A 57,095-nucleotide genomic window follows, 5' to 3' on the forward strand; every position below is an offset into this window, starting at 1 on the left:
CGACGTGTGGCTTGTGAGTTTTATGGAATACGATATGGGATACTTTGATTTGGAGTCTCACAGGGTACAAGCCTTGGAGAACCCATTCGGCCCCAAAGTGTTAACTATGTGACCGGTACAAACTGTAAACCATGTGTCCAGAACGGACCTAGTGTTTCTTGGTGGCCCGGGGCGGAATCGAACCACCGACACAAGGATTTTCAATCCTTGTGCCGAATTAATCGATAGATAGCAGAGCTTTGATATTTTCACGTACTCGCTTGAGTTGAGCGGCAGTGATTTTGGATTTGAATTTGGCTTTGCGTTCTCGCCAGTCTAATGACTTAACCTGATCAGATAAAACGACGCTAGTTGTCTTGCCGATTTCCACTTCAACTTCGAAAGGGTAACCTTTTGTTTTAGTTGAAAGCGGGCAACAAACAGCCAGGCTAACCTTTTCATTGTAAACAGCTGGGCTTAGTACCAAGGCTGGTCGATGCCCTGCTTGTTCTCGACCGGCTTGAGGATCAAATTCAAGCCAAATAATATCTCCCGCCTCGGGAACATAAGATTTAGGCACTAAAGGATCTCCTTGCCGGCTGGGCGACCGAAGCTTTCTTCAGCATGGATATTGTCAGGAGTAATACCTGCTAATAAATCCTCAAGGCGAGTTCGTTTAGGTGCAATAGGCTCGATAATGATTTTCCCCTTAAGCACATTTATATTGACTGCCTGATCCACAGTTAGTTGAGCTAATTCCATGATCGAACTAGATATTCGCAATGCAGGGCTATTGCCCCATTTTTTGATGGTTGCTTGCATAGCATGCTCCTAATGTTTCTACATTGTAGATACATGTGGAAAATGAGTCAATGCTAGAAACATCCAGTTACAGACCCACAAAAGCAAAAACCCCAGCGCATCAACGCAGGGGTTTTCAAATCAGATGGTGGCCCGGGGCGGAATCGAACCACCGACACAAGGATTTTCAATCCTCTGCTCTACCGACTGAGCTACCAGGCCACATGAAGGGCGTAAGTGTACATGAAATCTGAGGCAGTTGCATCGAGCTCGCATCCATCGGGTAATGCGACCTATAATAGCGCTCCAACTTGTTCAACTGGCTTGGTATGACGGTCGATGTTCTTGCGCTAGGGTTAAACCATGTCTCTGCACCGGTCTCGGTTCGCGAGCGTGTGTCTATGCCCGAAGACTTAGTGAGACCGGCCTTGAATGCTTTGAGAGAGGCCTTCGGTGGCGCTGTGAAAGAAGCAGCCATCCTCTCGACCTGTAATCGCACAGAGCTTTACTGTGCGGCAGAGCCTCAGGTCGCAGACCAGCTACCCGCGTGGATGGCGAGTTTTAATCAAATCGAGGCAGGCGATTTAAAACCTCATATTTATTTGCTCAACAAAGATCGTGCCGTGCGCCACGCCTTTCGAGTTGCCAGTGGGTTGGATTCGATGGTGCTGGGCGAACCTCAAATTCTGGGGCAAATGAAAGACGCAGTTCGCGCCGCCGAAGAAGCGGGTGCGCTGGGCACCCTGCTGCATCAGATGTTTCAACGCACCTTCTCTGTGGCGAAAGAAGTTCGATCGACGACTGCGATTGGTGCTCAGTCGGTGTCGATGGCCGCGGCAGCTGTAAAACTCGCCGAGCGCGTGTTCGGTGATCTCAAGCGATCGCGTGTCCTGTTTATCGGTGCGGGTGAAATGATTGAGCTGTGTGCCACCCATTTTGCCGCTCGCGAACCGCTTCATCTTGTCGTGGCCAATCGCACCGCAGAGCGTGCCGAAGTATTGGCTGAGCGCTTCGCTGCCACCACGATGAAGCTCGCCGATGTCCCTGATTGTTTGGCAGAATTCGACGTTGTGGTTTCCTGTACGGCCAGCACCTTGCCAATCCTGGGCCTTGGGATGGTAGAGCGTGCCACCAAGTTGCGGCGGCGCAAGCCCATTGTCATGGTTGATTTGGCGGTGCCCCGTGATATTGAGCCTGAAGTCGCCCGCTTGGATGATGTCTACCTTTATTCGGTGGACGACTTGGGTGCCGTTGTTCAGTCGGGCAACGAAGCTCGTCAGGCTGCCGTGTTTCAAGCTGAAGCGATCATTGACAGCCGTGTATCGAACTTCATGCACTGGATGCAACAACGCGCAAACGTCCCAATCATTCGAGATCTGCAAGCCTTTGCACAATTGGTTCAAATCGCTGAGCTTGAGCGTGCAAAGCGACTGCTGGCTAAAGGTGATTCGCCCGAGGCAGTGTTAGAGCAACTTGCTCACGGTCTGACACAAAAATATTTGCACGGCACATTGGCTGCGCTGCACCACAGCGAAGATGCCGAGCGCCAGCAATTGCTGTCGTGGTTGCCTCGTTTATTCCCTCTCGGTAAAGGCCGCCGTTAGCGGCGCTACTCCCCCATGAAAGCATCTATGCGTGCTCGTCTCGAGCACATTTCTCGTCGTTTGATCGATATTGACGCGATGTTATCCGAGCCAGATTCGGCAGGTGACATGGGTCAATTTCGTAAATTGTCACGTGAGCGATCTGAGATTGAGCCTGTTGTCAGAGCGTTCGAGCTGTTCGAGACTGCCGAAGCTGACCTGCAAGGCGCCAAAGAAATGCTGGATGATCCCGACATGAAAGCCATGGCGTTGGATGAAATCGAAGATTGCAAACAGAGAATCGAAAATCTCGAAGCCGAACTGCAATTACAGCTGCTCCCCAAAGACCCCGACGACGGTCGAAGCGTGTTCTTGGAGATTCGAGCTGGCACGGGTGGTGATGAGAGCGCGTTGTTTTCAGGTGACTTGCTACGGATGTACAGCCGCTATGCTGAACAACGCGGTTGGAAAGTCGAACTCATGTCAGAAAGCCCTTCAGAACTCGGTGGCTATAAAGAAGTGATCGTCCGTCTGGACGGCGAGGGGGCGTACGGCAGGCTCAAGTTTGAATCGGGTGCCCACCGCGTACAGCGCGTGCCGGCAACCGAAGCGCAAGGCCGAATCCACACGTCTGCCTGCACGGTAGCTGTCATGCCTGAAGCTGACGAGGCAACAGATATCGTGATTAACCCCAGCGAGCTTCGCATTGATACCTTTCGCGCCAGTGGGGCAGGGGGTCAACACATTAACAAAACTGATTCTGCCGTGCGAATCACCCACTTGCCCACTGGTTTGGTCGTTGAGTGCCAGGACGACAGGTCGCAGCACCGCAACAAAGACAAAGCGATGCAAGTGTTGGCCGCACGGCTCAAAGATAAAGTCACCCGTGAGAGACAGGATAAGGAAGCCGCGCAACGTAAAAGCCTGGTTGGCTCAGGCGATCGTTCTGAGCGGATCCGTACCTATAACTTTCCACAAGGACGGATGACCGATCATCGGATCAATCTGACGCTCTACAAGTTAGGTGCCATCATGGAAGGGGATCTTGACGAGCTCACCAATGCGTTGATTGCAGAACATCAAGCTGAATTGTTGGCAGCGTTGGGTGATGACATCTGATGCAAACGGTTCAGACATTGTTGCTGATGTCTGGTTTGCCCAGACTAGAAGGCCGCATGTTGCTCGAATTTGTTCTCGAAAAGCCTCGTTCTTGGCTGCTGGCGCACGACGCCGACCCTTTGCCGGCAGAGATAGCTTCTGCCTTTTTGTCGCTTGCGGCTAAAAGGCGCCAAGGTGAGCCGATGGCTTATTTGATTGGTCAGCGAGAATTCAGAGGGCATATGCTACAAGTGTCGCCGGATGTGCTGATCCCGCGTCCCGACACCGAGTTGCTGGTAGAGGTTGGGCTAACCGCCGTTGATACCTGCCAGGCTATCTCCCTACTAGACTTGGGTACAGGTAGTGGTGCTGTCGCGATTTCAATCGCGCTCGCTCGCCCAGATCTCAGGGTCACAGCGACGGACCTCAGCAGCAAAGCCCTCATCATGGCGCAAACGAACGCGCAATCGCTTGGCGCAAAGATTCAGTGGTGGCAGGGCGATTGGTATGAAGCCCTACCGTCAGAAGGGCGATTTGATGTGATTGTGTCCAACCCGCCGTATATTGCTGCTAATGATGACCATTTGTCGCAAGGGGACTTGAGATTTGAGCCGCCTCAAGCGCTGACCGATGGGGCGGATGGCTTGACCGCTATTGCCGTCATTATTGCTGGTGCACCTCAACGGCTCGCTGCCGGTGGCTACCTCTGGTTAGAGCATGGCTACAACCAGCATAGCGCAGTGCAGGATTTGTTGCGCAGCGCCGGTTTTCAGGGGATTGAAACCCATCGTGACTTGGCCGGTCAACCGCGTGTTACGGGGGGCACTTTGTAATAATATGTATCAAAATCTCTGGTTCTTCATAGCAACATATTGAATTCAGATCATTTAAACGCAATCACTTTTATTTGTAGGTAGATCATGAGCGACGTCCAAACTTTTATTCGCGAAACAGTTGAAGGGCACCCCGTTGTGCTGTTCATGAAAGGCACAGCACAAGCGCCCCAATGCGGTTTTTCTGCCAAGGCCATTCAGATGTTGAAAGAAAGTGGCGTCACCAAACTGGTGACAGTCAATGTCCTCGAAGACGAAGAAGTTCGCCAAGGGATTAAGACCTATTCACAATGGCCGACTATCCCACAACTCTATATCAAAGGCGAATTCATCGGCGGGTCTGACATCATGACAGAGATGGATCAGGCAGGTGAACTCAAACAAGCGCTCGAGCAAGCTGGCGCTACCGTTTAAACAACGCCGCTATCGAGATCGTTTTTTCACCCGAGTCAACTGACGTCAGCTCGGGTGGATCAAATGCGGTATCCCCCTCTGGATTAGTGTTGCCGTCTGGCTTTAATCCTTCAAAATTGAACAAGTTCCTATCCATTAAATGTGATGGAGCAATGTTCGACAGTGATTTAAAAACATTCCAGGCCCTGCCTGGATATTTTTTGTCCCAGTCCGCCAACATTCGCGAGACCTCTTGACGCTTGAGATTCTCTTGTGATCCGCACAAATCACAGGGGATGATAGGGAAGTTTTTTAGGGTTGCGTAAGCGATCAGGTCTGCCTCGGGCACATAGGCCAACGGTCGAATGACGGTGTTGACCCCATCGTCTGAGATCAGCTTTGGTGGCATCGCTTTGAGCTTGGCACCGTAAAACATATTCAAAAAAAACGTTGCCAGGATGTCATCGCGGTGATGTCCCAGCGCAATCTTCGTTGCCCCCAGCTCTTTGGCCACTCGGTAGAGAATGCCGCGGCGTAAGCGTGAACATAATGAACAGGTCGTTTTGCCTTCGGGAATCAGGCGCTTAACGATCGAATACGTATCACGCGTCTCAATATGAAACGGAATGTCGCGCGCCCTTAAGTAATTCGGTAGCACCTCGGCGGGAAATCCTGGTTGCTTCTGATCTAGATTGACTGCGACGATGTCGAAATCAATCGGTGCGCGTTCGCGTAATGCCAACAGGATGTCCAGCATCCCATACGAGTCTTTGCCGCCAGAGACGCAAACCATGACTCGGTCGCCAGCTTCAATCATGTTGTAGTCGACAATCGCCCGACCAACCTCTCGCGTGAGTCGTTTGAATAGTTTGTTTTGATCGATCCGCTGTTTCTCGGTGATGACCGTCATCTTCAATAGCTCATGCGCTTAAAGTAATGAATAACTTCGTTGAGATCGCCTTCGAAAATAATCCTCGAGGCTTTGCTCTCTCGCTGGTGGGTGTACATGGGATCGTAGTATTCGGTTAACAGCGGTTTGATCCAGAGCCGATGCGCAGCAATCTCACCGGTGTCGTGCTGGATGCGCAATGCGTCTTTCATGGCTGATTCTAGCCTCGAGTGGCGCTCTCCGCCTAAGCGTTTGTATAAGTTACTTAAGCTCTCAATGAGTCTAGAAGAGAACGCCTCGAAACCTAACTCGGGGCCAAGTAAATACGTGAACTGAGACCCGAGATCTTCGACGTAATCGCTCAAGATGCGCTCAGTGCGTGCTTCTGTTGACTCAACGACCCAAACAAGCGGACTGACGTTCATGGCGTCACGCATGGGGATAGGCAAAGCACACTTACCAATCAACCGAGATTCATCCTCAACGGCTATCCTTGTTATCCCTCGGGCATGCAACTTGAGCAGGTCGATCGCCAGCTGATTATCAAAGTTGATTTGGGCTGGCTGTTCAGTCGCATGTTTGCCAAAACTTGAACCTCGGTGATGTGCCAGCTTTTCAAGATCAACTGCTGCATCTAGTGCATGAATGATTTTTGTTTTGCCGCTGCCGGTGAGGCCTGCGACTAAGGTGAATTGCGATTGTTCGATGGTTTGTTGCAATGACTCGATGAGAAATCCCCGCATCGCTTTATAGCCACCAATAATCCGTGGATATTCGATGCCAGCTTCTTTGATCCACTGCTGCGAAATTCGCGATCGTAGACCTCCTCGAAAACAATACAAGTACCCATGCGGGTTTTTTCGCACGAACGCCAGCCATAGCGCGACCCGGTGGTCTTTTGTTGCACCAGAGACCAGCTGATGACCCAATTTAATGGCGTGATCCTGGCCGGCTTGTTTGTATCTGAGACCGACTTGATGGCGTTCTTCATCATTCATCAAAGGCAGGTTGACCGATTCGGGAAAGGCGCCTTGCGCAAATTCCACTGGTGCGCGAACATCCAATAGCGGTACCCCGCTCAGCAGGATGTTTTTGAAATCCCCGCTATCTTCACGCATGCGACGTTGCCTCTTTCACCACCTTCAACACACAATCGACGTTTAACGGCGCAGCAAGTTCGACAGTAAATTCGCGAAGCTCGTCACGCCGAAATACATGAACGCGCACTTGCTCACCGGGTTGATAGGCCGACAGTAACGTATCAAGCGCTGCTGGGTTGGCGTCTACCTTCAGTCCATCAACAGCAATGAGTGCATCCTGCGCAGATAGACCGGCCCGGTGCGCTGCGCCGTGTTCGAAAACGGTGGCGATAATGAGTTGCTCGCCTTGTTTGCGAACGCGTATGTTGAAGGTGGGGATGTCATTTGGCTTTTGCCATGTTAAAGCAATGCCTTGCGAGGCAAACAAGGGTTTTAGCTCGACGTCGTCGGTGCTATACGCCCAACGGTTGATTTCATCTGAGACGTCGACGCCGGTTGCTTCACGCACGAGTCGGGCAAACGCCTTTTCGTCAATTCCACGACCTGTATTGGTATAGAAATCTCTGCCAAATTGCCGCCACAGAGCACGCATGACATCATCGAGGCTACGAAGATTTGCGCTTTCGTGACGGATTTTTAGATCCAGACCCAGCGCAATCAGTGCACCCTTCGAGTAGTAACTAATGAGCGCGTTGGGCGAGTTTTCGTCTTGTTTGTAATAACGTGTCCAGGCATCGAAAGAGCTCTCTGCCACAGATTGCTTGTGGCGACCAGGCGTTGCCAACACTGAGCTGATTTGTTTGCCCAGCGCAGTCAAATAATCTGCTAACGAGACAATGCCACTTCTCAATAAAAATAATTCGTCGTAGTAAGACGTAAAACCTTCAAAGATCCAAAGCAGTTGAGTATGGTTTTCACGGTTGAGTTTGTAGGGGACGAAAACAGCCGGCTTAATCCGCTTGACATGCCATGTGTGAAAGTATTCATGACTCACGAGTCCTAGAAACGTTGTATAGCCAGCAGGTGCCTTCGCCTGGCCTATCACTGGGAGATCTTTGCGGGAGGCGATCAGCGCCGTTGACGCACGGTGTTCAAGGCCGCCGTAGCCATCGCCAACGACTGTCGTTAGAAAGACATATTTTGATGCACTGTCTAAAAATGGTGCCAGTGCGGTCTCTGGTTCAAAAAAACGGATCTGCGCCTCACAGATCTTTTTGACATCTGCGCTAATCCGCTTGAGGTCGAGGTTAGGGCTGACCCCAGTAAAAACCATTTCATGCTCGGACCCACAGGCTTTGAAGCGGCTTACCTGGGGCAGCCCCATCTCAATCGGGTGGTCAATGAGGGCATCGTAGTTAGCGGCTCGGTAACGCGGCGTCAATGACCGAGCGCTTGTGGGGTCGACTGGCAAGATCTGCGGCAGACTTGTATAGACCTTCCAGTTTCCTCCCGGATGCTGCAATCCCCCGATGGTGAGCTGACAAGGCGCCGATTCTTTGCCCTTCGCCAACAGAAAGACGCTTGTGCCATTAACAAAACCGTGCGTCTCGTCCAGATGTGCACCACGAACGGATAAATCCCACGCGTAAACAACGATGTTGATCAGAAGCGATCCCTGACACGGGGCTGCCTGCCACGTATGATTATCAAGCTTAGTCATTGCAAGTTGCCGTCGACCGCTTTGTGCTGAGATGGTCTCGATTTGCCGAGCAAAGTCACGGATAAGATAGCTGCCGGGAATCCAGGCGGGCAAGGACACAATTTGGCCTTTAGGGTCCGGATCCGGGATGGTCATTGTGACGTTGAAGCGATGACCGGCTCGGTCGAAAGGAACTAAGTTGTAAAGTATGGGCTTGAGTTTCATATCGCTATGTTATTTCACATTTTTCTAATCACAACTGGAGCAGACAATGAGTGAAGCATTAATTCTGACTGAAACCCGTGGTCGCGTAGGATTGATCACCCTGAACCGACCCAAGGCACTGAATGCCTTGAACAATCAGTTAATGGACGAGCTCGGCCTTGCCTTGCTGGCATTTGACGCGACGGATGATATTGGTGCAATCGTGATAACGGGCAGCGAAAAGGCGTTTGCCGCAGGCGCTGACATTGGCGCCATGAAAGATTGGACATTCATGGATGTCTATAAAGACGATTACATTTCACGTAATTGGGAAACCATCAAACGTGTCCGCAAACCCGTTATCGCCGCGGTCGCGGGCTATGCCTTGGGTGGTGGCTGTGAACTCGCCATGATGTGTGACTTCATTATTGCTGCCGATACTGCCAAGTTTGGGCAGCCAGAGATCAAGTTAGGCGTCATTCCTGGTGCAGGTGGTACTCAGCGGTTACCGCGCGCGGTGGGTAAAGCCAAAGCAATGGACATGTGTTTGACCGGCAGGATGATGGATGCCACTGAAGCAGAGCGGTCAGGGCTCGTGTCCAGAGTCGTGGCTGCCGACAAGATGCTTGAAGAGGCCATTGAAGCAGCCACAATCATTGCCGGCATGTCGCTGCCCTCAGCCATCATGGCGAAAGAAAGTGTCAATCGCGCCTATGAATCGGGCCTAGCCGAGGGGGTTCTATTTGAACGACGCAACTTTCACGCTTTATTCGGCTCAGCCGATCAGCAAGAGGGGATGGCGGCTTTTGTCGAGAAGCGTAAGCCTGTTTTCACACACCGATAGCGTTCAGACGCTGTGGCGTAGGGGTAATCTCGTCGGCCTGTTTGCGGTGTGGTGAAAAAATCCGCTATACTCCCGTGGCTTTCCGCTAGTCGACTGGATATCAACATGATGGCGCTGCCTAATGTTACGAACGAGCAGCTTACTCCCGTCATCAAAAGTCAAGTTGATCAGCGGGCGAGGCGAGATCTGCTAAAGGTCGTATCGGGGCAGGCCGTTGTTGGTCTGCTTTTGGTTGTCTTAGTCGCTAGTTTTGCTGGCTACAATGCAGGGCTTTCCGCTTTGGCAGGGTTTGGTGCCTATTTCGTTCCCAATACCTTGTTCGCATTGCGCTTGTTGCTTGGCACCTACACTGCCAAGGGTTCTGACCCTTTGGTGTTTTTTGTGGGTGAGTTTGCCAAAGTGTTGAGCGCCTTGGTGTTGTTGTTTTTAGTAGGGCGGTTCGGTGGTGATCGCGTACAGTGGTTATATGTAGTGATTGCATTGATCGCAACACTAAAGTCTTATGTTGTGGTGATGTGCGTTGAGGGTATCAAGCGGTAAAGGGGTAGGTGGGTTAAGTGGCTGCCCACGATTAGTTCCTAGCGCCTGATGATTCGGGTTTTGTCCTTGGCCAGTTTTCTTTGAGTTCATTATGTCTGCTTCCGGTGAAGTGTCTCCCCAAGCTGAGTACATCCAGCATCATTTAGTCCATTTCAATAATATCGGCGAAAAGCAAAAAATCATCGCCGATTTTTCAGTCGTCAATTACGACTCGATTTTCTGGTCGAGTGCGATGGGTCTCTTGTTTCTGTTGGCGATGTGGCTCGTGGTGCGCGCCGTTACTGCCGGCGTGCCAGGTCGCTTCCAAAGTGCCGTCGAAATGCTGGTCGAGATGGTCGACACGCAAGCAAGAAGCATTGTTCCCAGCGAAGAGACTCGCAAATTCGTGGCCCCGCTGGCGCTGACTGTCTTTGTATGGATCGCTTTGTTGAATACGTTGGATTTGGTTCCCGTTGATTTGCCAGGTACCGTGATACACATGTTGGGCCTTGGCCATCATCATGGTGATCCCCTGTATTTTCATCGTATTTTGCCTACCGCTGACCTTAATATCACGTTGGGTATGTCGCTTGGCGTGCTTCTGTTGATGCTCTTTTACGGGATGAAAATCAAGCATCCTCTTGGTTTTGTCAAAGAGTTGTTTACTGCCCCATTTCACGGTCATGGCATCGCTGCTGTTATTCTGGCGCCAGTCAATTTTTTGCTCAACCTGATCGAATACGCTGCAAAATCAGTCTCCCTCGGGATGCGACTGTTCGGTAACATGTTCGCCGGTGAACTTGTATTCATGCTGATTGCGTTGCTCGGTGGTGCCTGGACAGGTTTCAATGCGATGAGCATTGGTCTGGGTATCGGGCAGATTGTTGCCGGCTCTGTGTGGGCCCTATTCCATATCATGATCATTTTGTTACAAGCTTTTATTTTTATGATGCTGACGCTGGTTTATGTAGGTCAGGCTCACGAAGGTCACTAATTCAGATGGTGGGATGAAATACCCTCATTCGCTGAATATAGGTGTTGTAGTTTTTATTTTTAATTTTCTGTTTTTATAGATACTAAACAAGGAGTTGTCATGTCCAACGTCGCATTAGTTGCTCTTGCTTGCGGTTTGATCATCGGTCTGGGTTCACTTGGTGCGTGTATCGGTATCGCCATGATGGGTGGTAAATATCTTGAAGCATCTGCTCGCCAACCAGAATTGATGAATGCCCTGCAAACCAAGATGTTCTTGCTGGCTGGTCTGATTGACGCTGCATTCTTGATCGGTGTGGGTATCGCCATGTTGTTCGCTTTTGCGAACCCATTCGGCGCCTAAGTTCGAGAAGTGTGTGTCGGCCTCAAGGGGTCGACAATCGTGCCTCAGATTTATGAGATAAGTCTGATGGTTTTTGGGTAGGCGTTTTGTCCGTTTTCAAAATAGACAAAACCCATGTTGTGAAAGGGAAGCGACCGTGAATCTGAACGCGACGATCTTTTTCCAGATGATCGTGTTCTTTATTTTGGGCTGGGTCACGATGAAATTCATCTGGCCACCCCTGATAAAGGCAATCGACGAACGACGCCATAAAATTGCTGATGGTCTGGCAGCTGCCGAAAAAGGCAAGGCTGATTTGGCTCAGGCACAGGCTCGTATTGGTCTGATGGAGGCATCTGCCAAATCTGAGTTACATACTCGGATAACTGATGCTGAGAAGCACGGGGCTCAAATTGTCGAGCAAGCACGTGCTGAAGCTGAAGCTGAGAGGGCAAGAATTGTTGCTCAAGCTAAACAGGATGCTGCCCAAGAAGTGCAGCGTGCCCGTGATGCTTTACGCAATGATGTCGCCAATCTGGCGGTCAAAGGGGCCGAACAGATTTTGAAGCGTGAAGTAAACGCAAGTGCACATGCTGAGTTGCTCGCGCAACTGAAAGCAGAGCTTTAATATTCGGGATCAAAATGGCAGAACTCTCCACCGTTGCCCGCCCCTATGCTGAAGCGCTGTTTGCGGCGGCGAATCACGACAAGGCGAAGCTCGAAGCCTGGGCTCAACAAATCAAGGTTTTGGCAGATATTGCCGAAATGCCTGATGTGAAGGACACGATAGGGGATCCTCGTATCGAGGACGCCCAGCGCGGTAGCATTCTACTCGGTGTCAGTGCTGGTTTGACCAAAGCAAAAGTGGATCAAGCGGTTCATAACTTTATTGATCTGCTGGTCGCAAATGACCGGTTGTTGTTATTGCCTCAAATTTCTGTGCAATTTCGTGCGCTGAAAGATAAGGCTGAGGGCATTGCAGAGGCGATCATTTCGAGTGCCTTCCCAATGTCTGATGAGCAAGTGGCCGATTTGATCAAACTACTAGAACCAAAGTTTGGCTTGAAGCTCAAGCCCCACGTCATCATTGACGCCTCCCTGATCGGTGGTGTCCGTGTGGTGGTGGGTGATCAAGTACTCGATACATCCGTGCAAGCCCAGCTTCAGCGCATGCGCGACAAGCTGGCGGCATAACGCCGGTCTAAAGATTTCAGGAGTCTGAACATGCAACTTAATCCATCAGAGATCAGCGAACTACTAAAGAACCAGATCGAAGGTCTGGGTACTTCGTCTGATATTCGTACTCAAGGTACTGTCGTGTCGGTGACCGATGGTATTACCCGTATTCATGGTCTGTCTGACGTGATGCAAGGCGAGATGCTTGAGTTTCCTAACAACGTTTTCGGCTTGGCGCTGAATCTTGAGCGTGACTCTGTCGGCGCCGTGATTTTAGGTGACTACACGAGCATTTCAGAAGGCGATCCAGTCAAAGCCACTGGTCGTATTCTGGAAGTGCCTGTGGGCCCAGAGCTGCTTGGTCGGGTTGTCAATGCGCTTGGCGTGCCGATTGATGGCAAAGGTCCAGTTAACGCAAAAGAAACTGACATCATCGAAAAAGTTGCGCCAGGGGTGATTGCTCGTCAATCAGTGTCGCAACCTTTGCAAACGGGTCTTAAGTCCATCGATTCGATGGTGCCAATTGGCCGCGGTCAGCGTGAATTGATTATTGGTGACCGTCAGACGGGTAAGACAGCCGTTGCAGTTGATGCCATCATCAACCAAAAAGGCAAAGGCGTGAAATGCGTCTACGTCGCTATTGGTCAGAAAGCGTCAACCATCAATAACGTTTTACGCAAACTCGAAGAGTTTGGCGCGATGGAGTACACCGTTATCGTCGCGGCGACAGCCTCTGACTCAGCTGCGATGCAGTACTTGTCGGCGTACGCTGGTTGCACGATGGGTGAATACTTCCGTGATCGTGGCGAAGATGCTCTGATTGTTTATGATGATTTGACTAAGCAGGCAATCGCTTATCGCCAGGTATCACTGTTATTGCGCCGACCCCCAGGTCGCGAAGCCTACCCTGGCGATGTGTTCTATCTGCACTCACGCTTGCTTGAGCGTGCCGCACGTGTCAATGAAGCGTATGTCGAGAAATTTACCAATGGTGCCGTTAAAGGCAAAACTGGTTCATTGACGGCGTTACCTATCATCGAAACCCAAGCTGGCGACGTTTCCGCCTTCGTGCCGACTAACGTGATTTCAATCACTGACGGTCAGATCTTCCTTGAGACAGACTTGTTTAACGCTGGTGTTCGTCCAGCCATTAATGCAGGTATCTCGGTCTCACGCGTGGGCGGTGCCGCTCAAACCAAGATTGTTAAAAAGCTGTCTGGTGGTATTCGTACTGACTTGGCCCAGTATCGCGAGTTGGCTGCGTTTGCGCAATTTGCTTCTGATCTCGATGACGCAACGCGTCGTCAGTTAGAGCGCGGTAAACGTGTGGTTGAGCTGTTAAAGCAACCGCAGTATCAGCCACTGCAAGTCTGGGAGCTCGGCGTTATTTTGTTCGCCGTCAATAACGGCTACTTGGATGATGTTGAAGTGTCGCAAGTGTTGGCGTTTGAGAAGGGGATTAAAGACCACCTCAAAGCCAAACACGCTGATTTCATTCAACGTGTCGAGAGCTCAAAAGAGTTGTCGAAAGACGACGAAGCTGAATTGGTTGCTGCCTTGCAAGAGTTTAAAAAGCACGGTAGCTATTAAGGAACCCGCTATGGCGATCGCCTCGGCTCTGGTAAAGCAGGTCGAGGCCTAGCAAGGCAGATGGTCTGATACCTGCTTGGCAGGGCTGACACAGGAAGCGAAATGGCAGGAATCAAGGAAATCCGTACCAAGATCAAGAGCGTACAAAATACGCGCAAGATCACCAAGGCCATGGAGATGGTGGCTGCATCGAAAATGCGTAAAGCGCAGGATCGGATGCGAGCTGGTCGTCCCTATGCCGAAAAAGTTCATGCAATGGCTGGCCGACTGATGGACGCCACGCCTGATTATCATCACCCTTTCTTGACTGAGCGCGAGCTTAAAAATGCAGGGGTAGTGGTTGTCACCTCAGATAAAGGTCTTTGCGGTGGTTTGAATACGAACATCATGAGACTGGTGTTGTTACGCTTGCGTGAGTTCACCGAGAAAGGCATTGGTTGCCAGTTCACGGCTTTTGGTAACAAAGGCTTGGGGACTTTAACCCGTATCGATGCGAAGGTTGTGTCTCAAGAAACTCAATTGGGGGATGTTGCCTCACTGGACCGTTTGATTGGTGGGCTTAAAGTACAGCTAGATGCCTATCTCGACGGAAAAATCGACGCCCTTTATTTAGCGACGAACCGCTTCGTTAATACGATGAAGCAAGAGCCTGTTTTTATTCGGTTATTGCCGTTACCTGGGAAGTTGGCTGATCCGTATTCGGTTTTTACCGGAACAGCAGCGAATACAGAAAAATTGCAGCCGAATCACGGCTGGGATTATTTGTACGAACCTGACTCAAAGGCAGTTATCGATGAGTTACTGCAACGGTATGTCGAGGGTTTGGTGTACCAGAGTGTCGCAGAAAGCATGGCTTCAGAGCAGTCTGCGCGGATGGTGGCCATGAAAGCCGCCTCTGACAATGCTAAGAAAGTGATTGGCGATCTTCAACTTGTCTATAACAAGACACGTCAGGCCGCTATCACCAAGGAAATTTCAGAAATCGTGGGGGGGGCCGCAGCTGTCTAGTTATTTAGACATCTGTCAGGTATCCCATCAGTTAGTTATATTTAAGGAACAGACATGAGCAACGGAAGCATCGTTCAGTGCATCGGCGCCGTGGTGGATATTCAGTTTCCCCGCGATCAAATGCCTAATATTTATGAAGCCCTCAAACTGACGGACGAAACATCTCCGTTTGCAGAAAAAGGTTTGACGTTTGAAGTGCAGCAACAGTTGGGCGACGGTGTCGTTCGTACGATTGCTCTCGGTTCAAGCGATGGTTTACGCCGCGGAATGAGTGTCGCAAAGACCGGCGCACCGATTTCTGTACCCGTTGGGATCGGCACGCTGGGCCGAATCATGGACGTGCTAGGTCGCCCAATCGATGAAGCTGGTCCGATCGCAGGTGATGAATTGCGCGCCATTCACCAACCAGCGCCGAAATTTGACGAACTGTCTCCTTCCGTTGAGTTGCTAGAAACCGGCATTAAGGTGATTGATTTGGTTTGCCCCTTTGCAAAAGGCGGTAAGGTCGGTCTGTTTGGTGGCGCAGGCGTTGGCAAGACCGTCAACATGATGGAACTCATCAACAACATTGCTAAGCAGCATAGCGGTTTATCAGTGTTTGCTGGTGTCGGTGAGCGTACACGTGAAGGCAACGACTTCTATCACGAGATGGAAGAGTCGAACGTTCTTGACAAAGTGGCCATGGTGTTTGGTCAGATGAACGAGCCACCAGGCAACCGTCTTCGTGTTGCATTGACTGGCTTGACGATGGCAGAGAAGTTCCGCGATGAAGGTCGCGATATCCTGTTCTTCGTCGACAATATTTACCGCTATACCTTGGCAGGTACTGAAGTATCAGCGCTGCTCGGGCGTATGCCTTCCGCGGTGGGTTATCAGCCAACCTTGGCCGAAGAAATGGGTGTGCTTCAAGAGCGTATTACGTCTACCAAGACCGGTTCGATTACCTCGATTCAAGCCGTCTACGTGCCAGCCGATGACTTGACCGATCCATCACCAGCAACAACCTTCCAGCATTTGGATTCGACGGTTGTGTTGTCGCGTGACATCGCTGCGTTAGGTATTTATCCAGCCGTTGATCCGCTCGATTCAACCAGCCGTCAATTGGATCCGCACGTGGTGGGCGAAGAGCATTACAACGTCGCCCGCGGCGTACAGCAAACGCTTCAACGTTACAAAGAGCTGCGAGACATTATTGCCATTCTCGGCATGGATGAATTGTCTCCTGAAGACAAGCTGTCTGTGTCACGTGCACGTAAGATTCAACGCTTCTTGTCACAGCCGTTCCATGTCGCTGAAGTCTTCACGGGTTCACCTGGCAAATATGTTCCTTTGTCAGAAACGCTGCGTGGCTTCAAGATGATTGTTTCAGGTGAATGTGATGCGTTGCCTGAGCAGGCCTTCTACATGGTCGGTTCGATCGACGAAGCCTTCGAAAAAGCCAAGAAAATCCAATAAGGAATCCCTATGGCCAGCTTGAAAGTGGATGTCGTCAGTGCTGAGAAGTCTTTGTTCTCTGGCGAGGCCAAGTTTGTTGCGTTGCCGGGTGAGTCGGGTGAGTTGGGTATTTTGCCTGGCCACACCCCTCTCATTTCCCGGATTCGTCCTGGCACAGTGCGGATTGTGCTTGCCGACGACACTGAGGAAGCGATTTTTGTCGCAGGTGGTTTGCTTGAAGTGCAGCCTGGCCATGTGATGGTTCTGTCCGACACGGCAATTCGTGCCGGGGATCTTGATGAAGCAAAAGCATTAGCTGCCCGTCAAAAGGCCGAAGAATCGCTGCGCACCGCAACAGACAAAGCCACCATTGCTGTGGTGGAGGCTGAATTGGCAATGCTTGCCGCTCAAGCTCACGCAGCAAGGCGTTACGCAGAGCACAAGTCTTCGCACTAAGACAGATAATGAAACAAACCGATCTTCTCTGGATTGGTTGATAAAAGAACACGCCAAGGCGTGTTTTTTTATGCGCTGAGTGATCCAAACCGCTCGACCCAAACTGCTATCGTGGTTCTCCGGGCTCGTTGATTCCGAATACATCATTTATCGCGCAGGCCCTAGTCTTGAGTTTTTTCAAGATTAAGGATTTAACATGCGTCAACTCATCGATTGTGCTGTTCTCAAGTTGTCCGCTCACGAAGACTGGCTGCCAGGGGTTTTGCAGGATGCCACTGCGGCGATGGCGCGTATCAATTTACACGAACTTACCTGGGAGCAGCAGGCAATTCACACCACGTCAATGACCAGCTTGTTGCCCGAGAGTCAGGTGTTGTTACCGACGACTTATCTGGCCCAGCAGGCCGTCAGTTTGCGAAGGTATGACGTATGTCTATTGCCCGTCTCGCATGCAACACTTGCCTGGTCTAGGTTGACCCTCGCGAGTATCCCGCGGGGCCCGTTCACCCCATTGATGGGTATCTTCAATCAGCTTAAGTCCGCCGCGATGCAAGATCTTATGGATTTTGGGTTGGCAGACTTCATCAGAACACCGATTTGCCCAGACGAGTTCAGAGCAAGGATGCTGACACTTGCCGCCAGAATGCCAAAGCCAGTGACTCTGAGAGAGCAAGCGCCTGATGCAATGACGCCGAGCCTGTCGTATCGGCTTCAAATGACGAGCGCAAGGCCTCTAGCGAACTATACAGGGGTGGCGAGAATCATCAAGCATCAACAAACTAGACACGAATCGTTTCGAACAGCCAAATCTTTGATCGTGGATGAGTTCGAGCGAACTTATATCACCCGTGCGCTCAACAAACACCGTGGCAACATCGCCATGGCGGCACGTTTCTCAAGCAAGCACCGACGTGCCTTCTGGGCGCTGATGCGCAAGCATAAAATCGATGCGAATGACTTCCGACCAGATGCCTCGGCAGAGTAAACTACGGCGGCTCACCCTTGCTCACCTAAAAGGATATTTGTGCCTCACGTTGCGCTAAAAAACGATGTATTTTTGCGAGCATTAAATCGCAAATCTGTCCCCTACACCCCTGTGTGGTTGATGAGACAAGCGGGAAGGTACTTGCCCGAGTACAACGCAACGCGTTCGCGCGCGGGTAGTTTTATGGGGCTCGCAACCAACCCCGATTATGCTGCTGAAGTGACTTTACAGCCCTTAGATCGCTACGATCTGGATGCCGCCATCCTATTTTCAGACATACTGACAGTGCCAGACGCGATGGGGTTGGGGCTTTCGTTTGCCCAAGGCGAAGGCCCCAGGTTCGCGCATCCAGTTCGAGATGAAAGCGATGTGGCAAAGTTGGCTGTTCCCGATCTTGAAAAACTACGCTATGTCTTCGATGCAGTCAGCACCATTCGTCGAGCGCTGAACGGTCGAGTCCCGTTGATTGGTTTTGCGGGTAGCCCGTTCACCATTGCCTGCTACATGGTCGAGGGTAAAGGTAGTGACGATTATCGGTTGATCAAAACCATGTTGTACGCTCGGCCCGATCTACTCCATCGTATTCTAAGTATTAACGCTGAGACGACGGCGCGTTATCTGAATGCGCAGATAGAGGCCGGGGCTCAAGCTGTGATGATCTTTGATAGTTGGGGGGGGGTATTAGCAGATGATTTATTTCAAGAATTTTCTCTAGCATACACACAACAGGTGGTTGCGCAGTTAACCCGTGAGGTGGATGGGCAGAAAGTACCCGTGATCGTCTTCACAAAGGGTGGAGGGCAATGGTTGAGCCAAATCGCTAACATCGGATGCGACGCAGTTGGGCTTGACTGGACGGTAAATCTGTCGATGGCCAGAAAACTGGTGGGCGAGAAGGTTAGCTTGCAGGGCAATCTTGACCCGATGACCTTGTTTGGGGGTGAGATGGCCATCAGAAAAGAGGTCCGTCGCGTGCTCCAGTCATTTGGGCACACCAACAACGGTGGGCATATCTTTAATCTGGGGCATGGCATCTCTCAGTACACACCCCCAGAAGCCGTCGCATGGCTGGTTGATGAAGTGCATTCATTTAGTGCGGATTTTCACCTATCTATGTAAAAAATGGTAGAAACAGAGCATCGCTTGGTCAACGCTTTCTAATTTTGGTGCAAATACGGTTCAAGTTGTACACAACTAATTGGTATATAGGGAAATCCCTGTATTCAGTGAGTCAACATTTAACAAGTATTAGTAACTTATTGAATTTAATAAATAGTTTTGTTTTTATAACCGCAACTGCCATTTGCCAAACCTCTTGACAAGCCTGTCAGCCTATTAGAATTTACAATTGTCCCCAAAGTTATCCACAGCCGCCACTTGATCCTTCTGATTTCAAAGCACCGGTTGTAGTTAGGACAAACTCCGAGAAACTACTTTAACTTTATGGTCAATATTGCGTCTGAGACTGATTCAACGGTTATCGAGTTGACACACTGGATCCGTGTCGTTTTGGACATCCCCCTGCCTGGACCGTTCGACTATAAATGGTTCAAACCAATCGATATCGGCACCAGAGTGATCGTCAATTTTGGTCGACGAAAATTGATTGGCGTAGTCGTTGATAACCCAAGCGAACCCGATTACGACCCGAAACTGATTAAATCCATAGAGCAGGTGCTCGACGATACTGTACCGATCAGCCAAGATTGGTTGAAATTTGCAGCGTTTGCCGCTGATTATTATCAAAGACCGCTCGGTGAAGTCGTGCTTCCGGCACTGCCTGCCCCGCTAAGGCGGGTTGCGTCCTATCAAGGCAAGCGCTCAAACGGTGGCCCGGTGGCGCGCTTAGACGCACGAAAAAAAACCCAACCGCAACAGCAAGCGTCAACCTCTGCGCCCGAACTCAACCACGAACAGAAGCAAGCCGTTGAGGCAATCGCGGCTACCACGGGTTTCAAGGCCTTTCTGCTTTATGGCATCACGGGCAGTGGCAAAACAGAGGTATATCTTCACGCGGCGGCCAAAGTATTGGATATGGGGTCACGAGTGCTTTTACTCGTTCCAGAGATCAATTTGACACCCCAGTTTGAGCAATCGTTGAGACAGCGACTTGAGCCGGTTGCAGGGCCAGATGGCGTCGTCGTGCTACACAGCGCATTGTCGGATGGTGAGCGGATGCAGGCATGGCTGCGTGTTGAGCGTGGCCAAGCGAAGATTGTTCTGGGGACGCGGCTATCGATTTTTGCACCGATTGCAAACTTAGGGCTGATCGTCGTTGACGAAGAACATGACGCTTCCTATAAGCAACAGGATGGGCTGCGATATTCCGCCAGAGACCTCGCCGTATGGCGCGCAAACGATCTGAATATCCCTGTGGTGTTGGGCTCTGCGACCCCATCGCTTGAATCGTGGGTTCACGCCGAAAAGGGTCACTACCGTCGCCTTGACCTCACACAAAGGGCAAGGGAAGTGACCTTGCCAACGGTGCGTTTGGTAGACACGCGTCGATTAAAAATGGATCATGGCTTATCGCCTCATCTGATTGAGGCGATGAAAGTTCGCTTGGCAAACAATGAGCAGGTGCTAATTTTTCTCAACCGTCGCGGGTATTCTCCCGCGTTGCATTGCAACTCCTGCGGATGGGTGAGCCAATGCACTCGGTGCACGACGTTTACGGTGTTACACAGAGTCACTTCAGGTAAGCATCAGTTGCACTGCCATCACTGTGGGCTTCAACAACGCGTGCCCAGTGCATGCCCTGATTGCGGCGATCAAGATCTACAACCGATGGGTCGAGGAACTCAGCGAATTGAAGAACATTTGTCTGAGCTGTTCGCCCCGGCGCGAGTTCTGCGAATTGATGCAGATAGCACCCGCAAAAAAGGCAGTGCAAAGGCCCTGTTTGAAAGTGTTCATGCCGGAGAGGTAGATATTTTGGTGGGAACACAGATGGTCGCCAAGGGGCATGACTTTGCGAATTTGGGTTTGGTGGGGGTTTTAAATGCAGATGCGATGTTGTTTTCGCAAGACTTCAGAGCACCTGAACGGCTATTCGCACAATTGATGCAAGTATCTGGTCGCGCTGGCCGACACACCGGCCACGGCGAGGTCATTGTGCAGACAGGGTATCCCGAGCAAGCTGTTTATCAGGCGCTCGTTAGACATGACTATGCGGGTTTCGCCCGATTCACGATGCGTGAGCGAGAGGCTGCGATGCTTCCTCCCTTTTCCTATCAGGCGCTATTGAGTGCAGAGGCAAACGACTTAAATGTGGCGCTTTCTTTTCTTGGCGTTGCGCGTGATGCTGCCAGTCAATGGTCAGATGACCACTTGGGCGAAGGCAAAATCACGTTATACGATCCTGTCCCTTTGAGGATCGTTCGAGTCGATAACGTCTGCCGCGCTCAGTTATTGATTGAGAGTACACATCGTCCGTCATTGCAGGCCTTACTGAAGAATTTCATGCCCTTGGTGGCTGCCTTGCCAGAAGCACGCAAGGTTCACTGGCAACTTGAAGTTGATCCCCTTGAAATCTGATCTATCCCACTTAAATCCGGCACAGAGGCAAGCCGTGCTCTATCTCGACGGGCCGGCCTTGGTGTTGGCTGGTGCCGGCTCTGGAAAGACCCGTGTCATTACCCAAAAGATAGGCTATTTGATTCGCGACTGTGGCTATCAAGCGAGAGGCATTGTTGCGCTCACATTCACTAACAAAGCTGCCCGAGAAATGGAGGAGCGGGTCAAGTTAATGATGGATCCCGCCTTAACGAAAGGGGTGACGATTAGCACCTTTCATTCGTTGGGCGTGCGCATCCTGCGTGAAGAAGCGATTCACGCAGGGCTCAAGCAACAGTTCTCGATATTAGACTCAGACGATGCTTTCGCCATCGTTCAGGATTTGCTGGCGACGACCGACAAAGGGCGCATCCGAGCCGTACAACAAACCATCTCGCTCTGGAAAAACGCATTGGTGGATCCCGACGAAGCGGCTAAGCTTGCAACGACACCCAATGAAATAGAGGCAACTCGTGTTTACCGAAGTTACAACGCGACCTTAGCTGCCTATCAGGCGGTTGACTTTGACGATCTCATTGCAGTGCCTGCCAAAATATTTGAACAGCACGAATCAGTCCGAGACAAATGGCAAACGCGAGTCAAGTACTTGCTGGTCGATGAGTATCAAGATACAAACCTTTGCCAATATCGGCTCGTGCAACTGCTCACAGGCCCCCGTGCCATGTTCACGGCAGTTGGCGATGACGATCAGGCAATTTACGCTTGGCGTGGGGCAACCATTGAAAATCTGGCCAACCTAACAAAAGATTATCCGACCATTCAAGTCATCAAGCTTGAACAAAATTACCGATCTAGTCAACGAATTCTGGCCGCTGCCAATCAGGTCATCGCCAATAACCCGAAGCTCTTTGAAAAAAAATTGTGGTCAGAGCACGGGACAGGCGAGGCCATCAGTGTTGTCGTCATGGACGACGAGCAGACTGAGGCTGAAAGTGTTGCGATGAAAATATCCGCCTCGCGATTTGAGAAACAAGCGCAATGGCGCGATTTTGCCGTGCTCTATCGAGGCAATCATCAAGCGCGTATTGTCGAGCAAGCCATGAGAAACCTTCGCATCCCCTACACAATTTCAGGTGGACAGAGTTTCTTCGACAAAGCTGAAGTCAGGGATATCTTGGCGTATTTGCGTCTGATCGCAAATGATGCCGATGACCCAGCTTTTATTCGGGCGGCCACCACACCAAAAAGAGGGATTGGTCAGGCGACCTTGCAGACCCTCGGGCAATACGCTGGCATGCGGGGTATTTCATTATTTGAGGCTTCCTTTGAAATCGGTATTGAATCGAAACTTCTCGCCAGACAACTCGAACCGCTGCGAACGTTTGGTGAGTTCATCAACCGGATACAGTATCGTGCCGGTAAAGTAGCAGCGGGTGAAGCGGTCAGACCTGCTGAGGCGGCTGACATCATTTTGGATGATCTACTTGCAGCAATCGATTACGAGCGCTATCTATACGACACCTTCGATGAGAAGCCGGCTCAATCTCGCTGGCAAAATGTGCTTGAGTTGATCAACTGGCTCAAGCGTAAGGCGCAAGAAGACCACATGGGTCTGTTTGATTTAGTGCAACATGTTGCCTTAATCACGATGTTAGAGCGCAGCGATGACAAAGACCCAGACGCGGTTAAGTTATCAACGCTTCACGCTTCCAAAGGCCTAGAGTATCCCCACGTTTATCTGCTGGGCGTAGAAGAGGGGCTGTTGCCACACATGGGTCGAGATGATGAGGAAATCGATCCAGCCAAAGCGGCGGATATTCTCGTTGAACGTGTTCAAGAAGAACGGCGGTTGATGTATGTCGGTATCACCAGAGCACAGCGAAGCTTACATTTGAGTTGGTGCAAGAAACGCCGGCGCGCACGTGAAGACGTGAGCCGTGATCCCTCACGCTTTATCGCCGAAATGGGCCTCAGTGAACTTGTTGCCAATCAAGCACCGGCCGAAACGATGAACCCACGGGCGCGGTTGGACATGCTGAAATCTTTACTTAAGAAAACCTAGTCAACTTTTGTCAGCGTCGCAGGTAAATGGAAACCAACGGCAGTGTTAGCCTCGGTATACTCAGCGTCGAAGTGAAAAACTATTCAAAACAAAGGCAGGAGATCTCTTACATGAAAAAAATTCAAACCATCGGTGTTGCTGGCGCCGGTGCAATGGGTCGAGGTATTGCACAAATTGCAGCACAGGCTGGATTCAAGGTGCGGCTGTTTGACACGCAAGCTGCCGTGGTGGCCTCAGCGGCTGAGGCGTTAGCAAAGACGTGGAACACGCTGGCGACCAAAGGCAAGATCACACCAGAGCAATCCCAGGCCGCCCAAGATAATCTAATGGCAGCAGCTGCGTTGACTGACCTTTCAGATTGCGACTTGATCATAGAAGCCATTATTGAACGGCTCGATATCAAGCAGGCGTTTTTCCGTGAACTTGAGTCCGTCGTAAGGCCAGATTGCATATTGGCATCCAACACGTCTTCCCTTTCCGTGACCGCGATCGCCTCGGTGTGCAAACATCCGGCCCGCGTGGTTGGTTATCACTTTTTCAATCCTGTCCCTCTCATGAAGGTGGTGGAAGTGATTGACGGATTGCGCAGCGATCCGGCGGCCGGTGATACCCTGATGGATCTGGCCCACGCCATGGGACATACGCCTGTGCGTTGTAAGGACATGCCCGGTTTCATTGTGAATCACGCCGGCCGCGGTCTTGGTCCTGAAGGCTTGAAAGTGATTCAAGAGTCGGTCACCAACTTCGAAACCGTAGACGCCATCATGCGAGATCAGGTCGGCCTAAAAATGGGGCCTTTTGAACTCATGGATTTGACAGGCCTTGATGTCTCACACCCCGTGATGGAGTCAATTTACCGGCAGTTTTTCGATGAACCTCGGTTCAAACCATCGCCTATCACGACAGTACGAGTGGCAGGTGGTTTGCTGGGACGCAAAACTCAGCGTGGCTATTACGAGTACGTTGATGGTTTCAAACAGACCGAACCAGAGGCCGCACCGCCTGTGCTTGATGAAGTCGTCAAGGTCTGGGTCAGCGCCACGCATCCTATTGGGCACGCATTGGCCACCGCCTTACTTCAAAAACTAGGGGCCGTCATACAGGCAGGGGCTCGTCCTGATGCTGACGCGTTGATTGTCGTGACGCCCTATGGGCAAGATGTCTCGACCGCGGTTGTGCAGCAGGGTCTCGACCCAAGCCGCACGGTAGGGCTCGATACCTTTAACGGTTTTGAGCACACCCGTCGGCGGACATTAATGGTGTCGCCTGCAACGGCTCAAACGTGGGCAACTCGGGCACATGCATTGCTGGCGGGCGATACCGTTCGTGTCAGTGTGATCGAAGACTCGCCTGGTTTTGTTGCGCAACGTATTGTTGCGATGATCGTCAATATTGCCTGTGATATTGCACAACAAGACATCGCGACGCCGGCAGACATCGACAATGCGGTGAAGCTTGGTTTGGGCTACCCGCAGGGGCCACTGTCAATGGGCGATTCACTGGGTGCCGCAACGATTCTGGAAATTTTGAAGAATATTGAAGCGGTAACCGGAGACCCCCGCTACCGCCCAAGCCTCTGGTTGCAACGCCGCGTGCAATTGGGCATGTCACTGCTGAAGAAATCCAGCTAAACGCTGGATTTCACCAAGAAACGGCTTTGTTTATTTCTTGGGTGCGTCTGCGGGGGTCGCAGGCGCTTCAGGTTCTTTAAAGTCAGCGCCGGCGCCATTGGTCATGAAAACAACAGCACGGGCAATTTCGTAATCATCCAGTGCTGGGTTACCACCCTTGGCAGGCATGGCGCCTTTGCCATTGATTGCGTGCGAGACAAGCATCGCCTGGCCGGTCGCGATACGTGGGGCCCAGGCGGCTTTGTCGCCAGTTTTTGGGGCACCCGCTAAGCCGGCAGCGTGACAGCTCATACAGACCACTTTGTAAACCTGCTCGCCTGTTTTGAACACTTTAGGGCCAGTGGCATCGACCAGCTCAAGCGTTGCAACCGGTGCAATGCGTTCGCCAATGGCTTGAGCGGCGAGCGAGTTTGATCCCGCAGCGGTTTTTTCGCCGGCAGTGACAAAGTTCACAAGCAACAAAATGACTAACACCGGAAGGATGAAAGCCAATACAACTGTCACGATCAGTTGCTTCGGTGTCTTGATTAAAGAGCCGTGCTCTTCTTCGTGTGTTTCGTGATGTTCTTGGATGTTGCTCATGACCAAATCCTGCGAGTCTCAGAAAGGTTTTACGTTGCGCTGGCGATTATAGCGGGATATATCGCTCAAAGGGCGACTGGATAATCCCGCTGGGTGTCAAACAGTTATAATGGCTGACTTGGCGCCCGTAGTTCAATGGATAGAATAAGAGTTTCCGAAGCTCTCGATACAGGTTCGATTCCTGTCGGGCGCACCAATTACCCAAAAGTTGGGGCTTTGAGTGCAAGATGAAACTGGTTGACGTACTGGTCAAACGTTTCTGAGTCTGAATCTTCGATGGTTTTTTGTGCCACCAGTGATTCACGCGCCTCGCTGTTAGCCCGACGCTGTTGCTGGTCGGTCAAACCCGCTAACCGCAGTGCAGCTGCCTGCCTTGCGCTTAAATCTTGCACAAATTCATGAAATGACTGTTTGTTGCCCCGCAGGGTTTCCAGTAACTTGGCCGAAGGTGTCAAAGCAGGATTACGCACTTTCAGTTGCTGCGGCGCCATCGCGAGTCTGTAGTTCTCATCTTTCAGGCAATCCGCCAGCGTATCCGCACAGTCACTAATCTGATCAATCAAAGAGGCTGCCCACGCAGTCAACGCGACTTGTTCGCCGTCGCGCTTGAGCATCAATCCCGGTTGTCGTCCAAACTTGACGGTTTGTGCAAAGTTATCGACACTTTCTGCGCAAAATCCGTTGTTATCAAAATTCGGGCTGTCTTGGGTGGCGCAAAAGAGGATAAACGCATCCATGAAATGCGCAGTTTCGCTAGAAATCCCGATGGTCTCGTTGTAATCAATATCCAGACAGCGGATTTCAACGTATTGAATGCCCCTTTCGTTTAGTGCGGTAATCGGCCTCTCGCAGGGGCCGGTGGTTCGTTTGGGGCGGATGCTGGAGTAAAACTCGTTTTCAATTTGTAATACGTTGGTATTGAGCTGAATCCACTCGCCATGGCGGTGCGTGCCAATTTTCGAATACGCAGGCCACGGAGTCGTCACTGCCTCATGCATGCTGATTAAAAAGCTGTTGAGATCGTTGTAACAAGGCTTCAACGTGGCTTGGGCTTTGTTCTGATAACCCAGATCGCTCATGCGCAGACTGGTCGCATAAGGCAAAAACAAAGTATCTGCGTCAAGCTGGTCTAAGCCTCGCGAACCTGCCCGCAGGAAGTCTTTCGATACGGCTGGTGTTGCGCCAAACAGGTACATTAACAACCAGCTGTAACGAGTAAAGTTTCTGATTAACGCCATGTAACCTGCAGAGCGTTTATCTTCAACGGTAGCGCCTGGCATATCAATGACTTGCCAAAAGCTTTCGTCAAACGAAAAATTGTAGTGCAGCCCTGCAATGCATTGCATCGTTTTGCCATAGCGTTCAGCCAACCCGCGCCGGTAAACATGTTTCAACATACCAGTATTCGAGGTGCCAAACCAAGCAATCGGGATGTCTGCTTCTGCAGGAAGATGAGCTGGCATCGAGTGATTCCACATCATTTCATCAGCCAGCGTGCACGCGATCACTGTCTGAAGTTCTGTCATCTCAGCAATCAACGTATCAACACGTGTGTGAGTGCCAGAGATGAGCTCAAGCAGCGCCTCAGAATAATCCGTCGTAATCCGAGGATGGGTCAGTGCTGATCCAAGCGCTGGCGGGTGCGGCTGCATTGAAAGCTGCCCCAAGGGGTTGACCCTTAAACCTTCCTTTTCGATCCCACGGAGGGACTTTGAGAGTAGACCTGGCTGACGTTCTAGGAGGGTTAGACGTTGGGACAAAGTGGCGCTCACGGAAAATCCTTTCTCTGATAGTCCAATGCATTTTAGGTGATATACCTTTGGGCATGATAGCCGTCAAACATCACGCCAACGTTACGCCTCAAGCAAACCTTGCTGTATGGCAAGCGAGACCCCAGCCTGCCTTTTGTAGACGTTGAGTTTGCGACACGCGTTTCCAACGTGAAAATTAACGGTACGTTCACTGACTTGTAAAATCGTGGCCGTTTCCCAACTTGTTTTGCCTCGTGCGATCCATTGCAGGCACTGGCGTTCGCGATCAGAAAGTATTCGTGTCTTCATACGGGGACTTCTCCTGTTGGCACGTTGATGAATATGCATGACTCGCCCAGCGTAAAGTTGCTTAGTGTGAACATATTCCTCAAACTTGAGAATGCGCAAAATCCCTGTTAGTTGTTTCTAATAGCGTCACATTTGTTATTCGTTGTAAGGGCAAGGGCTACCCGCATGCCGAGTGGTGGGGGCAAATGCTAGAATGAAAGCTAAATACGCGCCGATTTGCCTGATCCGCTTGCGGGCGCCGCATAAATCCAGCTAAAGAGTTATCGATGATTAAATCGTCCGATTCGGTCGGTGTGGTTCACACACAATTTCTGCACTTTGAAGAACCTTTACGGTTAGCTAGCGGTCAACAAATTGACGCCTATACGCTGGCCGTTGAAACGTATGGCACGTTAAATGCTGACGCCAGTAATGCCGTGCTGATTTGCCATGCACTGAACGCCTCCCATCATGTGGCAGGCGTCTCGGCAGATAATCCAGACGATATTGGCTGGTGGGACAACATGGTTGGGCCAGGCAAACCCGTTGATACCAACCGGTTCTTTGTCATCGGGGTCAATAATCTGGGTTCATGTTTTGGCTCTACTGGCCCGGCTTCCATTCGTCCGCAGACGGGTAAGCCGTGGGGGGCTGCGTTTCCAGTGATCACGGTTGAAGACTGGGTATCGGCTCAAGCGCGAGTCGCAGACCGGCTAGGTATACAGCGTTTTGCTGCGGTGATGGGTGGCTCGCTGGGCGGAATGCAAGCACTCAGCTGGGCAATTACTTGCCCTGAGCGCGTCGCGCACTGCGTCGTCATCGCCAGCACACCTCGCTTATCAGCACAGAACATTGGCTTTAACGAGGTCGCGAGAAGGGCCATTATTACCGACCCGGATTTTCACGGCGGTGATTACTACGCGCATCAAACGGTTCCTCGCCACGGGCTGTCAGTTGCCCGCATGATTGGGCACATTACCTATTTGTCTGACGATGATATGGCTGAAAAGTTTGGCCGAACGCAGCGTGAACCTGCAGCCGATGGCGAATTTCACTACGGTTACGGGGTCGAATTTGAGGTCGAGTCCTATTTGCGCTACCAGGGGGAAAAATTTTCGCGCTACTTTGATGCAAACACTTATTTGCTGATTACTCGAGCGCTGGATTATTTTGATCCTTCGCGTAAAACTGACGGTGATTTGGCCCAGGCGCTGGCGCCGGCAACGGCAGATTTTCTGCTGGTCTCTTTCACAACTGATTGGAGATTCCCGCCGCTACGATCACGTGAAATTGTCAAAGCTTTGTTACAAAACTCGCAAGCAGCCACGTATGCCGAGATTGACGCGCCGCATGGCCACGACGCCTTTTTACTTGAAGACGCTCGCTATCATCAGGTCGTCAGGGCGTATTTCGAGAGAATCTTCGAGTCGCTAAGCGGGGGGGCGCGGTGATGGGACTGAAAAGCGTGTCGAGTTTGCGTGGTGACTTGCAGAAAATAGCGGCGCTCATTGAGCCGACGACTCGTGTTCTGGATTTGGGTTGTGGCGACGGCACACTGCTCTCTTATTTACAGGAACAAAAAGGGGTTAAAGCGGTTGGGGTTGAAATCAATGATGCGTGTGTTTTAGCCTGCGTCAAACGCGGCGTGCATGTCATTCAACAGAATCTTGAAGATGGTCTGGCCATGTTCGACGATCAACAGTTTGATACGGTCGTGTTGTCTCAAACACTGCAGTCTATGCATAACACTGAACACATCCTGCGCGAAATGCTGAGAGTTGCTCGCCGCGGGATCGTATCGTTTCCCAATTTTGGCTATTGGCCGCACGGTTGGTCTATTTTGGCTGGGCGTATGCCGGTTACTGGACAGATGCCTTACGACTGGTACAACACGCCAAATATCCACCTCTGTACTTTGAAAGATTTTGAACGGCTGGCTGTCAAACTCGGCTTTAGGATTCTGGCCCGCTCAACCTTTAAAGACGATCACGAAATCAAGTTTTTGGCGGGATGGCGAAGCACGCTGGCGGTTTATCACATCACGGCGAGTCTCTGACGAGATGACCTCTGGCAGCCTTACCCCGGGTCACGTCTACTTGAGTCGACGCGTTGCGCCGTTGTTGCTCGTTGGTTTTGCCAGTGGCTTACCTCTCGCGTTGACGGGTGGGACCTTGCAAGCTTGGGCAACGCAACAACAAGTGTCTTTGCAAGACATCGGTCTGCTGACATTGGTGGGATCCGCTTACACCCTGAAGTTTTTCTGGGCACCCGTGGTTGACCGGTTTGCAGCGCCGTGGCTTGGTCGGCGTCGCGGCTGGATGATTGCGATGCAGTTGATTCTTGCGGCAGCGCTCATGGCAATGGGATTGCTCGACCCGAAAAATAACTTATCGGGTCTTGCTGCGATAGCCGTGTTTGTGGCGTTTTGTTCTGCCACCCAGGATATTGCCATTGATGCGTATCGAAGTGACGTGTTGCGAACGGAAGAACGTGGCGCGGGTGCAGCGCTATCTGTGATGGGTTATCGCTTGGCAATGTTGACGTCGGGCGGGTTGGCCCTGATTCTTGCCGACAATTGGTTGGGCTGGGGCGGGATGTATGTTTGCATGGGCGTGATCATGCTGGTTGCCTCGCTCGGCACATTTTGGGCATCCGAGCCTGAGCATGTGGCTAAGCCACCAGTGTCACTTTCAAGCGCAGTGATTGAGCCGTTGAAAGAGTTCTTCAGTCGCCCCGAGGCCGGCATGGTGTTGGTGCTTATTGTGTTGTACAAGCTCGGCGATGCCTTTGCGAGCGCATTATCCACCACGTTTTTGCTGAGAGCGGCGGGCTATACGGTGACTGAGGTCGGTACAGTCAATAAATTGCTCGGACTGGCGGCTACCATCGCGGGTGCGCTTGCAGGTGGGGCGTTGATGGCTCGCCTCGGGTTGTTTCGATCGCTGTTTCTCTTTGGTGTGTTGCAAGCGGTGTCGAATTTGGCATTTTGGGTGGTGTCGATCGGCCCCCACAGTGTTTGGCTGATGGCCGCCGGCATTGGGATTGAAAATTTGTGCAGTGGGATGGGTACTGCTGCCTTTGTTGCGCTGCTCATGGGTCTTTGCAAGCACGAGTTTTCGGCCACACAGTTTGCTTTGTTGTCTGCCCTTTCGGCGGTGGGGCGTACCTATTTGGCAGGGCCGTTGAGCCCGCCGCTGGTTGAATATCTGGGATGGCCACACTTTTTTCTGTTCACCGTGATCATCGGCGTGCCAGGCTTGATGCTGTTGTATTGGCGACGGCATGACATTGAAAAACTGGATATAACGACCTGATGAGTCAGGCCGCCTCAAGCGCAGATTAATGCGCTAGCCGCTCGTCAGGGCACGCAGAGATCCCCTTGGCAGAAATGGCCAATCTTACGGTTGAAGGGTGAAATCATAGTCAATCGTCAGTGGTGCATGATCAGAAAATCTCTCGTCCTTATAGATCGCTGCTGAGGTAGCGGTTGCCGCGATGCCTGGTGTGGCAATGTGATAGTCGATGCGCCATCCGACGTTTTTTGCCCAGGCCTGTCCACGAGCGCTCCACCAAGTGTATTGATCGGGACGGTCGTCGACTTGACGAAACACATCCACAAAACCGAGATCGTCAAAGATATGGGTCAACCAAGCCCGTTCTTCAGGTGTAAAGCCAGAATTCTTCTGATTAGATTTCCAGTTCTTTAAATCGATCTCTTTGTGGGCAATGTTCCAATCCCCGCAGACGACAAACTCGCGACCGGTTTTCTTGTGCTCAGCCATCAGGCCTTTCAGCCAAGGCTCGAACTTAGCCAAAAATCTAAACTTAGCTTCTTGCCGCTCTGGCCCACTTGACCCTGATGGTAAGTAAGCACTAACTACACTAACGTTGCCCCAATCCGCGCGGATAACTCGACCCTCGGCGTCGAACTCTTCGCATTCAATGCCTGTGGCCACTTTTTCAGCCGCTCTGCGCAAATAGATGCCGACACCGCTGTAGCCCTTTTTTTCAGCAGCGTAGAAATGTCCCGTGTAATCGAGTGGGTGCTGCAAGGGCTCGTCGATATCAGCCAAGTGAGCTTTGAGCTCTTGAAGGCACAAGATATCGGCTTGGTTGAGTGCCAGCCAGTCAACCAGACCTTTTTTGAAGGCTGAGCGGATACCGTTGAGGTTTAGTGATGTGATGCGTAGCAAGCTGATGCTCCGTGGGGTGTCATAATTATGCTTCTAATTTAGTCGAGAAATCATATGTCCAGTGGAACAGATCGCCGTGCCTTCGTTCAATTTGCCTTAGACGAGGGTGTTTTGAGATTCGGCAGTTTTGTGACCAAATCTGGACGAACCAGCCCGTATTTTTTTAATGCTGGGCTTTTTAACCGAGGCAGCTCGGTAGGGCGATTGGCACAATTTTATGCTCAAGCATTGATTGATGCAGCGTTGCCTTTCGACATGATGTTTGGGCCAGCGTATAAAGGTATTCCGTTAGCGACCGCGACGGCCGTCGCTCTCGCCGCTCACCCTGCCATGAGAGGTCGCGACGTGCCTTTTGCCTACAATCGGAAAGAGGCAAAAGACCATGGAGAAGGTGGGGTGCTGGTGGGGGCCCCTCTACAAGGGCGGGTGGTGATTATTGACGATGTTATTACCGCAGGCACCTCAGTGCGCGAATCTGTCGATATGATCCGCGGGGCAGGCGCTGAACCCGCTGCTGTGTTGATCGCCATGGATCGTATGGAACGAGCGGGCAATGATGGTAGCTTGTCACCCCATTCAGCTGTTCAGGAGGTTCAACAGCGCTACGGCCTGCCGGTCGTCAGCATTGCATCGTTGGACGACATTATGGCCTTGTTAAAAGATAACGCGGATTTTGCACAACACCAAGCGGCGGTTAAAGCCTACCGCGACCGCTACGGTATCAGCGACTGAGCCAGCCTATCGTCTCAGCGCTCGCTTGATCTCAATGAATCAACAGACGTTCGCTGGATCACTGGCCCAGTTTGCTTTTCAGCAAATCATTGACCTGCTGTGGATTTGCCTTGCCTTTTGCCGCTTTCATTACTTGACCCACCAATGAATTAAACGCCTTTTCTTTGCCTGCGCGATACTCGGCGACAATATTGGCGTGATCTGCCATGACTTCCTCAATGATGGCCGCAATAGCGCCCGCGTCGTTGATTTGCGTTAATCCCTTGGCTTCGATGATGGCATCGATATTGCCACCAAACTCCCCCAGCCAAAGTGCTGCGAAAACATCACGAGCAATTTTGTTCGAGATTTTGCCGTCTATGATGCGGGTCAGCAACGACCCCAACACCTTGGCCGGGACAGGACAGTCTGAGATATCTTTTTCTTCGCGATTCAATTGGGCAGATACTTCACCCATCATCCAGTTGGCAGCAATCTTTGCGTGACCAGCAGGCAAGGTATGGACAACGTTTTCGAAGTATTCAGCAAGATCTCTGCTCGAACAAAGTTGGGCGGCCTCGATCGCCGGCAAGCCATAATTGACGGTAAAGCGTTCTCTCAACGCTGTGGGCAGTTCAGGCATGCTTGCCTTAATTTCGTCGATCCACGTTTGTTCAACCACCAGGGGTGGCAAATCAGGATCGGGAAAGTATCGATAATCATGCGCATCTTCTTTGCTACGCATGCTGCGCGTTTCGTCTCGATCCGAGTCATAGAGGCGGGTTTCTTGGATGACTGTGCCACCATCTTCGATCAGTTCGATTTGTCGACGTACCTCGTATTGAATGGCGCGCTCAAGAAATTTAAACGAATTCACGTTCTTAACTTCGCAGCGGGTTCCGAACTCTTTCTGCCCAGCTGGCCTGACTGACACATTGGCGTCAATTCGAAACGATCCCTCTTGCATGTTGCCATCGCAAATGCCCAGCCAGGTCACCAGGCTGTGCAAGGTTTTGGCGTAAGCGACGGCTTCCGCCGCCGACCGCATTTCAGGCTCAGAGACGATCTCTAGCAGCGGCGTGCCTGCTCGGTTCAGGTCGATCCCGGTCGAGAGCTCACCATGCGGGCCTTCAAAATCGTCATGCAGCGACTTACCAGCGTCTTCTTCCAAATGCGCGCGAGTCAAATGAATGGTTTTTTCTGTATCGCCGACAAAAAAGCTGATGGATCCCCCAATCACCACAGGAATTTCAAATTGCGTGATTTGATAGTTCTTGGGCAAGTCAGGATAGAAATAGTTTTTTCGGGCAAAAATTGACCGTGGTGCAATGGTTGCGCCAACAGCCAAACCGAATCGAATGGCACGATCAACAGCAGTACGATTCATCACGGGCAATGAGCCCGGTAGCGCCAAATCCACTTCGTTCGCTTGAGTATTGGGCAGTGCACCAAACCGTGTGCTGCTACCCGAAAAAATCTTGGTATGCGTCAAGAGCTGGGTGTGTGTCTCGAGACCAATTACGATTTCCCATGTCATGCTGCTTGCCCCGCCGATCGTTGATGCCAGTCTGTCACTTTTTGATATTGATGAGCAATCGCCAACAATCTGCCTTCATCAAAGTAATCACCAATAATTTGAAGGCCCACTGGCAACGCTTTGCCCGACGATCCAGGCGCAAACCCGCAGGGGATAGACATGCCAGGCAAGCCGGCCAGGTTGACGCTCAAGGTGTAGATATCCGCTAACCAATCTGCCGTCGGATCATCGCTATTGACGCCGATTTGCTTGGCAACCGTCGGGGTCACAGGGCCCATGATGACATCGCATTGCGTTTTGAGCGCTGTCTGAAAATCCTGAGCAATGAGTCTGCGCAAACGTTGTGCCTGCAGATAATAAGCATCGTAATAACCGTGAGACAACACGTAGGTGCCCACGAGAATGCGTCGCTGAACTTCAGGGCCGAAACCTTCCGTTCGTGACTTTGATGTCATATCTGCCAGGTCTGTGTAGGATTCGCTGCGATGACCATAACGAACGCCGTCGTAGCGAGCGAGATTGCTTGATGCCTCAGCTGGCGCGATGACGTAGTAGGCGGGGATTGACAAGCGAGTGTTTGGCAGGCTAATGCTCACGCGTGTTGCCCCCAGTGCTTCGAACTGCGCGATCGCCGCTTCGACGCGTGCAGCGACGTCGTTGTCAAGTCCTTCGCCAAAGTACTCTTGTGGTACCCCGATTTTCAATCCCGCCAGTGGTTGGACGGGGTCAAGATCAAAGGTTTGTGATGCCTTATGGTAATCCGCCTTAATGCGTCCGGGCGAATTCGGCTCACCTCGACAGCTGACCGCACTGGTCGCGTCGCGTTCATCGAATCCACTCATACAGTCCAGCACATCGACCAGATCGCTGGCGCTTGCAGCCAAAGGGCCGGCCTGATCCAAACTCGAGCCGTAGGCGATCATGCCATAGCGAGAGACGCAACCGTAAGTTGGCTTGATACCGCTCACGCCACAAAGTGCGGCTGGCTGACGCACAGAGCCACCCGTGTCCGTGCCGGTTGCAGCAGCAACCAATCTCGCCGCAACGACTGCTGCGGACGCCCCTGATGACCCCCCTGGCACTGCGCTGTGATCCCAAGGGTTTAGGGTTGATCCAAACGCGGAGTGCTCGTTGCTAGAGCCCATCGCAAATTCGTCACAGTTGAGTTTCCCAAGAGACACGCAACCCGCTTGCAATAGTTTGTCGACAATCGTTGCATCGAAGGGGCTTTTGTATTGCGCCAGCATTTTGCTACCTGCGGTGCTACGCCATCCTTGCGTGACGAACACATCTTTGTGAGCGATAGGGATGCCTGTCAAGGGCGTGGCTCGCCCTGCGCCGATCATTGCATCGGCCGCTCGGGCTTGCGCAAGCGTTAATGCTTCGTCGATGTGTAAAAAGGCGTTTAAATCGGATTGAGTTTTGATCTGGGCCAGGGCATCCTGAGCGAGCTCGACCGCACTGATTTTTCTGTCCATCAAGGCGATTTGTAATGCAGCCAACCCATTGAAAGTACGGAATAAATTCGTCATGGTCAGTCAATCACCTTTGGCACCAAAAATAAACCTTGTTTTGAGCCTGGTGCGTTGGCCATGAGGGCTTGCCTGCGCTCAACCGATGCCGTTTCAGTGACCCTGTCTTCGCGTAGGCGCAACGGCATGTCAGCGACCATTGCCAATGGGTGGGGAAGGGGGGCAATCCCCGCGGTGTCAACGGATTGCAGCGTTTGAATGAGACCAAGTATCTGATCGAGGTCACCTCGTGCGACCTGTAATTGGTTGGGGTCGAGTTGCAAGCGCGCAAGGCGAGCAATTCGGACTACATCCTGTTCTGTAAGTGCCATCGGGAGTTGTGCCGTCAAAAGAGACTATCAAAGGCGGATATTGAGGCTAGAGCCCGCTAATTATCACGCAAAGAGCAACAATTATAAGTTATGATAGACGGCTATTTACAGCATTTTGCCCGATGTTCGTTCTCATTCGAATTCTGGTGCATTTCCCGCGATAAGTGCTTGGTGCACGAATCCAGTGCTATTTTTATTGGCTGAGCAAACATGTTCGGATTTTTACGCAGTTATTTTTCTAGCGATATGGCGATCGATCTTGGTACCGCCAACACGCTCATTTACGTCCGCGGCAAGGGAATCGTCCTGGATGAACCTTCAGTGGTTGCCATTCGTCACGATGGCGGTCCCGGCGGTAAAAAAATCATTCAAGCCGTCGGGCGCGAAGCGAAACAGATGCTGGGTCGAGTGCCCGGCAATATCGAAGCAATTCGTCCAATGAAAGATGGTGTGATCGCGGATTTCACGGTGACTGAGCAAATGCTCAAACAGTTTATTCGCATGGTGCATCCGCGCAATATGTTGGCACCTAGCCCACGCATTATTGTTTGCGTACCTTGTGGCTCAACCCAGGTTGAGCGGCGCGCTATTCGCGAGTCGGCACTCGGCGCTGGGGCCAGTCAGGTGTATCTTATCGAAGAACCGATGGCCGCCGCTATTGGTGCGGGCTTGAACGTGTCCGACGCAAGCGGCTCGATGGTCGTGGATATTGGTGGTGGTACGACTGAGGTTGCGGTGATCTCTCTGGGTGGCATGGTTTACAAAGGCTCGGTCCGCGTTGGTGGCGATAAATTTGACGAAGCCATCGTGAACTACATCCGCCGCAATTACGGGATGTTGATTGGTGAACCAACCGCTGAAATGATCAAGAAGCAAATCGGGTCTGCTTTCCCCGGGGCTGAGGTTCGCGAGATTGAAGTCAAAGGTCGTAATCTGGCAGAAGGTGTGCCACGTAGCTTCACCGTGTCTTCCAATGAAATTCTTGAGTCGCTGACTGATCCGCTGAATCAAATCGTGTCGGCTGTCAAAATTGCACTAGAAAGCACACCCCCTGAACTGGGTGCAGACATTACTGACAAGGGTATTGCGCTGACCGGCGGTGGCGCGCTGTTGCGCGACCTCGATCGGTTGTTGCAAGAAGAGACAGGGTTGCCAGTGATTGTGGCAGAAGATCCACTGACATGTGTGGTGCGCGGGTGCGGTGACGCGCTTGAGCACCTCGAGAAGTTGGGCGCCATCTTTATTAACGACTAGTCGTTTTGTGGTTTTAATCATGGGTGTTGCTGCCCGCTCAAGGGCAGCCTATTAATGAGCTCTCATGCAACGACAGGGCAATTTAAAGCTGTTTAGACGTGGGCTCCCTGCGGAGTTCACGCTGGTATTGCTCGTGTTTCTTGCCCTCACGTTCTTGATCGTCGATGCCAACTGGAAGGCTTTCAACCCTTTTCGGCAAGTATTATCGGTAGCTGTCTATCCCTTTCAACGTGTGGTGATGTTCCCTCGGCAAGTCATCGTCATTGTTAATGACTGGTTTGATGCCGCTGCTTCAGCAAAATCCGAAAGTGAAGCGCTGCAAAAGCAGAGGATAGAACTCGCACAGCTGGCCACCCATGCTGCCCAACTGACGACTGAAAATGCTCAACTCAAGCGGTTGATGGGCGTGTTTGACAAATTGGTCGCACAACCGTCGATGGTGGTCGAGGTACTTTACGAACCGTTTAACGCATTCAATCACCGCCTTGTTTTCAACAAAGGTAGCGCGGCAGGGATTGCCCCTGGCATGCCAGTCATTGATGAGGGTGGGGTTGTTGGGCAGATTGTGCGCGTCACGCCGTTTACCGCTGAAGCTGCGGTATTGACCGATGAGGTCGTGTCCATCCCCGTTCAACTCTTGCGCAATGGTTTGCGTCTGATTGCCTTTGGTTCAAGCACGCCCGGGAAGATCGAAGTTCGGTATTTTGCGTCTGATGCGGATATACGCGAGGGCGATGTGATGGTGACCAGTGGTGTCGGTGGCTTGTTCCCGCCAGGGCTATCGGTTGCGACGGTTGACAAAGTTGAGCGTGATTCGAGTTCGGGTTTTGCTCGTGCCGAAGGGCAACCCGCTTCTCATCCCGAGCGCTATCGGCACTTTCTTGTTTTACTTGCCTCCACTGAAAGCGCTGATTCTCAAGCGGCACCCGTTGCCCCAGCAGCCACACCGCCCTCGTTAAAAGACCGCCCGGAGGCCACCAGTGGCAAGCCGAAAGTACGATAACTCGACCAGTACTCGGTCAAAGGCCACTAGACCACCCGTGCCCAGGCCACAGATCGTGCGCACCGAGGCACTAGACCATCTCAATAATTTGAGGTTTGTGTGGGGGAGCATCTTTATTGCATGGATGTTGTCTCTGTTGCCCTGGCGCGGCTTGCCCTACGCCCCTGATATCTTAATGTTGGTGATTGTCTTCTGGTGTGCTCACAGCAATGGCAAAGTTGGCTTGCTGACCGCCTTTGTGTTTGGATTGCTGCTAGATGTTCATGACGCTGGCCCCTTGGGGCAACATGCGTTGATTTATACCCTCGTGGCATATGGCACTGTGGTGTTGCACAGACGACTGTTGCGGTTCGAGTTGTGGGGTCAGTGCTTCCACATCTTGCCTATTTTTGTGCTGGCAAATATGGTTGGTTCAATGGTCTGTGCCTGGGTAGCCGGGGTATGGCCAGGTTGGTCGTGGGCAATTTCTGCGGCGATCACCGCCTTATGTTGGCCGTTTGTCGGTTGGGTGCTGCTCATCCCTCAGCGCCGCCGTGCTGACGTTGAAGTCAATTCGGTCTAAGAGGTATTTGTGTTCGACTCCAAACAAACGAATCAGCGACGAAGAGATAGTTTTCTTTTGCGCACTTTCGTCGCTGGTTTGTGTGTCGTCGCTGGCTTTGCTTCGCTGGGGCTGCGTTTCTGGGTGCTGCAAATTGATCGCCATGAGGGTCTAGCGGCGAGAGCTGACAGTAATCGAATCGGTATTGCACCGATCCCGCCCCGTCGTGGCGAGATTATGGATCGAAACGGTGAAGTACTTGCTCGTAATTTTTTGAGCTATACGCTCGAAGTCGTCCCCGCCAGAGCCGGTAATCTTGACGAGTTATTCAATGCGCTCACCCCGATTGTTTACGTCAGCCCGCTGGATCAACGGCGGTTTAAAAGACGCGCTGCAGAGGGCAGTCGTTATGCGAGCGTTGTTCTTCGTAATAATTTGAATCCAACCGAGGCGTCATGGTTTGCAGCGCATGCTTTCCAGTTTCCGGGGGTCGAGCTGCGTGCGCGTTGGGTGCGCGAATATCCCCAAGGAAAATCGGCCGCGCACGTGGTTGGCTATATTGGACGTATCTCTGAAAGTGATAGCCAACAACTGGAAGAGCAGGGGTTGACTGGTAATTATCGTGGCAGCGACTTTATCGGTAAGAAAGGTATCGAGAAAACGTACGAAACGCAATTGCACGGAACCACTGGGATGCAAGAGCACGAGGTTACCGCTGGCGGACGTCCCATGAAGACACTCAAGCGAATTGATCCTGTATCAGGCAAGAATCTCATTCTGTCCCTCGATATGCGACTGCAACGGATAGCGGAAGATGCCTTCAAGGATCACCGTGGTGCGCTGGTCGCCATCGAACCAGCGACAGGGGATATCTTGGCGTTCGTTTCGCAACCTTCCTATGATCCCAATCTGTTCATTGACGGTATCGATCAAGAAAGCTGGCGTCAGCTTAACGGATCACTCGATCATCCTTTGATCAATCGCCCTGTCTACGGTACTTATCCCATCGGATCGACCTACAAGCCGTTCGTGGCACTGGCCGCTTTGCAATTGAACAAACGCAAAGCCACAGACGTGATATCTGACCCTGGTTATTACGAGTTTGCCGGTCAGAAATTTCATAACGCAGGGGGCACGGCGTTTGGTAGTTTGGATATGTATCGTGCCATCGTGGTGTCGTCGGATACCTATTTCTACTCGCTCGGCCCAGAGATTGGTGTCGATAATTTGCATGATTTCATGGCGCCTTTCGGCTTTGGTCAGTTGACCGGCGTGGATATCGAAGGTGAAAAGCGGGGGATTCTGCCGTCAAGCGAATGGAAGCGTAAGGTCTACAAGCAAAAATGGTTTGCGGGCGAAAGCGTATCGATTGCTGTCGGCCAGGGCTACAACGCGTTTACGCTGATGCAACTCGCGCAAGCCACGGCGGTCTTGGCCAACGACGGCGTTTACATGAAGCCCCACTTGGTCAAGGCGCTTGAAAATGTTCGGACGGGCGAACGAACGTTGACCGTATCGGAGGCCAGTTATCGCATCCCCCTTAAAAAGGAGAATTTGCAGGTGGTCAAGCATGCTTTGGCGGACGTAACGACGCTTGGCACCGCGCGTCAGGCGTTTGCGGGGGCAAAATATCAGGCCGCTGGTAAAACGGGGACAGCGCAAGTCTATAGTTTGAAGGGTTCAAAGTATCGTGCAGATGTCAACGAACGTTTGCGTGATCACTCATTGTTCATGTCTTACGCCCCAGCCAATGATCCCAAAATCGCTGTCGCCGTGATTGTTGAGAATGCAGGTTGGGGGGGCAGCGTTGCCGCGCCTATCGCGCGTCAAATGTTTGATGCTTGGCTGTTGAGTGATAAGGCGCAATTGACAACGACGAGCGTTCAGCCTCAAACGGATGTCATCGGTTCGGGACCAATCGGCCCCGCAGGGATTGCCACTCAATGAAGTATCTGATTAACGGACTCGTGCGCATTGTCACTGCCATCGATTGGCCCATGATGCTGATTTTGATGGTGCTTGCTTCAGCCGGCATGTTGGTGATGCACTCTGCGGTTGGCGGCACCGACTGGCGATTCGCAGAGCAGCTGCGAAACTTTGCGGTCGCGCTAGTCGCACTGTGGGTGGTCGCACTGATCCCCCAGCCGGTCTACATGAAGTTTGCCCTGCCTTGCTACGTGTTAGGGCTGGGGTTGCTGGTAGCGGTGATGCTTTTTGGTGATACCAGCAAAGGCGCAACACGATGGCTCAATATTGGCATTGGTCGCATACAACCTTCCGAGATGATGAAAATCGCGATGCCCTTAATGTTGGCGTGGTATTTTCAAGTTCGTGACGGCTCCATGAGGTTTTTCGATTTTCTGGCAGCGATGCTGTTATTGATCGTGCCGTTCGCATTGATTGTCAAACAACCTGATCTCGGCACTGCCATTCTAGTGTTGAGTGCGGGTGCCTTCGTGATTTACTTTGCGGGTTTATCGTTCAAGCTGCTGATCCCCTTGGCAATCGGTGGGGTCATTGCGGTGACTGCGGTCGTTTCTTATCAGGATGTGCTCTGTAAAAGTGATTTCGACTGGGTAGTTTTGCGTGATTACCAGAAACACCGGATTTGTACCTTGCTTGATCCCACCACAGACCCGCTCGGCAAGGGTTTTCATACGATTCAATCAACGATTGCGGTTGGCTCTGGTGGCCTTTTTGGCAAAGGTTACATGAAGGGGACGCAAACTCATTTGGATTTCATTCCCGAACGCACGACTGATTTTATATTTGCCGTTTTCGCCGAAGAGTTTGGCATGTATGGTGGTGTTACGTTACTCATCATCTATGGCTTATTGATTGCTCGAGGGTTGACGATTGCGCTCAGAGCTCAGACGCAGTTTGGACGGCTATTGGCCGGTGCCTTAACGATGGTGCTTTTTATTTATGTCTTTGTTAATGTCGGTATGGTGACAGGGATTTTGCCTGTGGTCGGTGTGCCCTTGCCGTTAATGAGTTATGGCGGAACAGCGTTGCTCACGATCGGGGTTGCGTGTGGCATGCTGATGAGCATTAACCGTTACCGACCGACGCCCCAGTGATCAGCAACTGATTGTTGAGTCCCGTCAATATTTTTTTGACAGGGGTGGGCAGGCCAAAGTTGTTCAGGGCAGTGACCGTTATCCACTCTTGCTTCGGCTTTTTTGCTCGGATAAGCAAGGGTGTGATTAGAAGTTTGAAATGGGTAAAGGTGTGTTGCATGGTGGCCATTGCAAGGCACTCTTCGATTTCGTAGGCGTTGGAGATGCTGTGCTTAAGCACTTCATCGTCCTGATTAGAGGTGACTTCCGGCAGGCTCCAGAGGCCGCCCCAGATCCCCGTTTCGGGTCGTTGCTCGAGCAGTAACTTACCCTCACAGTACACGATCAACATGCACGTGCTCTTTTCGGGTAAAGCTCGCCGTGCTTTGGCGGTCGGCAATTCATCAGTCATGCCTCGCGAATAGGCCGCGCAGGTTTTTTGCAATGGGCAGAGGCCGCACTGTGGCTTGCTGCGCGTGCAGACGGTGGCGCCTAAATCCATCAATCCCTGTGTGTATGCAGTCATGGACAATGGATCTTCGGCTAGATCTGCCGCGCAAGGCACTGCCTCTGTTGCTCGCGCCCATAGTTGCGCTTGCACCCGACTGCTATTGGTATCCCCCTCAATCGCGAAATATCGAGCGAAAACCCGCTTGACGTTGCCATCCAGAATCGACACACGCTCTGAAAAACAAAAAGCGGCGATCGCCGCCGCCGTTGACGGACCGATCCCCGGAAGCGTCACCAGTTCTGCAGCTGTTTCGGGAAATCGGCCCTGCCAATCCGTCATTATTTTTTGTGCACAGGCGTGAAGGTTTCGACCTCGGGCGTAATACCCCAACCCGGCCCAGAGAGACATCACTTCTTGAGTAGATGCAGCCGCGAGCGCTGCTACATCCGGATACTGTTGAAGAAACTTGGCGTAATAACGCAGCACAGTTGCTACCTGAGTCTGTTGCAGCATAATTTCTGACAACCAGATCCGGTAGGGATCCCGGGTCGTCTGCCAAGGCAAACCATGGCGACCGTGCAGCCTTTGCCAAACGATTAAAGACTGAGAGAGCTTCATAAACAATATTGACTTTTTAAATGATGACCGCATTTGCGCTAAACTTTCTGAAGCATTGCAACCATCACGCTCGGATGCAATGATAGGTAAAGCGGATATCCTACCCGGACAAACGCTGACTTTTGTAAGCCGATCTGTTGAGTGTTACAACCATAATCAACAAAGGTAACAACGCATGAATGCTCCTTTTACACCAGAACAACTGCTGGCATTGCAAGCGGTGAAGCTCGACGACAAATACAGCTTGGCAGATGGTCGAGCCTGGATGAGCGGCATACATGCTTTGGTTCGTTTGCCAATCAATCAGCGCTTGCACGACACTCGTCGCGGTTTGAACACTGCGGGATTTATCTCTGGATATCGCGGCTCACCGCTCGGAGGACTCGATCAGAACCTCTGGAAAGCCAAGCAACAACTGACCGATCACCACGTCGTGTTTCAACCTGGTTTGAATGAAGACTTGGCGGCTACCGCAGTTTGGGGATCTCAACAGGTCAATCTGTTCCCGGGGGCGAAGTACGATGGCGTCTTCGGGATGTGGTACGGCAAAGGCCCAGGCGTTGATCGAAGTGGCGATGTGTTCAAACACGCCAATGCCGCGGGCAGCGCCAAACACGGGGGGGTCTTGGTTGTTGCAGGTGATGATCATCCTGCAAAATCGTCAACCTTGCCACACCAAAGCGACCATATCTTCAAAGCCTGTGCGATGCCTGTGCTGTTTCCGGCGAGTGTTCAGGAAGTCCTTGATTATGGGATGCACGGCTGGGCAATGAGCCGTTATGCCGGTGTCTGGACGGGGTTGAAGTGCATCACCGACATTGTTGAAGTCTCCGCGTCTGTCGAAGTAGACCCAGATCGTGTCAATATCGTGACGCCGGTCGACTTTGTTCTGCCTGCTGATGGGCTCAACATCCGGTTGCCCGATACCCCGCTTGCTCAAGAAGCGCGTTTGCTTGACTACAAGTTGTATGCGGCGCTTGCCTACGCGCGGGCTAACGGTCTGAACCGGCAAGACTGGCAGATCCCCGATGCTCAAGCCCGGTTTGGCATTATTACGTCAGGTAAGGCTTACCTTGATACGCGGCAAGCCCTTGCCGATCTTGGGTTATCTCAAAGCATCTGTCGGCAGATTGGGTTGCGACTGTTGAAAATCGGCATGGTTTGGCCACTGGAGTCTTCCATCGTTCAACAGTTTGCCGAAAATTTGGATGAAATTCTCGTTATCGAAGAAAAGCGCCAAGTCCTCGAGTATCAAGTCAAGGAAGAACTGTTCGGTTGGATTGGGCGGGGCAAAAAGATCCCCCGCGTGGTGGGCAAGTTTGACGATAAAGACGGCGGGGAGTGGTCTGTTCCGCAAGGCAATTGGTTGCTACCCGCACACTACGAATTTTCACCAGCCATTGTGGCTCGAGTGATCGCTGCGCGATTGCTTAAGATGGCGTTGCCTGACGACGTACGTCGGCGCATTGAACAACGTCTAGAGGTTCTGGATGCCCACGAGCGTGAGCTGGCCAAACCTCGCGTTATTGAAGAACGTAAACCCTGGTTCTGCTCGGGTTGTCCACATAACACTTCAACTCGGTTACCCGAAGGGTCTCGAGGGATGGCAGGCATTGGTTGCCATTACATGGTGGTGTGGATGGATAGAAATACCCCGACCTTTACGCAGATGGGCGGCGAAGGCATGCCCTGGCTAGGCCAAGCGCCTTTCACCACAGAACAGCATGTGTTCGCTAACCTGGGCGACGGCACCTACTATCATTCGGGATTGTTGGCGATTCGAGCGGCGATTGCGGCGAATGCGTCAATGACCTACAAAATTCTCTTTAACGATGCCGTAGCGATGACGGGGGGACAACCTGTCGAAGGGTCTCCCACGGTCGCCAGCATCGCCTATCAAGTGGTCGCTGAAGGTGCGCGAAAAGTGGTCATCGTGAGCGATGAGCCAGAAAAATATCATAGCGTGACCCTGCCTGCTGGTGTTGAGGTTCAGGATCGTGCTCAGTTAGACGCCGTGCAAAAAGTGCTGCGTGAAATCAAAGGCACGACAGTGCTGATTTACGATCAAACCTGCGCGACAGAGAAACGTCGCCGGCGTAAACGCAACGCCTATCCTGATCCGGCCAAACGCGTCGTGATCAATGAGCAAGTTTGCGAGGGGTGCGGTGATTGTTCAAAGAAATCCAACTGTTTGTCGGTGGAACCACTAGAGACCGAGTTGGGTCGCAAGCGAACCATCAATCAATCTAGTTGCAATAAGGATTTCTCATGCGTCAACGGATTTTGCCCAAGCTTCGTGACCGTTGAGGGGGGGCAGTTGCGCCGCCCTCCGTCATTAACACTGGGCGACCTTCATCAGGACATCCCCGATCCAGAGCAGCCAAGTCTCGAGAAGCCTTATGGTGTCTTTGTCGCGGGCGTGGGTGGCACTGGCGTGGTGACCATCGGTCAGTTGCTCGGCATGGCGGCTCATCTGGAGGGTAAGGGCGGATCGGTGTTGGACATGGCGGGTTTAGCGCAGAAGGGTGGGGCTGTTTATTCTCACGCGTTAATTGCAAAGCGCTCGGATGAAATTCTGACAACACGGATCGCCATGGGCGATGCGGACTTGGTGTTGGCAGGTGATTTGGTGGTGGGGTCAAGCCCTGACGCGGTCGCCAGAATGCGTGCAGGTCGAACGCATACTTTGCTGAATTCGGATATTGCGCCAACCGCCGCTTTTATCAGTCAACCCAATTGGTCTTTGGCGGGTCAGGCCTTACGACATGAGATTGACCGTGCATGCGGCGAAGGTAGAATCCGCAGTATTGATGCATCCGATATTGCGGTAAAACTGCTGGGTGATGCCGTGTATGCAAATCCGATCATGATGGGCTTTGCGTATCAGATGGGCTGGTTGCCTTTGCATCATCGATCCATAGAAAGGGCGATCGAGTTAAATGCCGTACAAGTCAAGAAGAACCTCGATGCATTCAATGTGGGCAGGTGTGCTGCTCATGATGCCGAGCGTTTACAAAGATTACTTCGCGGCGATGAGGTGTCGGGCGCAGGTGCGGTAAAGGCGGCGACGGTGGTGGATCTGAGGGCTGCGACAGACACGTTGCCAGGATTGCTAGACGACAGAGCCGCACGATTAGTCGAATATCAGAACGAGGCTTATGCCCAGCGTTATCGAGAATTGGTCAGTCGAGTCGCGGGGGTTGAGCAACGCACGTGCGGCACCGACGTGCTCGCCAAATCGGTCGCGCGGTACTACTTCAAACTACTTGCCTACAAAGATGAGTACGAGGTTGCTCGGTTGTATGCCGAAGGTGATTTTTTGCACAATATTGCTAAACAATTTGAAGGCAATTGGTCTTTAAAGTTTCATCTTGCCCCGCCCCTTTTTGCGAAAACAGATGCCAACGGTCATTTGATTAAGAAAACCTATGGCGCCTACATGATGTGGGGCTTCAAGGCGCTCGCAAAGCTCAGGTTCCTGCGGGGTACCGCTTTCGATGTCTTCGGTTATTCAGACGAACGTCGTGGCGAGCGAGCGTTGATCATCCAGTATGAACGGTTGGTCGAAGACGTATTAAGCCAGCTTTCATCCGCCTCGCTGGCGGCTGGGGTGGTATTGCTCAATACGCCAGATGAGATTCGCGGCTACGGACACGTGAAAGCGTCTGCTATCGAGAAGGCACAGGCAATCTTAGAACAGCGTCTGAAGGCATTTCATCAGGCGGTCGCCAGCGACGGTGTCAAACAAGCGGCTTGACGGTGAGCCAGCACAGATCGCTGGCTCAGTGTCATTAAAAACGTGTGTGGCGGTTGACTGACCAGCGTGCTGACAGTGAGCCCAGCATCGCCACGGCGACCACGGCGATAATTAATGTTTCTATGGATAGCAAGCCGATCGAGAAATTCGCATCGTAACTGCGAGCTAAGCTGCTGAGCGCAGCATTGAGTGGCACGAGGGCAGCACGTGCAATGGCGATGGCCAGCAAACTCGACAATACGCAAGTAAGGGCACCCAAATAGAGAAAGGGGCGTCGAACAAAAGATTCAGTGGCACCCACTAGCCGAGCGACGGCAATCTCATCCCGTTGCGACAGTGCTTGCATCCGCACTGTATTGAACACCGTTGCAAGTACAACGACCGCGACGCTCAGTCCGAGCAGGCTCAATCCAAGGTTGGCAAATCTTAAAATGGCCTCTAGTCGCTGAACCCAGGCACTATCGAGCTGGACAAGATCAACATCCTCCCATGCTGACCATGTCTGAACCAGTTGACGGGCCCGCGTCGCAAGGTCTTCTCCACCAGGTAGCGCGACGACCAGCGCATCTGGCAAAGGGTTGTTTGGTAGCACTTTCAATGCCTGATCCCATGCAGGATTGTCTCTCAGTGTCGCCAGTGCTTTGTCTTTAGTCACGATGCGTACTGCAGAGGCGAGGTCTTTGTGCTCTTTGCGGATGCGGTTGGCCAATTTCTCGGCGGCACCTGGCCCAACGTCTGGATTTAAAAATATCGTCAAATCTGGTGTGATGGATACTTGACGAACAACAGGCTCAACGGCGGTGAGAAGGCACGCACCAATCAAGGGCAGTGATAATGCGAGGGCGATGACGACCATGTTGGCGATTGACGAAAACGGCTGGGCAACCAAGCGCCTGAGCGTGACGGTGATCGCATATCGGTGTTGGGTAGCCCAAACGCTCATGGTGTGGTCCCGAGAGGATTTAGGTCGCTGGCGCTGTCAGCGAACCCGCCTCGCGTGATCTTTAAACACCGCGAGGCGTATTGCGCCATGAGCGCTTCGTCGTGCGAAGCAATCAACGTGGTGACACCTACCCGATTGAAATCGCGAAACACCGACATGATTCGTTGAGCTGTGTCGGCATCCAGATTCGCTGTCGGTTCATCTGCAATCAAAATGGCCGGTCGATTGACAATCGCGCGTGCGATGGCCAGTCGTTGTTGTTCACCCCCCGATAAGGTGATCGGATTGGCCTGTTCTTTGGCTGATAATCCGACCTTGTCTAGTGCCGCTCTGGCGCGCGATCTGGCCGTTTTTAAGGGGAGTCCGGTGACTGAAAGCGGTAACAAGACGTTATCAATTGCGCTGCGATCGTAAAGTAAATGGGTATCTTGCAAAATCACCCCGACAGCGCGTCGTAAATAGGGTTTTGCCCGCGCCGATAGCGAGTCAAGCCGTTGACCGTTGACTTGAATAGATCCGCGTGAGGCAGGCTCTAAACCTGCAATCATCTTTAATAACGTGGATTTACCTGCCCCCGAAGGCCCTGCGACGAAAACGAACTCTCCGGCAGTCACTTGAAAAGTGATGTCTACCAAAATGTTTGGTTGCTGACCGTAAGACTTAAAAACATGCAGAAATTCGATCATGATCGAGTCAATTCCATTGACGAATAGTAACTCTCATTAAAAAATTAGCTATTGCAAACGAGGGAATTCCCCCATACATTAGTGACGCTGAGGCGACTAATATCTCGCCATCGTGCTTGTACGCTAACAGGCGTAAGGGTTTATCCTAGCCGCATGGTTTTTTGTAATTGGAGAATATTTGATGAAAGTTTACAAGTTTGCAGCAGTTGCTGCGTTGGTGTTAGCTACATGCTCAGTTGCACAAGCAGGGACGACCTTTGATAACGTCAAGAAGAAAGGGTTTGTGCAGTGTGGCGTTTCCACAGGCGTCGCCGGCTTTTCGGCCGCCGACAGTAAAGGTGAATGGAAAGGGATCGACGTTGATCTTTGCCGCGCAGTCGCCGCGACCATGTTTAACGACGCCACCAAATTCAAAGTAACACCACTGACGGCGCAGCAGCGTTTCACGGCATTGCAATCTGGTGAAGTTGACGTGTTGACCCGTAATACAACCTTGACCTTGACTCGTGATGCAACGCTCGGCCTGTTGGGCGCTGGCGTGCTCTATTACGATAGCCAAGGCGTGATGGTTAAGAAAGAATCAAACATCAAAAGCGCGAAAGAACTCAACGGCGCCACCGTGTGTGTGCAGCCAGGCACGACGACTGAACTCAATCTCGCCGATTGGTTCCGTGCCAATAAGATTGAATTCAAACCTGTTGTGATTGATAAGCTCGAAGAAGTCGTTGGTGCTTTCGTGTCAGGTCGCTGCGATGCTTACACCACGGACAAATCTGGTCTGGCTTCAACTCGGTCGACATTTCCGAACCCCGATGACTACGTTATTTTGCCTGAAGACTTTTCAAAAGAGCCCCTCGGCCCGATGGTTCGTCAGGGTGATGAGCAATGGTTCAATATCGTTCGCTGGTCTTTGAATGCTTGGGTTGAAGCAGAAGAGTACGGTATTACTTCTAAGAATGTTGACGAGATGTTAAAGAGCACGAATCCTAACGTTCAGCGCATTCTGGGTGCTACCCCAGGCATGGGTAAGAATTTGGGTGTCGACGAAAAGTGGGCATACACCATCGTTAAGCAAGTCGGCAATTACGGCGAAAGCTTTGATCGTACGGTTGGCGCTGGCAGCCCACTGAAATTGCCACGTGGCTTGAATCAGCAGTGGACCAAAGGTGGCGTGATGTACGCCTGGCCAGTCCGCTAGTCGATATTTGATTCACCGGGGCGGCATGGCCGCCCCAATTTTTTTCAAACATATTTATGATCGATCAACGCTATCAACCGTCGACCCGACCCAAGACCAAATTGTCTTGGCACGATCCTGTCGTGAGGTCGATTATTTTTCAGGTTTTGGCGGTTGCCGCCGTCGTCGGTGGTGTCTGGTTCTTAGTACACAACACGCTAGCCAATCTGGCGACCAGTCACATTTCAACCGGCTTCGACTTCCTATCTCGCGAAGCTGGTTTTGCGATTGGCGAGTCCAGCATTTCTTATACGCCTGCAGACACCTATCGACGCGCGATCGCCGTGGGCTTGGTGAACACGCTCGTTGTGGCGGGTATCGGGATTGTGCTGGCAACGCTGCTAGGTACCGTGATTGGTGTCGCCCGTTTATCAAAAAACTGGCTGATTGCAAAACTCGCCTCCGTCTACGTTGAGGTGATTCGCAATATCCCTTTGCTCTTGCAAATGTATTTTTGGTATTCACTGATTTCTGAAAACCTGCCCGGGCCAAGGCAAGCATTGCATCCGGTGAGTGGGGTTTTTCTTTCTAATCGAGGGATCAAAATACCCGGATTACAGGGCGAAGGGATGCTGTGGTTATTTGTGGGGCTTGGGTTAGCGTTGCTCGCCTTTGTGCTCACAGCCAACTGGGCTGCACGTCGGCAAGAGAAAACGGGGCAGATATTTCCGTTGCTGCGCGTCGGCCTGCTGCTCGTCGTTTCGCTACCGTTACTCGTGTGGTGGCTCAGTGGGCAGGCCATCTCCGTTGATCTGCCAGCGCTCAAGGGCTTCAATTTTGTGGGCGGATTGACTTTAACCCCAGAATTTTCGGCACTGTTGGTGGGGCTCGTGGTTTATACAGCCGCCTTTATTGCAGAGGTCGTCCGTGCCGGCATTCAGTCCGTGAGCAATGGACAATGGGAGGCCAGTGACGCCTTGGGTATTAAACGCGGTTTGGCCCTCAGACTTGTTGTGTTACCCCAGGCCTTGCGGGTAATTATTCCCCCCATGACCAGTCAGTATTTGAATATTACGAAAAATAGTTCGCTTGCGGTGGCGATTGGTTACCCAGATATTGTGTCGATCGTTAATACGACCCTTAACCAGACGGGCCAGGCGATCGAAGGCATCATGATTATCATGGCTGCCTACCTGACGGTCAGTTTGTCGATCTCGGTCTTTATGAACTGGTACAACAAACGCATCGCGTTGACGGAGCGTTGAGAATGAGCACGATGGATACTCGCCTTACAACAGAACCTACCTCGGCGCCGATGCTTCGCAGTCCGACCGCGTGGGTGTGGGTGAAAAATAATTTATTGTCATCGCCTGTCAACATCATCTTGACCGGGCTTGTGCTCTGGCTGCTGGTGCTGACCGTCCCCGCTTTTATCGACTGGGCAATTCTGAAGGCAAATGTGTCAGCACAGACGGGTGACGTCTGTCGGAAAACAGGCGGCGCCTGTTGGGCGATTGTTGTTCAGAATTATCGATTGATGTTGCTCAGCACTTACCCCTACGACGAGCAGTGGCGTCCGTTGATCGCCTGTCTGCTATTGCTGAGCGTCATTGCAGTGAGCGGCTGGCGGCGCTTCTGGAAACCACCTCTGGCGGTCGCTTGGGCGCTTGTCTTGCTGGCAGTTGCCATCCTCATGTGGGGGGGCGTACTTGGCTTGCCTTATGTAGAGAACAGCCTTTGGGGTGGTTTGCCAGTCACGCTGTTGTTGGCGACGTTTGGCATCGTCTTCGCCTTCCCGCTCGGGGTAGTGCTGGCACTTGGTCGTCGTTCGAAGATGCCGGCTATCAAATCGATTTCTGTCATCTACATCGAACTGATTCGCGGGGTGCCCATGATCAGTTTGCTTTTCATGGCATCGGTCATGTTGCCTTTGTTTCTGCCACAAGGGATGAATATCGACAAGCTGTTGAGGGCCTTAGTCGCCATCATCATGTTCGCTGCCGCCTATATTGCCGAAATCGTGAGAGGTGGTTTGCAAGCGATACCGAAAGGCCAGTACGAGGGTGCAGATTCGCTGGGTCTGGGCTACTGGCAACAAATGCGGTTGGTGATCTTGCCCCAGGCGCTTAAAGTGGTTATCCCACCGATGGTCAGTATTTTTATTGCCATGTTTAAAGACACCTCACTCGTCGTGATTATCGGTATCTTCGACTTGACCTTGTCGGCCAAGGCTGCTTTGGTCAACCAAGAGTGGCGAGGTTTTAGTGTCGAAGTCTATTTGTTTATTGCCGCCATTTATTTTATTTTTTGTTACTCGATGTCCCGGTACAGCCAAGCGCTTGAAAAGCGTCTTGCTACTGGTCATCAACGATAGGTTTGGAGATCAATATGGCCGATGCCATCATTACCATGAAAGATGTCAACAAATGGTATGGCAAGTTTCATGTGTTACGTCATGTCAATTTAGAGGTTGCTCGTGGCGAACGCATCGTCATTTGCGGCCCATCGGGTTCGGGTAAATCGACATTGATCCGTTGCATCAATCGCCTCGAAGAACACCAGCAGGGCCAGATCGTGGTCGAAGGCACAGAGATTACGAGCGACTTAAAAGATGTTGAAGCCATCCGACGAGACGTTGGCATGGTGTTTCAGCATTTCAACCTGTTCCCACATTTGACGGTGCTCGAGAACCTGACGCTTGGGCCGATTTGGGTATTAAAAACACCTAAAGCCAAAGCAGAGGCCGATGCCATGAAATACCTTGAGCGGGTTCGTATTCCTGATCAAGCGAACAAATATCCGGGTCAGTTGTCGGGCGGACAGCAGCAACGGGTAGCGATTGCGCGTTCTCTCTGTATGGCCCCGAAAATTATGCTGTTTGATGAGCCAACCTCTGCGCTTGATCCCGAAATGGTGAAGGAAGTGTTGGATGTCATGGTCTCGCTGGCGCAAGAGTCAGGTATGACCATGTTATGCGTCACCCATGAAATGAGTTTTGCTCGTAAAGTCGCTGACCGCGTTATCTTTATGGATAAAGGCGAAATCATTGAACAAAATGCACCTGACGCATTTTTTGACAATCCGCAAAATGATCGGACCAAACTCTTTCTCAGTCAGATTTTGCATTAATGCGTAGGATGATGCCCCGAGGCGGCAAGCTGTTGGCAGTGATCGCGGCAGGCATCATGATGGCGTTGGCTGCCCAAACGCCTTTTGCGCAGGTCGCGAAGGCGGTACCTTGGCCTGCCAAGCCGGTGAGGATGGTGGTGCCTTATCCCCCGGGCGGGCCGCTCGACGCGATGGCTCGGCTATTGGCAGAAAAGGTGCGCGGGTCGCTTGGGCAACCCCTGATTGTCGAAAATAAGCCTGGGGCTGGCGGTAATCTTGGGGCAGACTTAGTTGCAAAAGCGACACCCGATGGCTATACCCTGGTGATGGGGGCAGTCGCCACGCATGCGATTAACCCCTGGCTTTACGCCAACATCCCTTACGACCCCATTAAAGATTTTGCGCCTGTCACCTTGGTCGCGTCCGTGCCTAATGTGTTGGTGGTCAACCTGGACTTTGCCATCAAAAACAAAATCACAACCTTGGGTGACTTGATCCGGTTTGCTCGTGAAAACCCCGGCAAACTCAATTACGGGTCGGGAGGCTCTGGCAGTGCCGGGCACTTAGCGGGTGAATTGCTCAAGGCAAGGGCTCATATTGATGTCGTACACATACCTTATCAAGGTGCTTCACCTGCTCAATTGGCCCTCTTGTCGGGTCAATCAGATTTTATGTTCGACAACCTGGCGGCATCCGCTGCGTTGATCAAGGATGGCAAGGTGCGTGCTTTGGCGGTGACGACAACGAGCCGTTCGGCGATGTTGCCCGAGGTGCCTACCGTTGAACAAGCGGGCATAAGCCCATTCGATATCGGTACTTGGTTTGGTGTTTTTACAACGGCGGGCACGTCACCAGCGGTCGTTCAAATCCTTCATGACGCCTACGAAAAGGCATTGCTTGATCCAGACGTGATCGAGCGGCTGAGCACGATGGGTTCGAATCAGCTGCGATTAAGCACAGCTCAATTCACAGCAATGATCAGACAAGAGCTTGAGAAATATAAAGAAATCGTCAAAATCTCTGGCGCGCAAGTGAACTAACCGCTTGGTGTGGTCGCACTGGTGTTAGCTGCTGCTGGGCTTTGACTTGGCTTGTAAGGATTGACCAGCGTCTTTACTTAGCGACTTGAACGACAGGCAAGATAGCATGCAGAGTGACCCAACCACTAAAAAGGCTGGCACGATGTCATGTGTCGCCAATTCGGTATCACCGGTCACGGAAAGACTCACTCGAATCGTAGCGGCAGCAATGCCGACGCCAAGGCTGACCCCCAATTGCTGTCCCATGGCGGCAAAACTGCTTGCTCGACTCATGCTCACTTGAGGCACGTCCGCATAGGCGAGGGTGTTCGTCGCGGTAAATTGCAAAGACCTGAAAAAGCCACCCACAAGCAAGATTGCGATCATCACGCTGTTGGCGGTGCTGGGCGAAAACGTGGCGCAAAGAATCAGTGCTGCACCAGTAAAAATGGCGTTGACCATGAGCACGCGTCGATATCCCCAATGATGCAAGATCGGGGGGGCGACGAATTTCATCAGTAACGCGCCGATTGCGCCGGTGAACGTGATGAGACCAGCGGATAATGGGGATAAACCGAAACCCACCTGTAAGAGCAACGCCAGTAAAAACGGTGTCGCACCGACCGTGAATCGGCAAAGATTACCCGCAAGCATTGCAATCCGGAAAGTCGGTATTCGCATGAGTGTCAAGTCGAGAATGGGTTCGTGGTGTCGTCGGGCGTGCCACACATAAATCAAGCCAGAAACGAGGCCCGTGGCAACAAGCATTAACGTGCGTAACAATGAGGCATCCTGATTGCTCATCATTTCAAAGCCGCCCACTAGGCTTGCCAAGCAGATTGAACTCAGCAAAAATCCAAACCAATCGAGGCGATGAGGTAATCCGTCGGCGGGAAGCTCTTTGACATAGCGCAAGATCATTGCAATCCCAACGATGCCAATCGGTATATTGATTAAAAATATCCAGTGCCACGAGGCGTAGGTCACTAAAAAACCACCCAAGGGAGGCCCCATCATGGGGCCAAGCAGCGCCGGCATCGATAAAAAAGCCATGAGATTCAATAGTTGCTGCTTAGGTGTGCTTCTTAGCAAGATAATGCGCCCCACAGGCACCATCATGGCGCCACCTAAGCCCTGTATGACTCTTCCGATGACCAGCGTCAAGATGGAATTCGCTAAGGCACACCCGACTGAGCTTAAGGTGAATAGGGCAATGGCGGCAATAAAGACGCGACGCGCACCATACCTGTCGGCAGCCCACCCGCTGACGGGCACAAACACTGCTGCAGATAACAAGTAGGAGGTAATCGCCACATTGAGCTCAACCGCCGTCGTGCTAAGCGCCCGTGCCATGGCTGGCAGTGCCGTCGCGACCACGGTTGAATCAAGCATTTGCATGAATAACGCACAACCGACAATAAAGGCAAGCAGGTGGCCAGACGCTTGCTGCCCTTGCTCGATTGGTTTTTTGTTTGAGTGGGTTTTGCTGGATAACATCGGAAAAGCTTTGTTCTGTACAGTAAACTAGCTTAAGTCTAACCCTTTGTCCGCCTGTCCTTGCGAATCATGTCGAAAAACTATACGTCTGAAATCACCGAGTTTCTGAAGTCATACAAAGCCGCGCATCCAGATCTTGAGCAGCGTCAACGAGACGGTCGCGCGAGATTGTGGGATAAGCCTCAAGATCCTGAGCTTACTGAAGGCTTCAAGGCCGCCGCCGTGCCTCAAATGCCCTATGTTTATCAAAACGATTAAATTGAACGAAATTTAATGACGACAGGACAAAGTTCGGACGAGCGTCTGGACGCGTTGTTTAAGCCTCAGATCGACACCACACCGGATGTTGTTGATGCCGTGGCGTTGGCTCGTCTGTATGGTGAGCCATTGTTTTCGATGCCTCAGGATCTCTATATCCCACCAGATGCGCTTGAGGTTTTTTTAGAAACGTTTCAAGGCCCGCTCGACCTCTTGCTTTATTTGATTCGCAAGCAAAACTTCAACGTGCTCGATATTCCAATGGCGGAAGTTACTCGACAGTACTTATCCTACGTCGAGCAGATTCGCCTTCACAACCTTGAGCTGGCGGCTGAATACTTGTTGATGGCTGCCATGCTGATTGAAATCAAATCACGCATGCTACTGCCCGTCAAAAAGGCGGATGGGGATGGTGAGGTCGACGATCCTCGCGCAGAGTTGGTGCGCCGTCTGCTTGAGTACGAACAGATGAAGCTCGCTGCTCAGAAACTGGATGCCTTACCTCAATTGGGTCGTGATTTCGAAAGGGCACAAGCATTTGCCGATTTACAAGTTGAGCGGATGCGACCAGAGGTGAGCGTCGATGACTTGCGCCAGGCGTGGATGGATATTTTGAAGCGCGCAAAACTCAATGCGCATCATCACATTACGCGAGAACAATTGTCAGTGCGAGATCACATGACGCATATCTTGCGTCGTTTATCCAATGTTCGTTTCATGGAGTTTAGCGACCTGTTTTTAGAGCGCATTCAAGAAGGTGCGCCGGTTGCGATTGTCGTGGTGCATTTTCTAGCGATGCTCGAATTGTCGCGCGAGGCCCTATTAGAGATTACTCAGGCCGAACCCTACGCCCCTATCTACGTCAGGCTGGCCTATACGAGTCGCGGCGAGAACTGATGTTACGGAGATACATTCATTGAAAGTTGTTCATACGATTGAAGACTTGCGAGATCAATTGCGAGGTCAATTGCGTGTGTCATTTGTACCCACGATGGGTAATCTGCATGAAGGCCATCTCGCGTTGATGAAGCTCGCTCGTCAGCACGGCGATCCGGTCGTTGCCAGTATCTTTGTGAATCGACTGCAGTTTGGTCCCAATGAGGATTTCGACCGTTACCCTCGCACGTTGCAAAATGATATCGATAAGTTAGAGCGCGATCGTGATGTTTATGTACTTTTTGCGCCCAATGAAAACGAGCTGTACCCTGAGCCGCAAAACTATCGGGTCTCCCCCCCAGAAGAACTTGGCGATATTTTGGAAGGCGAGCATCGCCCCGGATTTTTCGGTGGTGTGAGCACCGTGGTGCTTAAACTCTTTGCCTGTGTAGGGCCTAGGGTTGCCGTTTTTGGTAAAAAGGATTACCAGCAGTTAATGGTGATTCGAAATATGTGTCGCCAGTTTCAACTGCCTGTTGAGGTGTTGGCGCACGAGACCGTTCGCGCAGAAGATGGTCTGGCTCTTTCTTCACGCAATATGTATTTGAATAGGGACGAGCGGGCAGAAGCCCCCCGTCTCTACGCTGAACTTAACCTGCTTCAGCAACGGTTGCTCGCCGGTCAACTGGATGTCGCGGCACTCGAAAGGCAGACGTCAGATTTTCTCAGTGCGAGAGGTTGGAAGGTTGACTACATCGCTATTCGACGCCAACGTGATTTGCACAAACCAACGCCAGACCAAGTCAAGGCTGGCGAGCCCCTCGTGGTGCTCGCTGCGGCTAAATTGGGAAATACGCGATTAATCGATAACTTGGAGTTCAGCTCAATCGCTTAGTTGTCAATACGTACATAGGGTTAGTCCGCCTGTCAGTTTTGACAGCTTTGCGA

General features: G+C 51.8%; 53 protein-coding genes and 2 tRNA genes. 38 read left to right on the plus strand and 17 right to left on the minus strand.

Going from position 1 to position 57,095, the window contains the following annotated elements:
- Positions 1 to 217: 217 nt before the first annotated feature.
- The 3 genes from mazF to AC1W8Y_RS08235 form a co-directional block, all read right to left on the minus strand.
- Positions 218 to 559 carry an endoribonuclease MazF gene (gene mazF, locus AC1W8Y_RS08225; RefSeq protein WP_482013997.1) on the minus strand — a complete coding sequence of 114 codons (342 nt, stop codon included), beginning with the start codon at positions 557 to 559 and terminating at the stop codon, positions 218 to 220.
- Positions 559 to 801: an AbrB/MazE/SpoVT family DNA-binding domain-containing protein gene (locus AC1W8Y_RS08230; protein ID WP_482013998.1), complete on the minus strand. Its 243-nt coding sequence runs from the start codon at positions 799 to 801 to the stop codon at positions 559 to 561. The genes mazF and AC1W8Y_RS08230 overlap by 1 nt, the downstream gene beginning before the upstream one ends.
- A gap of 125 nt (positions 802 to 926) precedes the next feature.
- Positions 927 to 1,002: transfer RNA gene (locus AC1W8Y_RS08235), tRNA-Phe, on the minus strand.
- Between the two features lie 107 nt (positions 1,003 to 1,109).
- On the opposite strand from AC1W8Y_RS08235, the gene hemA reads away from it, so the two are divergent.
- The 4 genes from hemA to grxD all read left to right on the plus strand — a co-directional run bounded on the left by hemA (position 1,110) and on the right by grxD (position 4,708).
- Positions 1,110 to 2,384, plus strand: coding sequence for a glutamyl-tRNA reductase (gene hemA, locus AC1W8Y_RS08240; protein WP_482013999.1), 1,275 nt, complete (start codon positions 1,110 to 1,112; stop codon positions 2,382 to 2,384).
- A 15-nt stretch (positions 2,385 to 2,399) separates the two neighbouring features.
- Positions 2,400 to 3,482, plus strand: a complete 1,083-nt coding sequence (gene prfA / locus AC1W8Y_RS08245; RefSeq protein WP_482014000.1) for a peptide chain release factor 1 — start codon at positions 2,400 to 2,402, stop codon at positions 3,480 to 3,482.
- Positions 3,482 to 4,294 (plus strand): peptide chain release factor N(5)-glutamine methyltransferase, encoded by an 813-nt coding sequence (gene prmC / locus AC1W8Y_RS08250; RefSeq protein WP_482014001.1) that lies wholly within the window; start codon positions 3,482 to 3,484, stop codon positions 4,292 to 4,294. Before prfA ends, prmC begins: the two co-directional genes overlap by 1 nt.
- A gap of 87 nt (positions 4,295 to 4,381) precedes the next feature.
- Positions 4,382 to 4,708, plus strand: a complete 327-nt coding sequence (grxD, locus tag AC1W8Y_RS08255) for a Grx4 family monothiol glutaredoxin (protein ID WP_482014002.1) — start codon at positions 4,382 to 4,384, stop codon at positions 4,706 to 4,708.
- On the opposite strand, the gene ttcA is transcribed toward grxD, so the two are convergent.
- The 3 genes from ttcA to AC1W8Y_RS08270 are packed head-to-tail and all read right to left on the minus strand — an operon-like array spanning position 4,698 to position 8,480.
- A complete protein-coding gene (ttcA, locus tag AC1W8Y_RS08260; protein ID WP_482014003.1) occupies positions 4,698 to 5,597 on the minus strand; it encodes a tRNA 2-thiocytidine(32) synthetase TtcA in 900 nt (299 codons plus the stop codon). The two genes, grxD and ttcA, sit on opposite strands and share 11 nt — an antisense overlap.
- A gap of 2 nt (positions 5,598 to 5,599) precedes the next feature.
- Positions 5,600 to 6,694 carry a tRNA 2-selenouridine(34) synthase MnmH gene (mnmH, locus tag AC1W8Y_RS08265; RefSeq protein WP_482014004.1) on the minus strand — a complete coding sequence of 365 codons (1,095 nt, stop codon included), beginning with the start codon at positions 6,692 to 6,694 and terminating at the stop codon, positions 5,600 to 5,602.
- A complete protein-coding gene (locus tag AC1W8Y_RS08270) occupies positions 6,687 to 8,480 on the minus strand; it encodes a M61 family metallopeptidase (RefSeq protein ID WP_482014005.1) in 1,794 nt (597 codons plus the stop codon). Before AC1W8Y_RS08270 ends, mnmH begins: the two co-directional genes overlap by 8 nt.
- 46 nt (positions 8,481 to 8,526) lie before the next feature.
- On the opposite strand from AC1W8Y_RS08270, the gene AC1W8Y_RS08275 reads away from it, so the two are divergent.
- The 15 genes from AC1W8Y_RS08275 to AC1W8Y_RS08345 all read left to right on the plus strand — a co-directional run bounded on the left by AC1W8Y_RS08275 (position 8,527) and on the right by AC1W8Y_RS08345 (position 24,995).
- Positions 8,527 to 9,303 carry an enoyl-CoA hydratase gene (locus AC1W8Y_RS08275; protein ID WP_482014006.1) on the plus strand — a complete coding sequence of 259 codons (777 nt, stop codon included), beginning with the start codon at positions 8,527 to 8,529 and terminating at the stop codon, positions 9,301 to 9,303.
- A gap of 105 nt (positions 9,304 to 9,408) precedes the next feature.
- Positions 9,409 to 9,843 (plus strand): ATP synthase subunit I, encoded by a 435-nt coding sequence (locus AC1W8Y_RS08280; RefSeq protein ID WP_482014007.1) that lies wholly within the window; start codon positions 9,409 to 9,411, stop codon positions 9,841 to 9,843.
- A gap of 91 nt (positions 9,844 to 9,934) precedes the next feature.
- Positions 9,935 to 10,816: a F0F1 ATP synthase subunit A gene (gene atpB, locus AC1W8Y_RS08285; protein WP_482014008.1), complete on the plus strand. Its 882-nt coding sequence runs from the start codon at positions 9,935 to 9,937 to the stop codon at positions 10,814 to 10,816.
- Positions 10,817 to 10,915: 99 nt separating this feature from the next.
- Positions 10,916 to 11,158, plus strand: a complete 243-nt coding sequence (gene atpE / locus AC1W8Y_RS08290) for a F0F1 ATP synthase subunit C (protein WP_106228321.1) — start codon at positions 10,916 to 10,918, stop codon at positions 11,156 to 11,158.
- A 136-nt stretch (positions 11,159 to 11,294) separates the two neighbouring features.
- Complete coding sequence (locus tag AC1W8Y_RS08295) at positions 11,295 to 11,765, plus strand: F0F1 ATP synthase subunit B (protein ID WP_482014009.1); 471 nt, start codon at positions 11,295 to 11,297, stop codon at positions 11,763 to 11,765.
- Positions 11,766 to 11,779: 14 nt separating this feature from the next.
- Positions 11,780 to 12,331 carry a F0F1 ATP synthase subunit delta gene (locus tag AC1W8Y_RS08300; protein WP_482014010.1) on the plus strand — a complete coding sequence of 184 codons (552 nt, stop codon included), beginning with the start codon at positions 11,780 to 11,782 and terminating at the stop codon, positions 12,329 to 12,331.
- A gap of 30 nt (positions 12,332 to 12,361) precedes the next feature.
- Positions 12,362 to 13,903 carry a F0F1 ATP synthase subunit alpha gene (gene atpA, locus AC1W8Y_RS08305; protein WP_482014011.1) on the plus strand — a complete coding sequence of 514 codons (1,542 nt, stop codon included), beginning with the start codon at positions 12,362 to 12,364 and terminating at the stop codon, positions 13,901 to 13,903.
- Between the two features lie 102 nt (positions 13,904 to 14,005).
- Entirely contained in the window at positions 14,006 to 14,911 is a 906-nt protein-coding gene (gene atpG / locus AC1W8Y_RS08310; RefSeq protein ID WP_482014012.1) for a F0F1 ATP synthase subunit gamma, read from the plus strand.
- A 54-nt stretch (positions 14,912 to 14,965) separates the two neighbouring features.
- Positions 14,966 to 16,366 (plus strand): F0F1 ATP synthase subunit beta, encoded by a 1,401-nt coding sequence (gene atpD / locus AC1W8Y_RS08315; protein ID WP_482014013.1) that lies wholly within the window; start codon positions 14,966 to 14,968, stop codon positions 16,364 to 16,366.
- Between the two features lie 9 nt (positions 16,367 to 16,375).
- On the plus strand, positions 16,376 to 16,801 hold the full coding sequence (locus tag AC1W8Y_RS08320) for a F0F1 ATP synthase subunit epsilon (RefSeq protein ID WP_482014014.1): 426 nt from the start codon (positions 16,376 to 16,378) through the stop codon (positions 16,799 to 16,801).
- A gap of 196 nt (positions 16,802 to 16,997) precedes the next feature.
- Positions 16,998 to 17,786, plus strand: a complete 789-nt coding sequence (locus AC1W8Y_RS08325) for a helix-turn-helix domain-containing protein (protein ID WP_482014015.1) — start codon at positions 16,998 to 17,000, stop codon at positions 17,784 to 17,786.
- Between the two features lie 39 nt (positions 17,787 to 17,825).
- Positions 17,826 to 18,905 (plus strand): uroporphyrinogen decarboxylase, encoded by a 1,080-nt coding sequence (hemE, locus tag AC1W8Y_RS08330; protein ID WP_482014016.1) that lies wholly within the window; start codon positions 17,826 to 17,828, stop codon positions 18,903 to 18,905.
- A 324-nt stretch (positions 18,906 to 19,229) separates the two neighbouring features.
- On the plus strand, positions 19,230 to 21,323 hold the full coding sequence (locus AC1W8Y_RS08335) for a primosomal protein N' (protein ID WP_482014017.1): 2,094 nt from the start codon (positions 19,230 to 19,232) through the stop codon (positions 21,321 to 21,323).
- Positions 21,313 to 23,364: a UvrD-helicase domain-containing protein gene (locus AC1W8Y_RS08340; protein WP_482014018.1), complete on the plus strand. Its 2,052-nt coding sequence runs from the start codon at positions 21,313 to 21,315 to the stop codon at positions 23,362 to 23,364. Before AC1W8Y_RS08335 ends, AC1W8Y_RS08340 begins: the two co-directional genes overlap by 11 nt.
- Before the next feature lie 110 nt (positions 23,365 to 23,474).
- Positions 23,475 to 24,995: a 3-hydroxyacyl-CoA dehydrogenase gene (locus tag AC1W8Y_RS08345; RefSeq protein ID WP_482014019.1), complete on the plus strand. Its 1,521-nt coding sequence runs from the start codon at positions 23,475 to 23,477 to the stop codon at positions 24,993 to 24,995.
- Positions 24,996 to 25,025: 30 nt separating this feature from the next.
- On the opposite strand, the gene AC1W8Y_RS08350 is transcribed toward AC1W8Y_RS08345, so the two are convergent.
- The gene (locus AC1W8Y_RS08350; RefSeq protein ID WP_482014020.1) at positions 25,026 to 25,577 is read right to left on the minus strand and encodes a c-type cytochrome; all 552 of its coding nucleotides are present in this window, start codon (positions 25,575 to 25,577) and stop codon (positions 25,026 to 25,028) included.
- 121 nt (positions 25,578 to 25,698) lie between these two features.
- Here AC1W8Y_RS08350 and AC1W8Y_RS08355 point away from each other — a divergent pair.
- A tRNA-Arg gene (locus tag AC1W8Y_RS08355) sits at positions 25,699 to 25,773 on the plus strand.
- Between the two features lies 1 nt (position 25,774).
- Here the strand turns inward: AC1W8Y_RS08355 and gshA are convergent.
- Positions 25,775 to 27,349, minus strand: a complete 1,575-nt coding sequence (gene gshA, locus AC1W8Y_RS08360) for a glutamate--cysteine ligase (protein ID WP_482014021.1) — start codon at positions 27,347 to 27,349, stop codon at positions 25,775 to 25,777.
- 81 nt (positions 27,350 to 27,430) lie between these two features.
- On the minus strand, positions 27,431 to 27,637 hold the full coding sequence (locus AC1W8Y_RS08365; RefSeq protein ID WP_482014022.1) for a response regulator transcription factor: 207 nt from the start codon (positions 27,635 to 27,637) through the stop codon (positions 27,431 to 27,433).
- A gap of 266 nt (positions 27,638 to 27,903) precedes the next feature.
- Here AC1W8Y_RS08365 and metX point away from each other — a divergent pair, with 266 nt between their 5' ends.
- The 3 genes from metX to AC1W8Y_RS08380 are packed head-to-tail and all read left to right on the plus strand — an operon-like array spanning position 27,904 to position 30,930.
- A complete protein-coding gene (gene metX, locus AC1W8Y_RS08370) occupies positions 27,904 to 29,067 on the plus strand; it encodes a homoserine O-succinyltransferase MetX (RefSeq protein ID WP_482014023.1) in 1,164 nt (387 codons plus the stop codon).
- Positions 29,067 to 29,672 carry a methionine biosynthesis protein MetW gene (metW, locus tag AC1W8Y_RS08375; RefSeq protein WP_482014024.1) on the plus strand — a complete coding sequence of 202 codons (606 nt, stop codon included), beginning with the start codon at positions 29,067 to 29,069 and terminating at the stop codon, positions 29,670 to 29,672. The genes metX and metW overlap by 1 nt, the downstream gene beginning before the upstream one ends.
- A 4-nt stretch (positions 29,673 to 29,676) precedes the next feature.
- Positions 29,677 to 30,930, plus strand: coding sequence for an AmpG family muropeptide MFS transporter (locus AC1W8Y_RS08380; protein WP_482014025.1), 1,254 nt, complete (start codon positions 29,677 to 29,679; stop codon positions 30,928 to 30,930).
- A gap of 84 nt (positions 30,931 to 31,014) precedes the next feature.
- Here AC1W8Y_RS08380 and AC1W8Y_RS08385 read toward each other — a convergent pair whose 3' ends face one another.
- Positions 31,015 to 31,809 carry an exodeoxyribonuclease III gene (locus AC1W8Y_RS08385; protein ID WP_482014026.1) on the minus strand — a complete coding sequence of 265 codons (795 nt, stop codon included), beginning with the start codon at positions 31,807 to 31,809 and terminating at the stop codon, positions 31,015 to 31,017.
- A 54-nt stretch (positions 31,810 to 31,863) separates the two neighbouring features.
- On the opposite strand from AC1W8Y_RS08385, the gene pyrE reads away from it, so the two are divergent.
- Positions 31,864 to 32,541, plus strand: a complete 678-nt coding sequence (pyrE, locus tag AC1W8Y_RS08390) for an orotate phosphoribosyltransferase (protein ID WP_482014027.1) — start codon at positions 31,864 to 31,866, stop codon at positions 32,539 to 32,541.
- Positions 32,542 to 32,599: 58 nt separating this feature from the next.
- Here pyrE and gatB read toward each other — a convergent pair whose 3' ends face one another.
- Genes gatB through gatC form a run of 3 tightly spaced genes read right to left on the minus strand, consistent with a single transcriptional unit; the run spans position 32,600 to position 35,900 of the window.
- The gene (gene gatB / locus AC1W8Y_RS08395) at positions 32,600 to 34,057 is read right to left on the minus strand and encodes an Asp-tRNA(Asn)/Glu-tRNA(Gln) amidotransferase subunit GatB (RefSeq protein ID WP_482014028.1); all 1,458 of its coding nucleotides are present in this window, start codon (positions 34,055 to 34,057) and stop codon (positions 32,600 to 32,602) included.
- Complete coding sequence (gene gatA / locus AC1W8Y_RS08400; RefSeq protein ID WP_482014029.1) at positions 34,054 to 35,589, minus strand: Asp-tRNA(Asn)/Glu-tRNA(Gln) amidotransferase subunit GatA; 1,536 nt, start codon at positions 35,587 to 35,589, stop codon at positions 34,054 to 34,056. The genes gatB and gatA overlap by 4 nt, the downstream gene beginning before the upstream one ends.
- Before the next feature lie 2 nt (positions 35,590 to 35,591).
- Complete coding sequence (gene gatC / locus AC1W8Y_RS08405) at positions 35,592 to 35,900, minus strand: Asp-tRNA(Asn)/Glu-tRNA(Gln) amidotransferase subunit GatC (RefSeq protein WP_482014030.1); 309 nt, start codon at positions 35,898 to 35,900, stop codon at positions 35,592 to 35,594.
- A 210-nt stretch (positions 35,901 to 36,110) separates the two neighbouring features.
- Between gatC and AC1W8Y_RS08410 the strand changes: the two genes are divergently transcribed.
- The 5 genes from AC1W8Y_RS08410 (at position 36,111) to rodA (ending at position 41,778) form a co-directional block, all read left to right on the plus strand.
- Entirely contained in the window at positions 36,111 to 37,154 is a 1,044-nt protein-coding gene (locus tag AC1W8Y_RS08410; protein WP_482014031.1) for a rod shape-determining protein, read from the plus strand.
- A gap of 64 nt (positions 37,155 to 37,218) precedes the next feature.
- Positions 37,219 to 38,157 (plus strand): rod shape-determining protein MreC, encoded by a 939-nt coding sequence (gene mreC / locus AC1W8Y_RS08415; RefSeq protein WP_482014032.1) that lies wholly within the window; start codon positions 37,219 to 37,221, stop codon positions 38,155 to 38,157.
- A 55-nt stretch (positions 38,158 to 38,212) separates the two neighbouring features.
- Entirely contained in the window at positions 38,213 to 38,719 is a 507-nt protein-coding gene (gene mreD, locus AC1W8Y_RS08420) for a rod shape-determining protein MreD (RefSeq protein ID WP_482014033.1), read from the plus strand.
- Positions 38,720 to 38,728: 9 nt separating this feature from the next.
- Positions 38,729 to 40,645, plus strand: coding sequence for a penicillin-binding protein 2 (mrdA, locus tag AC1W8Y_RS08425; RefSeq protein WP_482014034.1), 1,917 nt, complete (start codon positions 38,729 to 38,731; stop codon positions 40,643 to 40,645).
- Positions 40,642 to 41,778 (plus strand): rod shape-determining protein RodA, encoded by a 1,137-nt coding sequence (gene rodA / locus AC1W8Y_RS08430; RefSeq protein ID WP_482014035.1) that lies wholly within the window; start codon positions 40,642 to 40,644, stop codon positions 41,776 to 41,778. The genes mrdA and rodA overlap by 4 nt, the downstream gene beginning before the upstream one ends.
- On the opposite strand, the gene mutY is transcribed toward rodA, so the two are convergent.
- The gene (gene mutY, locus AC1W8Y_RS08435; RefSeq protein WP_482014036.1) at positions 41,750 to 42,826 is read right to left on the minus strand and encodes an A/G-specific adenine glycosylase; all 1,077 of its coding nucleotides are present in this window, start codon (positions 42,824 to 42,826) and stop codon (positions 41,750 to 41,752) included. The genes rodA and mutY overlap by 29 nt on opposite strands.
- A 175-nt stretch (positions 42,827 to 43,001) precedes the next feature.
- On the opposite strand from mutY, the gene AC1W8Y_RS08440 reads away from it, so the two are divergent.
- On the plus strand, positions 43,002 to 46,583 hold the full coding sequence (locus tag AC1W8Y_RS08440) for an indolepyruvate ferredoxin oxidoreductase family protein (RefSeq protein WP_482014037.1): 3,582 nt from the start codon (positions 43,002 to 43,004) through the stop codon (positions 46,581 to 46,583).
- Between the two features lie 34 nt (positions 46,584 to 46,617).
- Here the strand turns inward: AC1W8Y_RS08440 and AC1W8Y_RS08445 are convergent, their stop codons facing one another.
- Entirely contained in the window at positions 46,618 to 47,526 is a 909-nt protein-coding gene (locus tag AC1W8Y_RS08445) for a cell division protein FtsX (protein WP_482014038.1), read from the minus strand.
- The gene (locus AC1W8Y_RS08450) at positions 47,523 to 48,212 is read right to left on the minus strand and encodes a cell division ATP-binding protein FtsE (RefSeq protein WP_482014039.1); all 690 of its coding nucleotides are present in this window, start codon (positions 48,210 to 48,212) and stop codon (positions 47,523 to 47,525) included. Before AC1W8Y_RS08450 ends, AC1W8Y_RS08445 begins: the two co-directional genes overlap by 4 nt.
- 181 nt (positions 48,213 to 48,393) lie before the next feature.
- Here AC1W8Y_RS08450 and AC1W8Y_RS08455 point away from each other — a divergent pair, with 181 nt between their 5' ends.
- Genes AC1W8Y_RS08455 through AC1W8Y_RS08475 form a run of 5 tightly spaced genes read left to right on the plus strand, consistent with a single transcriptional unit; the run spans position 48,394 to position 53,537 of the window.
- Entirely contained in the window at positions 48,394 to 49,410 is a 1,017-nt protein-coding gene (locus tag AC1W8Y_RS08455; protein ID WP_482014040.1) for an amino acid ABC transporter substrate-binding protein, read from the plus strand.
- 56 nt (positions 49,411 to 49,466) lie between these two features.
- Positions 49,467 to 50,654: an amino acid ABC transporter permease gene (locus tag AC1W8Y_RS08460; RefSeq protein ID WP_482014041.1), complete on the plus strand. Its 1,188-nt coding sequence runs from the start codon at positions 49,467 to 49,469 to the stop codon at positions 50,652 to 50,654.
- Between the two features lie 11 nt (positions 50,655 to 50,665).
- A complete protein-coding gene (locus AC1W8Y_RS08465) occupies positions 50,666 to 51,763 on the plus strand; it encodes an amino acid ABC transporter permease (protein ID WP_482014042.1) in 1,098 nt (365 codons plus the stop codon).
- Positions 51,764 to 51,777: 14 nt separating this feature from the next.
- Complete coding sequence (locus tag AC1W8Y_RS08470; protein WP_482014043.1) at positions 51,778 to 52,518, plus strand: amino acid ABC transporter ATP-binding protein; 741 nt, start codon at positions 51,778 to 51,780, stop codon at positions 52,516 to 52,518.
- Positions 52,518 to 53,537, plus strand: coding sequence for a Bug family tripartite tricarboxylate transporter substrate binding protein (locus AC1W8Y_RS08475; RefSeq protein ID WP_482014044.1), 1,020 nt, complete (start codon positions 52,518 to 52,520; stop codon positions 53,535 to 53,537). The genes AC1W8Y_RS08470 and AC1W8Y_RS08475 overlap by 1 nt, the downstream gene beginning before the upstream one ends.
- Before the next feature lie 24 nt (positions 53,538 to 53,561).
- On the opposite strand, the gene AC1W8Y_RS08480 is transcribed toward AC1W8Y_RS08475, so the two are convergent.
- The gene (locus tag AC1W8Y_RS08480) at positions 53,562 to 55,013 is read right to left on the minus strand and encodes a DHA2 family efflux MFS transporter permease subunit (RefSeq protein WP_482014045.1); all 1,452 of its coding nucleotides are present in this window, start codon (positions 55,011 to 55,013) and stop codon (positions 53,562 to 53,564) included.
- Positions 55,014 to 55,082: 69 nt separating this feature from the next.
- Between AC1W8Y_RS08480 and AC1W8Y_RS08485 the strand changes: the two genes are divergently transcribed.
- Genes AC1W8Y_RS08485 through panC form a run of 3 tightly spaced genes read left to right on the plus strand, consistent with a single transcriptional unit; the run spans position 55,083 to position 57,042 of the window.
- Positions 55,083 to 55,271: a DUF3460 family protein gene (locus AC1W8Y_RS08485; protein WP_482014046.1), complete on the plus strand. Its 189-nt coding sequence runs from the start codon at positions 55,083 to 55,085 to the stop codon at positions 55,269 to 55,271.
- Positions 55,272 to 55,286: 15 nt separating this feature from the next.
- Complete coding sequence (locus tag AC1W8Y_RS08490) at positions 55,287 to 56,168, plus strand: segregation and condensation protein A (protein WP_482014047.1); 882 nt, start codon at positions 55,287 to 55,289, stop codon at positions 56,166 to 56,168.
- Positions 56,169 to 56,187: 19 nt separating this feature from the next.
- Complete coding sequence (gene panC / locus AC1W8Y_RS08495) at positions 56,188 to 57,042, plus strand: pantoate--beta-alanine ligase (RefSeq protein ID WP_482014048.1); 855 nt, start codon at positions 56,188 to 56,190, stop codon at positions 57,040 to 57,042.
- Positions 57,043 to 57,095 lie beyond the last annotated feature (53 nt).

It is taken from the genome of Jezberella sp., assembly GCF_964834465.1.

Bases quoted from the DNA above. Each gene is read 5' to 3' on its own strand.
- AC1W8Y_RS08230 (WP_482013998.1), bottom strand. From the start codon at position 801: ATGCAAGCAACCATCAAAAAATGGGGCAATAGCCCTGCATTGCGAATA.
- hemA (WP_482013999.1), top strand. From the start codon at position 1,110: ATGACGGTCGATGTTCTTGCGCTAGGGTTAAACCATGTCTCTGCACCG.
- prfA (WP_482014000.1), top strand. From the start codon at position 2,400: ATGAAAGCATCTATGCGTGCTCGTCTCGAGCACATTTCTCGTCGTTTG.
- prmC (WP_482014001.1), top strand. From the start codon at position 3,482: ATGCAAACGGTTCAGACATTGTTGCTGATGTCTGGTTTGCCCAGACTA.
- grxD (WP_482014002.1), top strand. From the start codon at position 4,382: ATGAGCGACGTCCAAACTTTTATTCGCGAAACAGTTGAAGGGCACCCC.
- ttcA (WP_482014003.1), bottom strand. From the start codon at position 5,597: ATGACGGTCATCACCGAGAAACAGCGGATCGATCAAAACAAACTATTC.
- mnmH (WP_482014004.1), bottom strand. From the start codon at position 6,694: ATGCGTGAAGATAGCGGGGATTTCAAAAACATCCTGCTGAGCGGGGTA.
- AC1W8Y_RS08270 (WP_482014005.1), bottom strand. From the start codon at position 8,480: ATGAAACTCAAGCCCATACTTTACAACTTAGTTCCTTTCGACCGAGCC.
- AC1W8Y_RS08275 (WP_482014006.1), top strand. From the start codon at position 8,527: ATGAGTGAAGCATTAATTCTGACTGAAACCCGTGGTCGCGTAGGATTG.
- AC1W8Y_RS08280 (WP_482014007.1), top strand. From the start codon at position 9,409: ATGATGGCGCTGCCTAATGTTACGAACGAGCAGCTTACTCCCGTCATC.
- atpB (WP_482014008.1), top strand. From the start codon at position 9,935: ATGTCTGCTTCCGGTGAAGTGTCTCCCCAAGCTGAGTACATCCAGCAT.
- atpE (WP_106228321.1), top strand. From the start codon at position 10,916: ATGTCCAACGTCGCATTAGTTGCTCTTGCTTGCGGTTTGATCATCGGT.
- AC1W8Y_RS08300 (WP_482014010.1), top strand. From the start codon at position 11,780: ATGGCAGAACTCTCCACCGTTGCCCGCCCCTATGCTGAAGCGCTGTTT.
- atpA (WP_482014011.1), top strand. From the start codon at position 12,362: ATGCAACTTAATCCATCAGAGATCAGCGAACTACTAAAGAACCAGATC.
- atpG (WP_482014012.1), top strand. From the start codon at position 14,006: ATGGCAGGAATCAAGGAAATCCGTACCAAGATCAAGAGCGTACAAAAT.
- atpD (WP_482014013.1), top strand. From the start codon at position 14,966: ATGAGCAACGGAAGCATCGTTCAGTGCATCGGCGCCGTGGTGGATATT.
- AC1W8Y_RS08320 (WP_482014014.1), top strand. From the start codon at position 16,376: ATGGCCAGCTTGAAAGTGGATGTCGTCAGTGCTGAGAAGTCTTTGTTC.
- AC1W8Y_RS08325 (WP_482014015.1), top strand. From the start codon at position 16,998: ATGCGTCAACTCATCGATTGTGCTGTTCTCAAGTTGTCCGCTCACGAA.
- AC1W8Y_RS08335 (WP_482014017.1), top strand. From the start codon at position 19,230: ATGGTCAATATTGCGTCTGAGACTGATTCAACGGTTATCGAGTTGACA.
- AC1W8Y_RS08345 (WP_482014019.1), top strand. From the start codon at position 23,475: ATGAAAAAAATTCAAACCATCGGTGTTGCTGGCGCCGGTGCAATGGGT.
- AC1W8Y_RS08350 (WP_482014020.1), bottom strand. From the start codon at position 25,577: ATGAGCAACATCCAAGAACATCACGAAACACACGAAGAAGAGCACGGC.
- AC1W8Y_RS08365 (WP_482014022.1), bottom strand. From the start codon at position 27,637: ATGAAGACACGAATACTTTCTGATCGCGAACGCCAGTGCCTGCAATGG.
- metX (WP_482014023.1), top strand. From the start codon at position 27,904: ATGATTAAATCGTCCGATTCGGTCGGTGTGGTTCACACACAATTTCTG.
- metW (WP_482014024.1), top strand. From the start codon at position 29,067: ATGGGACTGAAAAGCGTGTCGAGTTTGCGTGGTGACTTGCAGAAAATA.
- AC1W8Y_RS08380 (WP_482014025.1), top strand. From the start codon at position 29,677: ATGACCTCTGGCAGCCTTACCCCGGGTCACGTCTACTTGAGTCGACGC.
- pyrE (WP_482014027.1), top strand. From the start codon at position 31,864: ATGTCCAGTGGAACAGATCGCCGTGCCTTCGTTCAATTTGCCTTAGAC.
- gatB (WP_482014028.1), bottom strand. From the start codon at position 34,057: ATGACATGGGAAATCGTAATTGGTCTCGAGACACACACCCAGCTCTTG.
- gatA (WP_482014029.1), bottom strand. From the start codon at position 35,589: ATGACGAATTTATTCCGTACTTTCAATGGGTTGGCTGCATTACAAATC.
- gatC (WP_482014030.1), bottom strand. From the start codon at position 35,900: ATGGCACTTACAGAACAGGATGTAGTCCGAATTGCTCGCCTTGCGCGC.
- AC1W8Y_RS08410 (WP_482014031.1), top strand. From the start codon at position 36,111: ATGTTCGGATTTTTACGCAGTTATTTTTCTAGCGATATGGCGATCGAT.
- mreC (WP_482014032.1), top strand. From the start codon at position 37,219: ATGCAACGACAGGGCAATTTAAAGCTGTTTAGACGTGGGCTCCCTGCG.
- rodA (WP_482014035.1), top strand. From the start codon at position 40,642: ATGAAGTATCTGATTAACGGACTCGTGCGCATTGTCACTGCCATCGAT.
- mutY (WP_482014036.1), bottom strand. From the start codon at position 42,826: ATGAAGCTCTCTCAGTCTTTAATCGTTTGGCAAAGGCTGCACGGTCGC.
- AC1W8Y_RS08440 (WP_482014037.1), top strand. From the start codon at position 43,002: ATGAATGCTCCTTTTACACCAGAACAACTGCTGGCATTGCAAGCGGTG.
- AC1W8Y_RS08445 (WP_482014038.1), bottom strand. From the start codon at position 47,526: ATGAGCGTTTGGGCTACCCAACACCGATATGCGATCACCGTCACGCTC.
- AC1W8Y_RS08450 (WP_482014039.1), bottom strand. From the start codon at position 48,212: ATGATCGAATTTCTGCATGTTTTTAAGTCTTACGGTCAGCAACCAAAC.
- AC1W8Y_RS08455 (WP_482014040.1), top strand. From the start codon at position 48,394: ATGAAAGTTTACAAGTTTGCAGCAGTTGCTGCGTTGGTGTTAGCTACA.
- AC1W8Y_RS08460 (WP_482014041.1), top strand. From the start codon at position 49,467: ATGATCGATCAACGCTATCAACCGTCGACCCGACCCAAGACCAAATTG.
- AC1W8Y_RS08465 (WP_482014042.1), top strand. From the start codon at position 50,666: ATGGATACTCGCCTTACAACAGAACCTACCTCGGCGCCGATGCTTCGC.
- AC1W8Y_RS08470 (WP_482014043.1), top strand. From the start codon at position 51,778: ATGGCCGATGCCATCATTACCATGAAAGATGTCAACAAATGGTATGGC.
- AC1W8Y_RS08475 (WP_482014044.1), top strand. From the start codon at position 52,518: ATGCGTAGGATGATGCCCCGAGGCGGCAAGCTGTTGGCAGTGATCGCG.
- AC1W8Y_RS08480 (WP_482014045.1), bottom strand. From the start codon at position 55,013: ATGTTATCCAGCAAAACCCACTCAAACAAAAAACCAATCGAGCAAGGG.
- AC1W8Y_RS08485 (WP_482014046.1), top strand. From the start codon at position 55,083: ATGTCGAAAAACTATACGTCTGAAATCACCGAGTTTCTGAAGTCATAC.
- AC1W8Y_RS08490 (WP_482014047.1), top strand. From the start codon at position 55,287: ATGACGACAGGACAAAGTTCGGACGAGCGTCTGGACGCGTTGTTTAAG.